This window comes from Roseateles aquae (assembly GCF_032337115.1).
In the GTDB taxonomy this organism is placed as follows: domain Bacteria; phylum Pseudomonadota; class Gammaproteobacteria; order Burkholderiales; family Burkholderiaceae_C; genus Roseateles_C; species Roseateles_C aquae.
Genome location: NZ_JAVXZY010000013.1, coordinates 1 through 47,500 on the forward strand (window position 1 = coordinate 1; position 47,500 = coordinate 47,500).

At 63.5% G+C, this 47,500-nt stretch carries 43 protein-coding genes; 10 read left to right on the top strand and 33 right to left on the bottom strand.

All coding sequences use genetic code 11. The features are described from left to right. From RQP53_RS22645 to RQP53_RS22705, 13 genes are all read right to left on the bottom strand, one after another. On the bottom strand, positions 1-3,981 hold a 3,981-nt coding region (locus tag RQP53_RS22645; RefSeq protein ID WP_315652985.1), incomplete at its 3' end, for an amino acid adenylation domain-containing protein. A gap of 24 nt (positions 3,982-4,005) precedes the next feature. Next, the gene (locus tag RQP53_RS22650; RefSeq protein ID WP_315652987.1) at positions 4,006-4,263 is read right to left on the bottom strand and encodes an acyl carrier protein; all 258 of its coding nucleotides are present in this window, start codon (positions 4,261-4,263) and stop codon (positions 4,006-4,008) included. Positions 4,264-4,275: 12 nt separating this feature from the next. After that, entirely contained in the window at positions 4,276-5,985 is a 1,710-nt protein-coding gene (locus tag RQP53_RS22655; RefSeq protein ID WP_315652988.1) for a fatty acyl-AMP ligase, read from the bottom strand. A 122-nt stretch (positions 5,986-6,107) separates the two neighbouring features. After that, positions 6,108-6,533, bottom strand: a complete 426-nt coding sequence (locus RQP53_RS22660) for a ParB N-terminal domain-containing protein (RefSeq protein WP_315652989.1) — start codon at positions 6,531-6,533, stop codon at positions 6,108-6,110. A 61-nt stretch (positions 6,534-6,594) separates the two neighbouring features. After that, positions 6,595-8,220 carry an MBL fold metallo-hydrolase gene (locus tag RQP53_RS22665; protein ID WP_315652990.1) on the bottom strand — a complete coding sequence of 542 codons (1,626 nt, stop codon included), beginning with the start codon at positions 8,218-8,220 and terminating at the stop codon, positions 6,595-6,597. Positions 8,221-8,255: 35 nt separating this feature from the next. Beyond that, a complete protein-coding gene (gene sbnB, locus RQP53_RS22670; protein WP_315652992.1) occupies positions 8,256-9,260 on the bottom strand; it encodes a 2,3-diaminopropionate biosynthesis protein SbnB in 1,005 nt (334 codons plus the stop codon). A gap of 33 nt (positions 9,261-9,293) precedes the next feature. Continuing rightward, a complete protein-coding gene (gene sbnA, locus RQP53_RS22675) occupies positions 9,294-10,313 on the bottom strand; it encodes a 2,3-diaminopropionate biosynthesis protein SbnA (RefSeq protein ID WP_315652993.1) in 1,020 nt (339 codons plus the stop codon). A 65-nt stretch (positions 10,314-10,378) separates the two neighbouring features. After that, entirely contained in the window at positions 10,379-11,047 is a 669-nt protein-coding gene (gene dpgB, locus RQP53_RS22680) for an enoyl-CoA-hydratase DpgB (RefSeq protein WP_315652994.1), read from the bottom strand. Between the two features lie 93 nt (positions 11,048-11,140). After that, entirely contained in the window at positions 11,141-12,298 is a 1,158-nt protein-coding gene (gene dpgA / locus RQP53_RS22685; protein ID WP_315652995.1) for a 3,5-dihydroxyphenylacetyl-CoA synthase DpgA, read from the bottom strand. Positions 12,299-12,350: 52 nt separating this feature from the next. Continuing rightward, positions 12,351-14,681, bottom strand: a complete 2,331-nt coding sequence (locus RQP53_RS22690; protein ID WP_315652997.1) for a M28 family peptidase — start codon at positions 14,679-14,681, stop codon at positions 12,351-12,353. Between the two features lie 7 nt (positions 14,682-14,688). Further along, complete coding sequence (gene dpgD, locus RQP53_RS22695) at positions 14,689-15,498, bottom strand: enoyl-CoA-hydratase DpgD (protein WP_315652998.1); 810 nt, start codon at positions 15,496-15,498, stop codon at positions 14,689-14,691. Further along, the gene (locus RQP53_RS22700; RefSeq protein WP_315653000.1) at positions 15,495-16,844 is read right to left on the bottom strand and encodes an aminotransferase-like domain-containing protein; all 1,350 of its coding nucleotides are present in this window, start codon (positions 16,842-16,844) and stop codon (positions 15,495-15,497) included. Before RQP53_RS22700 ends, dpgD begins: the two co-directional genes overlap by 4 nt. Then, a complete protein-coding gene (locus RQP53_RS22705) occupies positions 16,844-17,755 on the bottom strand; it encodes an enoyl-CoA hydratase/isomerase family protein (RefSeq protein WP_315653001.1) in 912 nt (303 codons plus the stop codon). The genes RQP53_RS22700 and RQP53_RS22705 overlap by 1 nt, the downstream gene beginning before the upstream one ends. Here RQP53_RS22705 and RQP53_RS22710 point away from each other — a divergent pair. Then, a complete protein-coding gene (locus RQP53_RS22710) occupies positions 17,750-18,124 on the top strand; it encodes a hypothetical protein (RefSeq protein ID WP_315653002.1) in 375 nt (124 codons plus the stop codon). The two genes, RQP53_RS22705 and RQP53_RS22710, sit on opposite strands and share 6 nt — an antisense overlap. Positions 18,125-18,150: 26 nt before the next feature. Here the strand turns inward: RQP53_RS22710 and RQP53_RS22715 are convergent, their stop codons facing one another. From RQP53_RS22715 to RQP53_RS22730, 4 genes are all read right to left on the bottom strand, one after another. Beyond that, positions 18,151-20,574, bottom strand: a complete 2,424-nt coding sequence (locus tag RQP53_RS22715; protein ID WP_315653003.1) for an ABC transporter permease — start codon at positions 20,572-20,574, stop codon at positions 18,151-18,153. After that, positions 20,571-21,299 (bottom strand): ABC transporter ATP-binding protein, encoded by a 729-nt coding sequence (locus RQP53_RS22720; protein ID WP_315653004.1) that lies wholly within the window; start codon positions 21,297-21,299, stop codon positions 20,571-20,573. Before RQP53_RS22720 ends, RQP53_RS22715 begins: the two co-directional genes overlap by 4 nt. 57 nt (positions 21,300-21,356) lie before the next feature. After that, positions 21,357-22,601, bottom strand: a complete 1,245-nt coding sequence (locus tag RQP53_RS22725; RefSeq protein ID WP_315653005.1) for an efflux RND transporter periplasmic adaptor subunit — start codon at positions 22,599-22,601, stop codon at positions 21,357-21,359. A gap of 765 nt (positions 22,602-23,366) precedes the next feature. After that, the gene (locus RQP53_RS22730) at positions 23,367-23,612 is read right to left on the bottom strand and encodes a hypothetical protein (RefSeq protein ID WP_315653006.1); all 246 of its coding nucleotides are present in this window, start codon (positions 23,610-23,612) and stop codon (positions 23,367-23,369) included. A 22-nt stretch (positions 23,613-23,634) separates the two neighbouring features. Between RQP53_RS22730 and RQP53_RS22735 the strand changes: the two genes are divergently transcribed. The 7 genes from RQP53_RS22735 to RQP53_RS22765 all read left to right on the top strand — a co-directional run bounded on the left by RQP53_RS22735 (position 23,635) and on the right by RQP53_RS22765 (position 29,986). Then, on the top strand, positions 23,635-23,760 hold the full coding sequence (locus tag RQP53_RS22735) for a hypothetical protein (protein ID WP_315653007.1): 126 nt from the start codon (positions 23,635-23,637) through the stop codon (positions 23,758-23,760). 613 nt (positions 23,761-24,373) lie between these two features. Then, positions 24,374-26,101, top strand: coding sequence for a type IV-A pilus assembly ATPase PilB (pilB, locus tag RQP53_RS22740; protein WP_315653008.1), 1,728 nt, complete (start codon positions 24,374-24,376; stop codon positions 26,099-26,101). 44 nt (positions 26,102-26,145) lie between these two features. Beyond that, complete coding sequence (locus tag RQP53_RS22745; RefSeq protein WP_315653009.1) at positions 26,146-27,369, top strand: type II secretion system F family protein; 1,224 nt, start codon at positions 26,146-26,148, stop codon at positions 27,367-27,369. Between the two features lie 6 nt (positions 27,370-27,375). Continuing rightward, the gene (locus RQP53_RS22750; protein WP_315653010.1) at positions 27,376-28,305 is read left to right on the top strand and encodes a prepilin peptidase; all 930 of its coding nucleotides are present in this window, start codon (positions 27,376-27,378) and stop codon (positions 28,303-28,305) included. Next, positions 28,305-28,907 (top strand): dephospho-CoA kinase, encoded by a 603-nt coding sequence (coaE, locus tag RQP53_RS22755; protein WP_315653011.1) that lies wholly within the window; start codon positions 28,305-28,307, stop codon positions 28,905-28,907. The genes RQP53_RS22750 and coaE overlap by 1 nt, the downstream gene beginning before the upstream one ends. Before the next feature lie 129 nt (positions 28,908-29,036). Further along, positions 29,037-29,792: a cell division protein ZapD gene (gene zapD / locus RQP53_RS22760; protein WP_315653119.1), complete on the top strand. Its 756-nt coding sequence runs from the start codon at positions 29,037-29,039 to the stop codon at positions 29,790-29,792. Further along, the gene (locus tag RQP53_RS22765) at positions 29,789-29,986 is read left to right on the top strand and encodes a DNA gyrase inhibitor YacG (RefSeq protein ID WP_315653012.1); all 198 of its coding nucleotides are present in this window, start codon (positions 29,789-29,791) and stop codon (positions 29,984-29,986) included. Before zapD ends, RQP53_RS22765 begins: the two co-directional genes overlap by 4 nt. Before the next feature lie 26 nt (positions 29,987-30,012). On the opposite strand, the gene RQP53_RS22770 is transcribed toward RQP53_RS22765, so the two are convergent. The 3 genes from RQP53_RS22770 to tal are packed head-to-tail and all read right to left on the bottom strand — an operon-like array spanning position 30,013 to position 33,196. After that, on the bottom strand, positions 30,013-30,627 hold the full coding sequence (locus RQP53_RS22770; RefSeq protein ID WP_315653013.1) for an HAD family hydrolase: 615 nt from the start codon (positions 30,625-30,627) through the stop codon (positions 30,013-30,015). After that, the gene (pgi, locus tag RQP53_RS22775) at positions 30,624-32,249 is read right to left on the bottom strand and encodes a glucose-6-phosphate isomerase (RefSeq protein ID WP_315653014.1); all 1,626 of its coding nucleotides are present in this window, start codon (positions 32,247-32,249) and stop codon (positions 30,624-30,626) included. The genes RQP53_RS22770 and pgi overlap by 4 nt, the downstream gene beginning before the upstream one ends. Beyond that, complete coding sequence (tal, locus tag RQP53_RS22780; RefSeq protein ID WP_315653015.1) at positions 32,249-33,196, bottom strand: transaldolase; 948 nt, start codon at positions 33,194-33,196, stop codon at positions 32,249-32,251. Before tal ends, pgi begins: the two co-directional genes overlap by 1 nt. A gap of 240 nt (positions 33,197-33,436) precedes the next feature. Here tal and zwf point away from each other — a divergent pair, with 240 nt between their 5' ends. Next, positions 33,437-34,882, top strand: coding sequence for a glucose-6-phosphate dehydrogenase (gene zwf / locus RQP53_RS22785; protein ID WP_315653016.1), 1,446 nt, complete (start codon positions 33,437-33,439; stop codon positions 34,880-34,882). Positions 34,883-34,890: 8 nt separating this feature from the next. Further along, complete coding sequence (locus tag RQP53_RS22790) at positions 34,891-35,751, top strand: MurR/RpiR family transcriptional regulator (protein WP_315653120.1); 861 nt, start codon at positions 34,891-34,893, stop codon at positions 35,749-35,751. 22 nt (positions 35,752-35,773) lie between these two features. On the opposite strand, the gene RQP53_RS22795 is transcribed toward RQP53_RS22790, so the two are convergent. The 13 genes from RQP53_RS22795 to RQP53_RS22855 all read right to left on the bottom strand — a co-directional run bounded on the left by RQP53_RS22795 (position 35,774) and on the right by RQP53_RS22855 (position 47,377). After that, positions 35,774-36,172 carry an STAS domain-containing protein gene (locus RQP53_RS22795; RefSeq protein ID WP_491572053.1) on the bottom strand — a complete coding sequence of 133 codons (399 nt, stop codon included), beginning with the start codon at positions 36,170-36,172 and terminating at the stop codon, positions 35,774-35,776. After that, positions 36,102-36,740 carry an MlaC/ttg2D family ABC transporter substrate-binding protein gene (locus RQP53_RS22800; protein WP_315653018.1) on the bottom strand — a complete coding sequence of 213 codons (639 nt, stop codon included), beginning with the start codon at positions 36,738-36,740 and terminating at the stop codon, positions 36,102-36,104. Before RQP53_RS22800 ends, RQP53_RS22795 begins: the two co-directional genes overlap by 71 nt. Before the next feature lie 99 nt (positions 36,741-36,839). Continuing rightward, positions 36,840-37,595: an MlaA family lipoprotein gene (locus RQP53_RS22805; protein WP_315653019.1), complete on the bottom strand. Its 756-nt coding sequence runs from the start codon at positions 37,593-37,595 to the stop codon at positions 36,840-36,842. Further along, a complete protein-coding gene (gene mlaD / locus RQP53_RS22810; protein ID WP_315653020.1) occupies positions 37,592-38,074 on the bottom strand; it encodes an outer membrane lipid asymmetry maintenance protein MlaD in 483 nt (160 codons plus the stop codon). The genes RQP53_RS22805 and mlaD overlap by 4 nt, the downstream gene beginning before the upstream one ends. Positions 38,075-38,086: 12 nt before the next feature. Beyond that, the gene (mlaE, locus tag RQP53_RS22815) at positions 38,087-38,863 is read right to left on the bottom strand and encodes a lipid asymmetry maintenance ABC transporter permease subunit MlaE (RefSeq protein WP_434064142.1); all 777 of its coding nucleotides are present in this window, start codon (positions 38,861-38,863) and stop codon (positions 38,087-38,089) included. Further along, entirely contained in the window at positions 38,863-39,711 is an 849-nt protein-coding gene (locus RQP53_RS22820) for an ABC transporter ATP-binding protein (RefSeq protein ID WP_315653022.1), read from the bottom strand. The genes mlaE and RQP53_RS22820 overlap by 1 nt, the downstream gene beginning before the upstream one ends. 126 nt (positions 39,712-39,837) lie before the next feature. Further along, a complete protein-coding gene (locus tag RQP53_RS22825; protein WP_315653023.1) occupies positions 39,838-40,257 on the bottom strand; it encodes a hypothetical protein in 420 nt (139 codons plus the stop codon). A gap of 227 nt (positions 40,258-40,484) precedes the next feature. Continuing rightward, positions 40,485-44,036: a pilus assembly protein gene (locus RQP53_RS22830; protein WP_315653024.1), complete on the bottom strand. Its 3,552-nt coding sequence runs from the start codon at positions 44,034-44,036 to the stop codon at positions 40,485-40,487. 40 nt (positions 44,037-44,076) lie between these two features. Next, positions 44,077-44,697, bottom strand: coding sequence for a hypothetical protein (locus tag RQP53_RS22835; protein WP_315653025.1), 621 nt, complete (start codon positions 44,695-44,697; stop codon positions 44,077-44,079). 44 nt (positions 44,698-44,741) lie between these two features. After that, the gene (locus RQP53_RS22840; RefSeq protein WP_315653026.1) at positions 44,742-45,884 is read right to left on the bottom strand and encodes a PilW family protein; all 1,143 of its coding nucleotides are present in this window, start codon (positions 45,882-45,884) and stop codon (positions 44,742-44,744) included. Next, entirely contained in the window at positions 45,881-46,309 is a 429-nt protein-coding gene (locus RQP53_RS22845) for a type IV pilus modification PilV family protein (protein ID WP_315653027.1), read from the bottom strand. The genes RQP53_RS22840 and RQP53_RS22845 overlap by 4 nt, the downstream gene beginning before the upstream one ends. 10 nt (positions 46,310-46,319) lie before the next feature. Further along, positions 46,320-46,925: a GspH/FimT family pseudopilin gene (locus RQP53_RS22850; RefSeq protein ID WP_315653028.1), complete on the bottom strand. Its 606-nt coding sequence runs from the start codon at positions 46,923-46,925 to the stop codon at positions 46,320-46,322. Then, positions 46,919-47,377: a type IV pilin protein gene (locus RQP53_RS22855; RefSeq protein WP_315653029.1), complete on the bottom strand. Its 459-nt coding sequence runs from the start codon at positions 47,375-47,377 to the stop codon at positions 46,919-46,921. The genes RQP53_RS22850 and RQP53_RS22855 overlap by 7 nt, the downstream gene beginning before the upstream one ends. Positions 47,378-47,500: the final 123 nt, after the last annotated feature.

Genomic DNA, 47,500 nt, shown 5'->3' on the forward strand with positions numbered 1-47,500 from the left:
AGCGTCGAACTCGAACGCCAGCGCCGCACCGGCATAGCTCTGCTGCGCCGGCCTCGGCCGGTCTGTCGGCAGCGCCAGCAGTTCCGGTGCGCCAGCGAGGCGCTCGCGCCAGTAGTCGAGCTGGCGCTCGAACGAAGCACTGGCAATGGCGCTGCGCTGCCAGGCGGCATAGTCGGCAAACTGCAGGCTCAGCGGGGGCAAGGGGTCGGCACGGTCAGCGCAGAAGGCCGCGTACAGCGTTGCGACCTCGCGCACCAGGATGGCTATTGACCACCCATCGGAAACGATGTGATGCTGGTCGATCAACAGCAGATGGTGATCGTCCGACAGCTTCAGCAATCTGCCGCGAATCAGCGGCCCGGCGGCGAGGTCAAAGCGGGCCTCGAAGAACTCGCGCTGCAGTGCAGCGAGTGTGTCGCCCCTTGCATCGAGCTCTTCAAGCGCGAAGCCGCCAGCGGCTGAATCAACCACTTGGGATGGTTGCCCCTGCACCGCCACGAAGCGCGTGCGCAGGATTTCATGTCGCGCCACAAGGCGATCCAGCGTCGCCTTCAACGCCGCCCGATTGAGCTGACCGCGCAGCCGCAGTGCCGCCGGCATCCGGTAGGCAGCGCCAGCAGCGGCGTCCAGGTGGTCAAGGAACCACAGACGCTGCTGCGACCACGCCAGCGGCAGCGGCTGGCTGCGGTCGGCACGCAGCATCGGCGTCGCCAAATGCGCTTGGCCCGCTGAGCGCTGACGCTCCATGCCTTCCAGCTGCGCTGCCAGGTCGCGCAGCACCGGCGCCGCAAACAGCAGGCGCAGCGGCAATTCGACGCCCAGCTGATCCCGCACGCGCGCCGCCAACTGCGTCGCCAACAGCGAATGCCCGCCCAGCTCGAAGAAATGGTCGAGGCGTCCGACGCGCTCAAGGCCCAGCAGTGCGCACCAAGCGGCAGCCAACACCGTCTCGAGCTCGCCTTGGGGCTGCTCATAGGCTCTCGATGGCAGGGCGTCGCCAGCGGGCTTCGGCAATGCTTTGCGATCGACCTTGCCGCTGGCATTGAGCGGCCAGGCCTCAAGTCGGACAAAGGCGCTCGGCAGCATGTACTCGGGCAGTTCGCGTGCAAGCCGAGCGCGCAAGGCCAGCACGTCGATCCCGGTGGCAATCAGATAGGCAACAAGCCGAGGTTCGCCGCGCGGGTCGGGCAACGCCAGTACGACCGCCTCGCGAACGCCCTCGCAGGCGGCCAGCTTCGCTTCGATTTCGCCCAGCTCGATCCGGAAGCCGCGGATCTTGACCTGGAAGTCGTTGCGGCCGAGGTACTCAATCGTCCCATCGGCCAGCCTGCGACCGAGATCGCCGGTGCGATACATCCGTGCATCGGCATCGCCAACGAACGGGTCACGCAGGAATCGCTCGGCGCTCAGGTCCGCGCGATTCAAATAGCCACGCGCGACCTGCGCCCCGGCCAGGTACAGCTCGCCGGTCACACCGAGTGGCACGGGCTCAAGATGGGCGTCGAGGATGTAGGCACGTGTGCCGGCAATGGGACGGCCGATCGGTACCTCGGGAGCATCGAAGCTCGCGCCCGGCGCCAGTTCAAAGACGGTGGAGTTGACGGTGTTCTCGGTCGGTCCATACGCATTGATCCATCGGCAGAGGCGAGCGCGCGGATGGGAAAGCCACTGGCGCAGGTGGTGCGCCTTGGCCGCCTCGCCGCCAACCGCGACCAGGCGCAACTCGTCGTTGGGCGCGCAGCGACCGGCCGCAAGCTCGTGGCTCCACTGGTGCCAAAACGCAGTCGCCAAATCGCACACCGTGATCCGCTCGGCGCGCATGAAGGCGGCAAAGTCGGCATCGGGGGCGAGCAGTTGATCAGGGCGCAGAACGAGCGTTGCACCGCTTCCAAGCGCGGGATAGATCTCAGCGACTGAGGAATCGAATCCAAACGAGGCGAACTGCAGCACGCGGTCGCCTTCATCAAGGCGCAGCAGCGCCGACTGCGCCGCGACCAGATTGGCGACATTCGCATGCGTCACCGCCACACCCTTGGGCAGGCCCGTCGAGCCTGAGGTGTAGATCACATAGGCAAGATGCTGAGGTCCAGCAGCGCGAGCCAAGCGGGTCTCGGAGGCGCCCGCCCAGAGATGCGCGTCATGCTCAAGGTGGACGGCCCGAATGCTCAGGGCCTCGGCACGCCCGCCTCCGCCAAGCGCCTGCTCGCCGGCGGCATCAACAAGCACAAGCCGCGCCGCGCAGTCGTGCAAGACATGGCTGAGCCGGTCCACCGGGTATTGCGGATCAAGCGGCACATAGGCCCCGCCAGCCTTCAGGACCGCCAAGACGGCGGTGAGCTGAGCAAGACCGCGACGCGCGCAGATGGCGACCCGCTCGTCTGCCACGACGCCAGCCGTGCGCAGCCAGGCGGCAAGCCGGTTGCTGGCCGCATCGAGTTCGCCGTAGCTGAGGCTGACGCCCGCGTCGCGCAATGCCGTCGCCAACGGCGCACGCCGCACAACGCGTTCAAACGGTTCGTGCACCAAGGTGTCCGGCGTTTCAGCAGCGAGTGCCGTGCCGGGCATGCTGTTTGACTTGGCACCCAGCGTCAGTTCTAGGCGTTGCTGCGCATCGATGAGGGGCAAGCGGGCGACGGTTCGCTCGACCTCCGCCACCATCGCCTCGAGCAAATTCACATAGTGCCCGCCGATGCGCTCGACCGTCGATTGCTCGAACAGGCTGACGTCGAAACGGAAATCGCAGCGCAGGCCGGCGTCAAGCTCGATCACTTCGAGCGACAGATCGAGCGCCGTGCCACCGCTCTGGTAGACCGGGTAGGCCTGCAGCTCATGACCTGCCCAAGAAGCAAGCTGGCCGCCAGGACGTTGCGCACTGCCCTCCCGCCACAAGGCCAGCAGCGCCGTCGCCGCACGCGCCTTCTGAAAGTTGAACAGGGTCTGGAACACCGGATGAACTCCGGGTTCGCGCGGCGGATTCAGCCGTTCGACCAGCAAACCGAACGGCAGTTCTTGGTGACGCAGCCCCTGCATGGCAGCACCGCGCACAGCGCGCAAGGTGTCGGCGACCGCCTCATCCTCGGCAAAGCCATGGCGAATGGCGATAGCGTTGACGAAATCGCCGACAACAGGGTTCCAACGCGGATCGACCCGTCCCGGCATGGGCGTGCCGACGATGATGTCATTCTGGCCGCTCAAACGATGCAACAGCATCATGTAAGCGGCCAGCAGGGTCGTGTAGAGCGTGCCGGCATGCCGGCGGGCCAGCCCACGCAGGCCCTCAAGCAGCGCCGCTGGCAGTTCGATGCTGATCTGACCGAGTTCGCTGCCAACGCCCGGGCCGCGAACATGGTCACAAGGCAGTCGCAGCAGCGGCAGATCGCCGCCCAATGCAGCCAGCCAGTGCTTCCAGGCGCGCTGCGCCTCCGTGCCCGCCAGCCAGGCGCGCTCGGACTCCACATAGTCGCGGTAGGCAGGCGCCGTCAGCTGTGGCGCCGGCAAGTCACCCTGCAACGCCTGTCCCAACTCTTCAAGCACCAGCCAGAACGACCAGCCGTCGCAGAAGAGATGGTCAAAAACAAGCAGCAGAACCGTGTCACCGCTGGCTTCCGGGTAGAGCACCGCACGAAACGGCGGCTCTTGCTCAAGATCGAAAACACGGACGCTGTCAGCGCGAACGGCCTGCAGCAGCGCGGCCGCATCCAGACCGCCACGCAGCTCGACTTTCAGCGGCGCGCCTGCATCGGTCGACTGTTCCGCTCGCCCCCCAGACTGGCGCAGGCGCGCGCCCAGCATCGGATGACGTACCGTCAGCTGCTCAAGCGCCCGCTGCAATGTCGACGCTTCAAGACCGCCACGCACACGCACTGCAAAAGCGTTGTTGTGTGCGCCCCGGCCTTCGCTGTCGAATTGATAGAGGAACCAGCGGCTGCGCTGAGCCTCGGACAGAGGAAACCACGATGGCGATACGGCGTGAAGGTCCATGACTCAATGCGGAATGTGAAGCGCTCAGGGCGTCGCCGGAGCGGCCTGCATCTCGGGGAGTGCAGCAAGAAAGGCGGCGAGACCGGCGATCGACGGATGGTCATAAAGCCACTCGAGATCCACCTCGCGGCCGACCAAGGCTTCGATCTCACGGGCGAGTTGCAGGGCAACAATCGAGTCGACCCCTTGCTCAGACAGGTCGGCGGTCAAAGACAGCGAGGCCGGATCGACCTCCAGCAGGCGCGCAAGCGCCCGGCACAGCGAAAGCTCGAGGGTGGTCATATGGGGGCTCGTTCAGGGCTGGAGGACAGCGGCTTCGGCGCGCTCAAGCGTCCGAGCCAAGTAGCTGGTGCGGCACTGCGCGCGCATCACCTTGCCGCTGGAGGTACGTGGCAGCGCACCGGGTTTGAGAAAGACAATGTCGTCCACCGTCAATGCGTAAGCCTGTCGCACAGCCGCACGCACAGCGCCGGCGACGGCCGGCCATTGCTCCGACCGACGCAGCCACTCGCGTTTGAGCTCGCACACGAGCACCAGGCCGGCAGTGGCCTCACCGGTCTGGCCGTCCGCAACAAAGGCTGCCGCACCGGCCTCGCGCAGGGCGTCATGAGCATCAAGCGCGGCCTCCTCGATATCCTGGGGCGCATGCTTCTTGCCGTTGACGATGATCAGGTCCTTGAGTCTGCCGGTCACGAACAGCTCACCTTCCCAGAAATAGCCGAGATCGCCGGTACGCAGCCAGTGCTCTGACGACCCGTCGGCCAGGCTGGCCCCAAAGCCCTGCGCGCTGAGCTCGGCTTGCCGCCAATAGCCCCCGGCGACACTGCCACTGCGCACCCAGATCTCGCCAACGCCCGGCGCGGGGAGTGGCTGGGATGTCGCTGGATCGACGATGCGGATCTCGGTGTCGCCGCTCGGTACACCACATGAAACGACCGAGCTTCCCTGTGAACGCCGCTGCCGCCATGGCGTTCCAAGGCGTTTGCCGGTGATGAACAGCGTTGACTCGGCCATGCCGTAGCAGGGGTAGAACGCGCCGGCATCGAACCCCAGTGGTGCGAAGCGTTCGCAGAAGCGTTCGACCGTTGCAGCCCGTATTGGCTCTGCACCACAAAACGCAACCTGCCAGCGGCCCAGATCAAATCCGGGTATTGCTGCGAGCGCCGCCGGATCAACCTGCCGGGCGACCAGGTCGTACATGAAGTTCGGGCCGCCGCTGGTCGTGATGCCCAGCCGCGCGATCCGCTCCAGCCAACGCTGCGGAAACTGCACAAACTCGGCTGGCGTCATCCAGTAGCCCGGGCAGCTGCTGTACATCGGCTGCAGCAGGCCACCAACAAGCCCCATGTCGTGGAACATCGGCAGCGCAGTCAAGACCGCCGAGCTGCTGCCAATTCCCATCGCAGCCTGGATCAATGCGCTGTTGTGGCGCAGGTTCTCATGACTGACGACAACGCCCTTTGGCTTGCCAGTGGACCCTGAGGTGTACTGAAGAAAGGCAACCGGCGCGGCCTCGTAGTCGGGCCGCTGCCATTGCGCCGCCGAAGCGGCCAGCGGTGTGGCGCCGGTACTGCCGGCCATTTCGCTGGACAGCCCGCGCAAGTCCAAGCACAGCAGGCCTGCGCCATCGCTCGTTTGGGCGAACTGCAGCAAGGCGTCGGCATCCGTCAGGGCGGCCTGCGCGTCGGCGTCGGCGATCAGGACGCGAAGCCTCTCCGCCAGCGCCTGCCGACGGGGCAACGCCGTCGGCACAGCGATCATGCCTGCCAGCATGCAGGCATAGAAGGCGAGCACGAACTGCTTCTGTGCCTGACAGACGAGCAATAAGCGCGATTGCGGGTCGAAACGCCGCTGCAGCAAAGCCGCGAGCGCAGCAGCCTGCTCAAACAAGGCGCCACAGCTGAGCGCGTCAACGCCCTCACCATCGCCTTGCAAGAAACCATAGGCGAGCGCCTGCGGCGTCTGGCACGCACGTTGCACGAGGAGATCGGGAAGCAGATTCACAAGGAACTCGCTGGTCAGAGTTGGAGCGTCATCCGATGGCGACATTTCGCAATGCCGCCGAGCGGTGCGATCAGGGCGTGGTGAACATGGGCGCGGTATCGGGTCAACCAGAGCCACGCGGCTCAGGCAGCCTGCGCCGCGCGCTGGCCTAGCGCAGCCAGCCCAATATCACAGGGCGGCAGCGGTGGCGTGAAGATGTGCCGAGTCGTCTTGTACGGAAACACCTGGCGGGTGTTCGCAATCGAGAAAATATCAGCCAGATTGAACGGCTCATCGTGCTCCCACTCGTACACGCGGACACGCGGGTCGGTGTACTCAAGCAGGTAGCAGGGGATTTGCCGCAGGCCGAGTCGGCGCGCCGCATGCCAGCGATGGTTGCCGTCCATGATGATGCCTGTGCGCGCCTCGACGGAGATGGGCATCGTCCAGCGCCCGGCCGCAGCAATCCGCACAGCCAGCGCCTCCACGTCGGCCTCGATCACTTCTTCGGACAACAGGAAAAACCCCGTGTCGCGTAGCGAGACTTCATAAGAATGCGGCGCGCTCATCAATGACCTCCCCTGATAGACCTATCGCAAAAGTGCGCAAGAAACGCGAACAAGGACATGACTAGAACGGCCACTCGCCACTCAGGTAGAGCCGCTCGGCCTCCATGCCGTGGCTGCGGCAGCGGTCGATGAAGCGCTGCGATTCGGTCAGCTGAATGCTGTCGGGGCTGTACTGCAAGCCCATGATGTAGCGCATCCATGGCTCCTGCCCCATCGCATATACAAACACGCGAGCAGGTTCGAGTTTCCCGACGATGCCCCAGGCTCGATCACAGTCGGCGCCTGACAGCCGCCGCGCCTCGTTATTGCGGCGATTCAGCGGCTTGCCCAGAAGTGGCTCGTACAGCCAGTTCAGCGGGGCGCCATGGCATTCCATACCGATGAACAAAGCGTCGATGCGGCCGCCGATGGCGCGTCTCATATGCTCGTACATGACGAGATCTCGACCATCCGAGTCAACCAGGAACACAAAATTGCGTCCACCCAGATTCAGTGCGACCGCATGCTTGCTGTAAATGCTGAGATCCGCATGCTCACCGGTGAACGGCAGACTGCAGATGCGGCCGCCAGGGATCTGGACCGTGTCCAGGCAGTCGAGCACGACAACGTTGCCAAAGCCCATTTCGCCTAGCGCGAGCTTCATCGACGGATCTGCGACATGGCCACTGTTGTTGGCAGGCACGATGACCTGGCCGATGCGATGGCGCAGCTGGATCAGCATCTCGGGGCTGAAGTGATCCTGGTGTGAATGCGAGAGCACGACATAGTCGATGCGCTCAGGCAAATCGTTGATCGTGAAGCGTTCATCGTCGGCTTCTTCGATGCTCACAAATGGATCAAACAGCACCGACACCTCGGCCGTTTGAAACAGCACACAGGCATGACCGAAGTAGCGCACCCTCACGCCGTCGCCGCTATGGTCAATCGGACCACGCCGGCGTGGCGGCGTCGTATCGAACATTGCGCGCAATGCCGTGCGTTGCTCACCGGCAAGTTCAAGCTGCTCGGCAATCGCATTGAAGGAGGCCGGCTTGCTGCGCGCGCGCGCCAGCAGATCGAGCCGAGCGTCGGAGAAGCGCAACGGCAGGGTGACGCTGCCTGGCGCCGGCAGCCGTGGCGTGCTCATGAAGAAATGGCGCTCGTCCTCGCGCAGCGACTGCAGAAGGACTTGCTGCGTCGACACGGCCAAACCCTGTGCGTAGAGCAGCGCTTCGAACAGGCGCAGCGCCGGGCGATGATGGAGGTCGTAAACGAGTTCAAGGCAGCCGCGCAGAGCCTGTGGCAACTCGGTGTAGTAGTCGTTGAGCGTGCCCCCTTGGGCTTCCTGCTGCAGCCGAGCATCGAAGGCACGGTATTCGTCGGCGAAGGCCAACAGCTCTGCGCAAGTGGTTTCGGTATCTTCAATCAGCTGGCGCACGGCCGCGATATCGGCCTCGGCAAGGCTGACGAATGGCCCGCCGTACATATTCGGGTCAAGGTTGGCCGAGACGTGGATGGACGGGTTATCAACAAAATTGCGCAGCAGGGGCAACATGCGAAAACGCAGATGCAGGGCCAACGCAGCTGGCGACACCAGATGCGACCAGGCGTACCAGCCGCAAACAAGCGGCTCGATCTTGACGTCTGATTTCAGGTAGACGAACTCGTCGCCAGCAGCGACGGGATGGACATTCGAATCGGGGAACAAGATGCTTCTCTCTGAAGATGCAGTGGCCGAGGCGATCACCAGCGACTGGTTTCGCCGAAGAACTCTGGAATTGCTATCGCCTGGCCCTGCGCCAGAGCGGCTTCGAAGAGCTGCTTGCCCAGCGCAAGGTCGAGCATGCCCATGCCAAAGGGTGAAAAGATCACCGGCTTGCCGCGATCCAGCTCGATCTCACCGAGCATCAGCTGCGCCAGCGTGCCGGTGACAAACGCCCGATGGCCGCTCAGCTGTTCGGCCAGGTGCGGCGACGTGTTCGCCTTCATGCAATGCTCAACGTCGTCGAACAGATTGGCCGCTGCCAGGATCAACTCGGGTGCGAGATCGCGCAGCGACACGTTCAGCACGATCTGGCCCGGCGCGAACGGCCGGTCGGCGCCGACATAGGGCGTGCCGGCATTGGTGGCAAAAACCACCACGTCCGCAGCGAGCGCCGCGTCGAGCGAATCAACCCGCACGCCGCTGTTTGACTGCTTGCGTGCATAGGCAGCAAACGCTTCGCTGGAGGCCGCATCATGGTCGTGAACAATCAGCTGCTCGAAGGTCCAATGGTCGGCCCTGAACATGTCGTAGATGCTGCGGGCGATCACGCCGGCGCCAATAAAGGAAACCGACATCGCCTCGCGGCGGCCCGCGTTGATCCAGCGTGCGGCCAGCACGGCTGACGCCGCGGTGCGCGCGGCACTGATCAGCGCGCCTTCCAGCAATGCATAGGGGTAGCCGGTCGCCGGGTCATTGAGGACGAGCACCGCAGAAGCGCGTGGAATGCCTCGTTCAACATTGCCAGGGTAGCTCGCGATCCATTTGATTCCAGAGACCGCCTGCTCTCCCGCAATGCTTGCCGGCAGCGCGATGATGCGGTTCTGCGGCTCTGATGGAAAGCGCAGGAAGTAGCTATCGGGGTTGACGGTCTTGCCGTGGTGATGGGCAAGATAGGCGTCGGCCACACTCTCGATGCAGCGGGCAGGATGCAGCTCCAGCAATTGCTTCAGCCGGCTCCCCGTAAGGACATGAAACTCAAACATGGTGGGTCTTGTTCCTATCGGTGTGCAGGGGGCTCAAGCCGCCAGGGCGACGGCTGCCGCAAGCGCGTCTTCGCGATCGCTGCCTGCGGCGCTATCGGTCCGACCTGGCTGCAGCTCGGGAATCAGGCCGAAACGTTCGCGTACCCAAGCGTCGTCATAGACCGAGTCCAGATAGCGCTCGCCAAGGTCGGGGGAAATCGCGACCACGCAGGCATCCTCTGGCATTCGATCGCGCCAGCGGTAGACCGCCGCCAGCACGGTGCCGGTGGAACCGCCAGCGAGGATGCCATTGCTGCGCGCCAGATAACGGCACATCGCTATCGCATCCGCCTCTGCAACAAGTTCAAGCGCATGTAGACCCGCCGGATTGAAGATCTCGGGACGGCGACTGGTCCCCAGCCCTGGAATGAACCGCTTGCCCGCTGGCGTGCCGAAAGTGACCGAGCCGATGCTGTCGACAGCGATGACTCGGGTGTGCGGGCTGTCTTCGCTGAAACGCTGCAGACAGCCCATCAAGGTACCCGTCGTGCCCGCACCGACAAACAGGTAGTCCACCTGCTCAAAGCTCTTGAGAATGGAGGCTGCCGTCGTGCGCGCATGCGCGCGTGGATTCTCTGGATTCGCGTATTGATTGAGCCAGATATAGCGTGGATCGGCCGCGACAACCCGACCGATGTGGGCGATCCGGGTCGCGAGAAAACCGCCGTTCTCGTCGCGTTGATCAACCACGGTGACTTCGGCGCCGAGCGCCTTCATCATCTTGATGTTCTGGGGTGATGTGTTCGGATCGACAACGCAGCTGAAGCGGTAGCCCCGTTCCGCGCAGATGATGCTGAGCGCGACGCCGAGGCTGCCCGACGAGGACTCGATCAAGATGGTCTGTGGCCCGATGCAGCCCCGCGCCTCAAGGTCGCCTATGAGGCCAAGCGCCGTTTTCATCTTGATCGAACCGGACGGATTGAGTGCCTCGATCTTCAGGTGCAGCTGCGACAAACCGAGTCCGCGCAGCTTGACGAAATTGCGGTCATTGACGATGTCGGAAATGGCGTTCAAGACCTTCTCCCCAGTTTCATGTAAGCCCTCTCGCGGCTGGGTAAGTCGCGGCATGGGGCGATGCGTCAAGCCGGTTGGATATCCAGCGAGCGCGAGAGTTCGGCCTGACGGGCCACGGCGGCGGCACGCAGCGTGCGATCGCTGGCCGCGAGATGGGCGCCAAGCGCCTCCTCATACGGTGTAGAGGCAACTTCAAGCATCAAGCGGCGGCGCACGGCCACATCGCGCCAGGCCGGTACCGCGGTCTGTTGGCAAAACGCCTCTGCACGGCTGCGTGGCTCGGCGTCAAGCTCGTCTAGCAAGCCCGTGGAAAGTGCTTGCTCGGCGCTCAGGACTTGGCCGAACAAGACCAGGCGCCGTGCGGCGCCAATGCCGAGCTGGCTCGTCAGGCGGTACAGCGTCATCCCTGGCCAAACAGCACTGTGCACCTTGGGCAATTCGAAGCGCGTGTTCGGCGCGGCGATGCGGTAGTCGGCAATCAAAAGCACATCGAATAGCAGGCCCACGCAATCGCCTTCGAACGCAGCGATCAGAGGTGCCGGCAGGCGTTCCAGCCGGCGCAATGTACGCTCCCACTGGCTCACGAGCTGCACCTCGGCGCCTTCGCCCCAGGCGCATTGGCTTGGCGTGCCCGGCGCAACGCCGTGCAACTGAATCTGCAACACCGTGCCCGGGTTGTCTTCGGCCTCATCGCAGGCACGGCCGATTTCAGCCATCAGCCTGGCGCTGCTCATCTCATGGTCGAGGGCAAGCCGGAACGCCCCCGACCGGCTGTTGCGCTCTATTGCCTTGTTCATTGTCGAAACTCCCAAAGTTTGAAAACCCGGTCACCAGCGGACCAGTGCCGATTCGATCGTCGAGCCCGGACCCATCGTCATGAAGACCCCGTGGTCACCGCGCTTGACCTTGCCCTCAGCGAGCAGGCGCTGATAGGAGAACAGGAACGAGCCGCTCGACAAATTGCCGTAGTCGGCCAGCACGGACATCGTGTGCCGTACGTCGTCCTTGGTCAGACCGAGATTGACGCGCACGGAGTCGATGACCTTCTTGCCGCCCGAATGGACCACCCAGTGCGCGATGTCGTTCTGGCGCAAGCCCGTGTCCTTGAGCAGATTGCCAATCACGTGCTCGGCATGGGCACCGACGACATAAGGCACGTCACGGTCAAGATAGAAGCTGAACTTGCCCTGTTCCTCGTCCCAGTCATAGCGCATTGCATGGATGGCATCGGGAATGAGACAGCTGAAGAACTTGACGATCTGAGGAGCGCCGCCGCCGGCATCGCCCTGGCCGGCAGTTCCGAGCTCCCCGCCCATCAGCGCAAGCGCCGCCGCACCGTCGCCAAACAGGCTGTTGACGACCGCCGTCTCGATCGATCCATCGAACACATAGGCGGCCGAGCAGACCTCCACGCACAACATCATCGCGAGCTTGCCCGGGTTGACGCGCGCCCAGTTACTGACCGGATTGAGTGCATTGAGCCCGGCATTGCAGCCCATGCCGACAATGTCGAGCCGCCCGCAGCTGCGCGGCAGTTCGAGCGCCTTGCTGATATGGGCGCTCAATCCAGGTGTCAGGAAGCCTGTCGTCGACACACAGCAGAGGTAGGCGATCTCGTCCTTTGACACGCCAAGCTGTTCGCAGCAAGAGAGCACCGCGCGTGTGCCCATGGCCACCGCCTGCGCCTTGTGCTTGCCGAGCAGCTCGCCCTGGCTCTCGGTCACCGGCGGGCCAGCGTCGCTGGCCTCGGGCAGCGTCAGGAAGCGCTTCTCAATTCCGCCATTGAGGAACACCGATCGGATGCGCCGGTCGGTGATCTTGAATCGATCAAGCAGTTCGCGCTGGGTATAGCAGCGCTCCGTCGTCGCCGTCGCGACGCCCAGGATCCGCGCCTGGGTCGCCGCGTTGTGCTCGGCCATGGCCTGCGCCTGCAGGCCCGGCTCGTGCCGGCGCTGCGTGAAGATGGTTTCCACCGGAGAATTCATAGGACCTCACTCGAATCAGGATGGGCGCCCGTTGATGTCATGTGCGACGCCCCTAGCCGGCAAACTTGGCCAAGCGGATCAGCTGGGTTGTGTCGCTGTTCCTGAACGGCTGGATCATCAAGTCCGCTGGCCGCGCACCCAGGGCATGAGCCGGCAAGCCATAGCTGATGTCGCGGACGCGCACCGCGAATGGCTGGCCTGGCGAGACCGACAGCGACAGCTCGACCGGCTCGTCGGCCGTGCCGAAAACGTCGATCCGCCAGCGCCGCGGGCTTGCTGAACGGTAGTCATGCCCTGCGACCTTGGCCGCACGCACCTCGATGTCCTCGACCGCGACCCGAAGGCGCGGCGCTTGGCGCTGCGACGAGACCTGAATCGTCAGTTGCCGGGCGCCATCGACAATCTTGTCTTCGAGCACCTTGACCAGCGGCCCGGGCTGCGTCAGCGGTGCCGCGGCGTTGACCCACAGCGGGATCGCAGCACCGCCAAACAACTCCGGCAATGCCTGTGGCTTGGGTGCGCTGCCAAAAAAGCGAGCCGTGAACGGGTCGAGCTCGTCGTCCTCGGAGATCCAGTAGGCCTTGTTCGCATCTGCATCCTGCACAAAGAACAGGTTGTCGGGCTTTGGCCGCTCAGCATCGAAGCCAGCGCTGACCGAGCCAAGCGCGAGCAGACCGACGCCAAGCACCGCCGGCACCAGCGGCAACAGGAATCGCCGGGTCAGCAGCTCCAGCAGACTCAAGGCCGGCAACAGCGCCAAGCATTGCACCGCCACCATCGCGTACAGAGCCTGCGGCGTCAGTGCCTCGAAAAGCAGCTGAACAACGGGAACGAAGAGCAGAACTGCAGGCACCGACGCCACGCCGAGCAGCAGCGCACGCACTGGTCCAGGATGGACGTCGGTGCGCAGCTGCCCCCGGATCGAACCGATCAGACCGAGCACGAGAAACGGCAGCACTGGCCACAGCAGCAGGTAGCTCGCGCCGGGCAAGGCCGCAGCAATGATCAGCCCAAGGGCGGCGTAGGCCAGCAGCGCACCGGCGCGAAGCTCCTCGGCAGCGAACCAGCGCCGCAGCAGCTTCAGCGCGCCCACAAACAAGGCCAGGCCCAACGCTGCAAAAGCGCCAAGGTAGACGTCCCCGTTATAGGTGCTGCCCTGCTGCATCAGCTGGTAGCCCGGATGGGCAAACCACACGATCGTCCAGACCAGCTGACACAGCAGCGCGACCACAACGACACTCACCAGCAGAGCCGGCACGGCAGTCAGGGTCTTGCCGAACCGCAGCTGCCCGCGACGCAGGCTGTGCACGACCAGAATCGCCAGCAGAGCAAGGACCACAAGCTGCAAGGGCAGTGCCAGCGCGGCTGGGTAGCTGACGGCGCCAAGCAGTGGCATATCGAAGAAGACGGCATCACCGCTTTCGAGTGATTGCAGATCCTCATTGCCAAGCCGCTGCACGAGCTCGACCATGGAGGCGCCCAAGTGCTGCATGCTGGCGGTATCGATACGCTCAACCGTATCCAGCTGGCTGTGATAGCTCGTATGTCCCTCACCGCCAGCGAAGTTGAGCCCAGCCAGTCCCGCACGCTTGAAGTTGCTCATGTCGGTGTCGTTGGGCAGGTGTCGGTAGACCTCGGCCAGCAGCGAGTTCCCGACAGGGTGACTCAGCGAACGCTGCCATGCCTCGATCAGACGACCATTGCCCGAGCGCCCGCCGCTGGTCTCAAACAGCCAGATCGGACCACGGTTGCCGCGAAACTCAAAATTGAGAACGGCCCCGATGTCATGCAGCTTGCCAAGGCGCTCGACGAAAAGCTGCGAGCCAAACAAGCCCGCCTCTTCCCCGTCGGTCAGCAGCACAAGGAGATCGTTGCGCAGTGGTGCACCGGCCTTGAGCAGCCGCAGCGTTTCGAGTATGGCCGCGATGGCCGCGCCATCGTCCGCCGCCCCTGGACTCGAAGGCGCCGAGTCGTAGTGCGCTGCCAGCAACAAGGCCTTGCCACCCTCAGTCCTGGCGCTGCCAGGGATGCGCACAACAATATTGCTGATCGTCGCGAGGCCACCCAGTTCGGCGTTGAACACCTGCCCACTCTGCAGTTCGGGCGAGTGTCCAAGCGCGCGCAACCGACCAAGCAGGTACTCCCGCACGGCAGCGTTTTCCGGCGAGCCTGTAGGGTGCGGAGCCTTGGCGATCTGCCGCAGGTCGTCGAGCGCGCGAGCGGTCGAGAACTGCGTCAGCGGCGGCTCGCTCGACGGCAGTGCCGGCGGGCGCAGGTGCTTCAGGCTCGCCAGCACCAACAGGAGGATGAACAGCAGGGCGCCGCTGGCAATCAGCAGATGGGCGCTGCGAGCCGGCGCAACAGTGGTGCGTGAGTGTTCCATGATGGTGCTACTGAGCTTTCCAGATCGGTTGACGTTTTTCCGCGAACGCACGCGGCCCTTCGGCGCAGTCTTCACTCAGGCGCCGTGCGCTTTCCCAGCTGTAGGAGCGCTCGAATGCCTCCGCCAGCGGCAGCGTGGCTGACTGCGCCACGACCTGCTTGATGGCCCGCTGAGACAAGGGCGCGCATTGCAGCAATTCATCCAGCCATCGGCCGACACAGGCGTCCAGCTCGGCAGCCGGAACGACCTCGTTGACAAGCCCCAGCTCGTAGGCACGCGCTGCACTCAAGCGCCGACCGCTGAGCAAATAGCCCATGGCGGCCTTGACAGGAATCTGCCGCGCCAGCCGAAACACACCTCCAGCGCCTGGAATCAGCCCAAGCCGGGCCTCAGGCAAACCGAACTCGGCATCCTCGGCGGCAATGACGATGTCACAGGCCAGTGCGAGCTCGAATCCGCCGCCGAGCGCATAGCCGCGCACCTTGGCGACCAGGGGCTTGGAAAGCTCGAAGCGCTCCGTCAACCGTGGCCAGCCCGCACGGCCGCGGCTACCGAAAGACGACGCAGCCTGTCCCTGCCGGTTCAATTGATCGAGTTCCTTCAGATCCTGTCCGACCGAGAAGGCTCGATCTCCGGCGCCACTGAGCACACCGAGCCAGATCGCCGGATCACTCTCGAAATCGTCCCAGATGCCGGCAAGCTCCTCGTGCATGCGAAGGTTCATCGCATTCAGCGAGGACGGGCGGTTCAACTCGATGTGTGCAATATGGCCAAGCTTGGTGTAGCGCACGCAGCTAAGATCGCCAAGTTCGCTCATGCGGCCTCCACAGAAGCAGACGTGCGTGGCTCCAGCGGCTGCACAGGCCCGGCAAGCACGGCACGAAGGAATCGCGCCAGCCGTTCGACGCCTTCGTCGATCACCGCGGGGCGCAGATAGCTGCAGGAAAGCCGCAGCTCGCAACTGCCCTGACCGTCGAGATAGAACGAGCGCATCGGCGTCCACAAGACGCCGTACTCACGCGCCGACAGCTCAAGCAGGCGCTCGTCAGCGATCACCGGCAGTTGCATGCGCACGAAGAAGCCACCACTCGGACGGTTCCAGCTGATGCCCAGCTCTGCCTGCACAGGCCTCGGGAGATGCCGCTCAAGCGCCACCAACAGGTGGCCGAGCTGGCGCCGGTAAAGCTCGGCCTTTGGGCGCGCGATGGCCGCCAGCGACCCCCCATGCTGAAGCAGCATGCCGCCGACGATGGCTTGGCAAATCGGCGAGGTGTTGACCGTGACCATGCTCTTGACGAGCGTCAGCTCATCGGCGAGCAGTCCCTTGCGGCCCTGGGCGTCGATCACCTCCTGATCGGCAATCGCAAAGCCGATGCGTACGCCTGGCACGCAGATCTTGGCGCAGGTGCCGATATAGAGAACGCGGCCCGCCTGATCGAGCGCTTTCAGGGTGGGCAGTCGCGTCTCCCACTCCGCTGTGAAGCCGTAGGCGTTGTCCTCAATGACGATGAAGTCGTGCCGCTCTGCCAGTGCCAGCAATTGCTCACGCTGCACGCGCTGCATCAGGCTCCCCGACGGGTTCGCGTGATCAGGCGCGACGTAGAGGGCACGGATTCGCTGTCCGCGATCACGGGCTTGGCGGCAAGCCGCCTCAAGAGCCGCGAGATTCACGCCATCGCTCGTATCGGCAATGGCAATCGTCGCAACGCCGAGGACCTTGGCGGCTCCGACTATCCCGACAAAGGACGGGTTGACCACCGCTACACAGTCTTCAGGCGCAGGACATAGCACGCGCAACGCAAGCAGCATCGCCTCTTGCGCGCCGACCGTGACCACAATTGCGCGCGGATCCACCGAGATGCATTCGTCGACCAGCATGGCCCGGGCGATCAGACCGTTGATGTGCCCGCGTGCCGGCCCGTACTGATAGAGATGGCGGCGCACCTGAGCCTCGCTCAGCCCCTTGTCCTCGCGCAGATAGCTGCAATAGCGCTCTATCAAGGCTGGCAGCTCAATGCCGTCAAGCAGATCCTCGGACGGAGCGCCCGGTGCAAACGAGATCGCACGCGGATAGCGGTCGATCACCTCGTTGAGAAAGTTGATCGCCGACAGCGCTGGATCGGCCAGCGCCGGCAGCAGTTGTTCGCGCTGCAGTTGCATCATCACACCCGCGCAACCTTGGCCAGCACATCAGCGCTATAGATGCGCTGCGCCTGCTCAAGCGCAAACTGCGCAAAATAGCTGCGTAGTGCTTCGGCCGGCTCCTGCAGGAGCCGCAACATACGTCGATTTGCAATCACGGCAGCAGCGGAGAAGCGCTCGACCGCCTGTTCGATCGCTGCATCCATCTCGGCCGGATGTACAACCTCGTCGAACAACAGCCGGCCATCAGTCTCGGTCGAACTCACCCGGCGACCATCCAGAATGATCTGGCCTGCCATGCGGGCGCCGACAAGACGCGGCAGGCGCAGATTGGCCAGCCCGGGAACGATGCCTTCCTTGGCTGCCGGCAGGCTGAAGTAGGCCCCTTGTTCGGCGATCACACGATCACAGACAAGCAGGATTTGCGCGCCACCGCCAATCGCGAAACTGTCCACTGCAGCAATCCAGGGCTTCTCCACCGCCCCGGCCTCCGCGCCTGCAGCGGACAGCCCATGCGCCATCTTGTTGATATAGCCAAGCTCCCGGCGCAGCAGGAAGTCGAGATAGGAAATCTGACCCGCGCTCAGATGGCGCAGATTGATGCCCGCGCTGAACACACGTCTGCCGCGATAGCGCTCATGATCCATGACACCGCCGCGCAACACGCCGACCTTGATGCGCTCGTCGAGCAGGACAAGGTCCACAGCGGTTTCAAACGCGTCGATCAGCGCATCGTCCTCGGCGTTGAGGCAGCTGAGGTTGTGGAAGGTCAGGTAGCCGCCATCGCCACGGCGCTCAAGCTCAACCGGACCGATGCGAAGACGGTCATGCTGCTGCAGCTCCGGCAGCAGGGCCACGGCCTTGGCGGTCGGAAGCCGCATCCGCTCGATCAGGTCGGCCCCGACGTCGGGTAGCGCAAACCAGGCATGCAAGAGCTCACCCTGGTCGATTTCAAGCGCTTCCTTGTCACGCTGCAAGAACTGGCGTTCGCGCTCGAGCTGCGCCTGCGTCGGCACAAGGCCGACAAAGCGCACCGCCGCTGCCGCGGACAGCTCCGCAAGCGAGACGTGAGCCGTGTGCTCCTCAGTGACTGCCGCATAGACGGCACGGGCATGCCGACGCAGGAAGGCGCGGCGCAGGGCGCGACCTTCTGCATGCAGCGCCGTCGCTTCAGCCTGCTGGCCCTCGTCGCGCTCAGGCTTGGCCGGCAATACGGCGAAACGCTGGGCTGCACGCCCGGCATAGCTGGCGAGAACGGCAGCATCGGCGTCCAATGCGCCGGTAAGCTGAGGAATCAGTAAATCAGTCATGGTCTAGCCTCTTTGCTTCAGGCGGCGCGCAACACGTCCGCCGGGGCCATGCGCATCGCCACCAGGGTGTGGCGCAGGGCTGCGATCAGCGTCACCACAAGCGCGCCGAGCAAGGCGATCAAGGTCGCCCAGGCACCGATCGCAGCCTGCTCAGCAAACTGCTGAAGGAACATCTGGCCGAACAGGTAGGCGGCAGGCAAGGCGGGCAAGGCTGCAATCGCGAGCAGCCAAACGAACTGGCGCGCCAGCAGCCGCGCAATATCGGCGCGGCTCGCGCCGTGGAGCTTGCGCACAACAATCTCACGCGCCCGCTTCTGCACCGTGAACGCCGACAGGATGTAGACGCTGAAGACAGACAGCGGCACGATCACGGCCGCCACGATCAGGCAAATCTGCAGGATCACCATGGGGCCGCCGGCATTGAGTTCGAGCCGTGTGCGCTGTTTGCGCACACTGAAGAACTGGTCTGGGAAAAGCTCGCTGGCCAGTGCTTCGACGGCACCGCGGGCCGCCTCGATGTCCTGGCCTGCACGCACCATCAGCAGCGTCGGCTCGACACCGATGGTGTAAACGACGGCCTGGTCGGCGGCCTGACGAAAGCCACTGCCTTCACGCCGGCTCACGCCGACGATCTGCAAGGGTCCCTGACCGGCGCCCAGATCAACGAACTTGCCAACAGCCGCCTGCGCATCGGCATGCCCGAGCCGCAGCGCCGCCTGCGGGTCGACGATGGCGACCTTCGCCGTCTCGGCTGCGTCAATGCCGGCATCGAACGCGCGCCCGGCTTGCACAGCAAGCCCCAAGGTCGCGAAGTACTCGGGGCTCACCCGTTGCTGGTCAAGAACGACCGGAGCCGCCCCGGGCAAACTCAGCTCACGCCTCGTGGGAGCCAGCTCGCTGCCCGCCACAGCGGCAATCTCGGGGCGAGCCTGCAGAGCATTCTTGAAGCTCTGCAGCTGAGTCGCGCTGAGCTCCTTGGGCACCGTGACCGCCAGCAAAGAATCGACTGCATAGCCATAGTCGATGCGTTTCAGGTAGTTGATCTGCCAAGAGATCGTCACCACCATGGCGCTCACGAAAATGGCGATGCCAAACTGCAGCACTGTCAGCACGCGGCGCAGCCACAGGCCACCACCACTCTCGCTGCCACCGCGCCCAGCCAATGCTTGTGCCGCCTGCATCTTCTGGACTACCCAAAGCGGATACAGGCCGGAGCACAAGCCAACGATGATGCCGCCGGCAAGCACGACCAGCGCGAAGACGATCCAATCGCCCGTGCCCATGAGCTGGGCAATCGGATGGCTGGTCATGTCCGACCAGGACGGCAGCATCAAGCCCGCAATGCCAGCACCCAGCAGTGCAGCCAGCAGCGACACCAGGATCGACTCAGTGAGCATTTGCGCGATCAGCCGTCGCGTTCCGATACCCAGCACCTTGCGAACGGCCATCTCGCGTTGCCGCTGCACGGTGCGGATGGTCGCCAGGTTGACGTAATTGCCCACCGTCAGCACGAGAATCAGCAGCGCCACAAACAGCAAGGCGAAGTTGGCGAGCCTGTCGCCCTTGGGGCCACTGTTGCTGCGCGCTTGCGGGTCAAGATAGGAATCGAGCAAAGGCCCCAGCTTCACTTCGATCAACTTGTTGGTGCCCAGCTCGGCGCGGTCCTTCTCACCCAGGTGACCGCGCATCGCCGAGGTCTCAATGTCCGCCACGATCCGCTGTTCCAACTGGGCAAGCAGCCCGGCAGAAGGCGCCCGCACATAGACTTTGCAGGTGGGCCACTCGGTCGGCTGTTCGGAGTAGTAGTTCCAAGGCGCCCGGGCGCGCACCCGCTCTTGCTCGGGCCAAAGCGCCGTGCCAATCCCCACCAGCGCTTCGTAGCGAACCGAGCTGGCTTCAGGCGGGCGCGCCACAATGGCCAGTACCTCGAATGACTGCCCACGTACCTGGACACGCTGCCCCAGCGCATCCGCTGTACCGAACAACTTCTGAGCCGACTCGCGCGTCAGCGAAATCGCGTCAGGCCGGCTGAGAGCCGCGCGCAGATCTCCCTGCTCGGCCTTGATGCCGAACACCTGATCAAAGTCCGGATCTACCAGCGTCAACTCCAGCTCGCTGCTGCGCGCACCGACGCGCACCGATACCGAGTAGGGCAGCACGGCCGTCGCCTGGACGGGCGCACCGCTTGACGCAATCGCCTCCTTCATCGACAGCGGCACGTTCTCGCTCCAGAACGACAACCCCCAGTTCGCCCGTGCCTTCAGCACATAGACCTGTTCCGCCTTGGGCACATGCCGGTCGAAGCTGGCTTCGAAATGCAGAAAGCCCAGCACAAGAAAGGTGACCGCAAAGCCGATGGCCAGGCCAAGCACCATGACGGCAGAAAAGGCGGGCTGCTTGCGCATGACGCGCCAGCCCATCCGGAAGTCGCCGTACTTCATCGCGCCTCCGCGGCTTGTTCCACGGCGAGCGCCCGCTGCTGATTCGCGGCCGCCGAGGCATCAGCGCCAACCAGGCGGCCGTCGCGCAGCTGCAGCACCCGACTGGCCTGCTGTGCATGCTCGGGCGAGTGAGTGACCATCACGATGGCCGTGCCCTGCGCGTTGATCTCGCGCAGCATTTGCATAACTTCACTGCCATGCGCAGAGTCCAGATTGCCTGTTGGCTCGTCAGCGAGCAAGACCGCGGGCTCGCCAACGAGCGCGCGCGCGATGGCGACGCGCTGCTGTTGACCGCCGGAGAGCTGCGACGGGAAGTGCTTGGCACGATGCGCGACGCCGAGTCGCTCCAGCATCGCCGTCACCCGGCGCGCACGCTCGGACGGCGGCACATCGCCATACTCGAGTGCGAGCTCGACGTTCTCGAACACCGTCAGTTCCTCGATCAGGTTAAAGCTCTGAAAGATGAAGCCGATGCGGCCGTTGCGCAGCTTGCCCAGCTCGTTCTCGCCAAGGTCGTGCGCTGGCTGCCCTTCGAACCAGCATTGACCCGAGCTCGGCTTGTCAATCAGCCCGAGCAGGTTCAGCAGGGTCGACTTGCCACAGCCCGACGGCCCAGTGATGGCCACATACTCGCCAGCCTCGATGTTCAGATTGATGTCGCAAAGTGCCGTGGTGCGAACTTCGCCAGCCAAGTGGACTCGGTTGACATTGACAAATTTGTACATGCTGGGCCCTAGGTAGAAATTGATTTGCTGGTGAAAGCGCGACGCCGTCGACCACCCTCAGCGCTTGAGCTGGAGATGCGTGACGTTGCCAAAGGCGGCATAGCTCGATACGACAACCTTGTCGCCTGCCTGCAGACCCGCCAGCACCTCGACTTGACGGTTGTTGCGCCGACCAAGCTGGATGGGCTTCTTGCTCGCATCGACGCCATTGGCGTCGAGCACGAAAGCCCAGGCGCCGCCGCTGTCAGCGACAAAGGGCGAGTTGGGCAGCACGAGCGCAGCCTTGGGCTCGCCGAGCGTGACCTGCACATCCAGGCTTTGACCTGGATTCAGCGTCGCCGGCTGATCGCTTGAGAACACGAGTTCAATCGAGAAGCGTCCATCCTTGATCTGTGGAAAGACCTGGCTGACCTGAATGCCGTAATCCTTGCCGTCGTGGCGCAGATGGCCCATTCGGCCAACAGCCACGCGGTTGAGGTAGTACTCGTCTACCTGCGCCGTCAGCTTGAAGCGGCTCGGATCGTCGATACGACCAATGTGCTGATCTGTCTTGACTGACTGGCCCACCTGCAGCTTGAAGTCCGTCAGGCGCCCGGCGATCGGCGCCCGCACGACGAGCGCGTCAACATTGCGGCCCACGAGCGCCAGACCCGATTCAATCTTCGCTATCGCACGCTCCATCTCGACGATGACGTTTCGCTTCACCGCCATCTCGCTGCTGCCATGCGTGCGTTCATTCGCGAGAGCACGCATATCGCGGGATGCCGCATCCTGCGACTCCTGCAAGGCCGACTCGGAGATGAAGCCTTGCAGCGCCAACTGCTTGTCGCGCTCTATCTTGCGGCGCGTCAACGCAAGGTTGTGCTCAAGGTCAATCAGGCGCCGCTCATGTTCGGTCGTGCCCTGTTCAAAAGCCAGGCGCAGCGTTGCAAGATTGGAAATCTGCTGCGCATGCTCACTCTGCCGCTGCAGCAGTTCGAGATGCCGCTGGGAATTCGAGATGCGGAACAGCACATCTCCCTGTTTGACAAGCACACCGTCGCGCGCTTCGACTGCCTCGACACGCCCCGAATCAATCGAGTCAATAATGACCGAGTTGAGCGCCTCAGCCTTTGCCCTTACCGCAATCTCATCGAGGAAGGTGCCGGCCTCCACGGCTGCGATCCGCAGGTCGCTTGCAGGCACTTGCAGGCCGCGGGGCGCCCAAGCCCACAGCGCCATCGACACGATCAGGAGCAGCGCCCCGGTCAAAGCAGCAGCCAGCCATCTGGGGCGGCGGCGCTGGGGGACGATCTCGTCCATCGCCGCTCCGTTCATCGAACCTTCTGCTGACATAGTTGCTGCTCAATCGATTCCATCCAGTGGTTTTTGCCCAATAGGTCAACAGCCTGCGCGAATCTGCGGCACGGCAGCAGGAGGGACCTGACAAACCTCTTCTGAAGGTCTGATTCGCGGGGCTGGCTATGTAGAGCCCGGCGGATTCTAGGGACGGAAAGTCGCGCTTAACGCCTTGAATCGGCGACCCTGTAAGAGCTTACAGATGCCGTACCGATTGACACAAATCTGCCGCTGACTTTTGGCATCCATGCGTTGGAATCGCTGCGTCCAATTGAAAGCGCGGCCGAGAATTCATGCCGCCGCAGTGCTCGCTGAATTGCGAGCCATGAACGAAAAGCGCATCTGCAGATCGCCACGTGACCGGTTCGATTCGGGAAGGTCAGCGCAAGTCGACGTGAGCGTGGGCAAGCGCCAGCCATGGCCTGCCAAGGCGCGATACGCAGCGCGCCTACATGAGCAGGCCCCTTCCCTCGAGCACGGCAAAAGAAAGCTGATACTGCCCTTCCATCGCACCGAGCGACTGCCTTTTTGGCCGCTTCAATAGGAGTTCATGCATATAGTTATGTTTTTTGCATTTCACTTTGAATGCGCGCCTTGTTTTCATGCCGCGCAAGCTATCTGACGACCACATGAGTTCAACCGCTCAGGCCAAATTGCCACAACCTGTCGCATTAGGGATTGTCTGCGCCGGTCGGCTTATGGCGCAACGACGTCCGCATACTTTTACAGTTATCCTGCCTCGAAACCACGCACTCGAAGTCCCTGCGGCTTCTGGGCAACTGAATCGGCACATGCGATCGACTCGAAGGCCAGGCGTTGCGCCTCGTCGATCGAGCCGAACTGATCGATACCCTGAGCCGGTTGCATGCCGCTGCTGGACGCGGCCCGACGGCTCGCCTCGTCGGTGATCGGCGCAGAATGCGCTCCCACCTGATTGAGCCCCGAGCCGTCGGAGGGCGCGATGTCAATGTGCATGTGCATGTGCATGTGCATGTGCATGTGCATGTGCATGGGCATGGGCATGGGCATGGGCATGGGCATGGGCATGGGCATGGGCATGGGCATGGGCATGGGCATGGGCATGGGCATGGGCATGGGCATGGGCATGGGCCAGCGTGAATGACTGGCCGGCAGCCGGGGCTCACTCGGCACGCGCTGGCCGACCGATGCGCCGCTTCACCGCCACGCCCTTCATGCCGGTGGAGCGAAAGCTGCACGAACAGCCCGAGGAAGACCTGCCGAATGGCGGCAGGGCAATAGCTAGCGCGATCATCCACGACGCCGGGGCGGGCACTTCAGCTGTCTGGCAATTCCTCGGAAGCCCGAACCGATCGCCGATGCGCGGGACTTGATGCATGGCGCACACCAAAGGCCCGCTTTGTTTCGTCCCGTCGAGTCCAGATCGCTTTTCCGGCACCGACCGAGATTCAGTGTTGATTCGGTGGACCTTGGGCCTCATTCCGGTGGCCGATCCCGACGGCCTGCTTTCGGGCCGGCGCTGCAGCCGCTCGCGCCCACGCTGTTCAGCAGGATTTCACGGCACGGCAGCTTGGTCGCCGCACCCCGGGCAAGCCCTGCCCGGCCAATGGCCGGCGCAAGCGCCAAGCGGGTTTACAGTGCGAAACGCATCGGTAATGATGGTGAGCCGCATTGCTTGTGCCTGAGCGCACAATGACGCCCTGGCGCCGGCGTCCTGCAGCAGCCGTCCATACAACACCTCAGCGCTCAGGTTCAGCATGCAAGTGGAGTCCACCTTGGTAGAAGCCCCCCAATCAGCCCTGTCAGGCGTCGCACGCATTCTCGTGCATGCTGGCAAGCTGCAGGCCAAGGCTGCCGAAGACCTGGTGAAGCAGGCGAAGGACAGAAAGATCAGCTTCGTCAGCGCGGTCATTGCAGCAGGCGCTGTGGGGCCGGCAGATTTGGCCCATACCCTGTCGACGGCGCTGGCGGTTCCAGTGCTGGATCTGAATGCGATGGACCCGCAGCGGCTGCCTCAGAACATCATTGACAGCAAACTGGCGCAACAGTACCAGGTGATTGCGCTGGGTCGGCGCGGGAATCGGCTCTTTATTGGCGGCGTGGACCCGACCGAGCAAGAAGTCGCCGAGCGCATCAAGTTTGCCACCCAGTTGTCGCCCGAGTGGGTCATCGTCGAGTACGACAAGCTGGCCAAGCATCTGCAAGGTGCGGCGACCAGTGCCAGTGAAGCGCTGGAGACGATTGCCGGCGGTGACTTCGACTTTGACATCGCTGAAGAGGATGTCACTCCGCAGCAAGACACGCCCGAGATGGCCGACGTGGAAGATGCGCCGGTGGTGCGTTTTCTGCAGAAGATGCTGGTCGATGCCATCAATATGCGCGCCTCGGACCTGCACTTCGAGCCCTACGAGTACAACTACCGGGTCAGGTTTCGTGTTGACGGCGAGTTGCGCGAGATCACACAACCCCCGGTCGCCATCAAGGACAAGCTGGCTTCGCGGATCAAGGTGATCTCGCGCATGGATATCGCCGAGCGTCGCGTGCCGCAGGATGGCCGCATGAAGCTGAAGTTCGGCAGCAAGTCAATCGACTTTCGCGTCAGCACCTTGCCCACGCTGTTCGGCGAAAAGATCGTCATCCGTATCCTTGACTCCTCATCGGCAAAGCTGGGCATTGAGGCGCTGGGCTATGAGAAAGCGGAGAAGGACCGCCTGCTGGCCTGCATCCATCGCCCCTACGGCATGATTCTGGTCACCGGCCCGACCGGCTCGGGCAAGACAGTGTCGCTCTACACCTGCTTGAACATCCTGAACCAGCCCGGCGTCAACATCTCGACCGTCGAAGATCCGGCCGAAATCAACCTGCCCGGCATCAATCAGGTCAATGTCAATGACAAGGCCGGCCTCACGTTTGCGGCGGCGCTGAAATCCTTTCTGCGCCAGGATCCCGATGTCATCATGGTCGGCGAAATCCGTGACCTGGAGACGGCTGACATCGCCATCAAGGCGGCGCAAACCGGCCATATGGTGATGTCCACCCTGCACACCAATGACGCGCCGACAACGCTGACCCGGCTGCTGAACATGGGTGTCGCCCCATTCAACATCGCCTCCAGCGTGCTCTTGATCACGGCGCAGCGTCTGGCACGCCGCCTGTGCGAAAACTGCAAGGTGCTGGCCGACTATCCTCGCGAAGCGCTGCTCAAGGCCGGCTTCACCGAGGACGAGCTCGATGGCAGCTGGCGCCCCTATCGCGCCGTGGGCTGCTCCAGCTGTAACAACGGGTATCGCGGACGCGTCGGCCTTTACCAAGTGATGCCCATCACCGAAGCAATCCAGCGCATCATCTTGTCCGAGGGGACGGCCATGGACATCGCAGAGCAGGCGCGACGTGAAGGTGTGCGAGATCTGCGTCAGTCCGGCCTGGTCAAGGTCAGGGGCGGGGTCACAACGCTGGAAGAAGTGTTGGCTGCGACGAACGAATGAGTTGGGCACGCCCCTGGGCGTGAGATACAAAGTGACGAGGTGATATGGCGACAAGCGCAAGTGCTGCCAAGAATGCGAAAGACTTCGTGTTCGAGTGGGAGGGCAAGGATCGCAACGGCAAGACCGTTCGCGGTGAGATCCGAGCGGGTGGCGAAGCCATGGTCAGTGCCACGCTGCGGCGTCAGGGCATTCTGGTCAACAAGGTCAAGAAGAGGCGTTCCACCGGCGGCAAGTCGATCAAGCAGAAGGACATTGCCGTCTTTACACGCCAACTGGCCACGATGATGCGTGCCGGCGTGCCGCTGCTGCAGTCTTTTGACATTGTCGGCCGCGGCTCGACAAATCCGCGGCTGACCCGCCTGCTCAACGACATCCGCCAGGATGTTGAAACGGGTACCAGCCTTTCAGCCGCGTTTCGCAAGCACCCCATGTATTTCGACGCGCTGTACTGCAACCTGGTCGAGGCCGGCGAAGCCGGCGGCATCCTGGAGCAACTGCTGGATCGGCTGGCGATGTACCAGGAGAAGACGGTCGCGATCAAGGGCAAGATCAAATCGGCCCTGACCTACCCGATTGCGGTGATGGTGGTGGCCTTCATCGTCGTCGCGGTGATCATGATCTTCGTCGTGCCGGCGTTCAAGGATGTTTTCAAGTCCTTTGGTGCCGATCTGCCGGCCCCAACGTTGATGGTGATTGCCTTGTCGGAGTTCTTTGTTGCCTATTGGTGGTTGATCTTCATCAGCATCGGCGGCGGCCTTTACTTCTTCTTCCAGACCTGGAAACGCTCGGAGAAAATGCAGCATCGGATGGACCGACTGCTGTTGAAGATCCCAGTGTTCGGCGACCTGCTCTACAAGTCGGCGATCGCGCGCTGGACGCGCACCTTGTCGACCATGTTTGCGGCCGGCGTGCCCTTGGTTGAGGCACTGGACTCCGTCGGTGGCGCCTCGGGCAATGCGGTGTTTCAGGAAGCCACCGAGAAGATCCAGCGCGATGTTTCGACCGGCGCGGCTTTGACCACTTCCATGCAGGCCACCGGCGTCTTTCCGACCATGGTGCTGCAGATGGCCGCCATCGGCGAGGAATCTGGCTCGCTGGATCACATGCTGTCAAAGGCCGCCGAGTTCTTCGAAGAAGAGGTCGACGAGGCCGTGAAGGCGCTGTCCAGTCTGATGGAGCCCTTCATCATCGTCATTCTGGGCGGCTTGATCGGCGGCATTGTCGTGTCGATGTACCTGCCCATCTTCAAGCTCGGCCAGGTGGTCTGATCCCAGATGCAATTCGACATTCAATGGCTGCTCACGCCGTGGGCGCTGGGCATCATCGGGCTGTGCATCGGCAGTTTCCTCAACGTCGTCGTCCATCGACTGCCCTTGATGCTGGAACGCCAGTGGCTGGCAGACGCGGCGGCCCAACTGGCCGACACGGACGGCTTGCAACGCGGAGCAAGCCTGGACGCGAACGCTGCCAAGGCCGTCGTCGCGCAGGCTGAGCGGGTCGATACGGCGCTGGGCAAGCTGGCTCCGCTGGGCATTGCGATGCCACGCTCACGCTGCCCGCATTGCGGCCACCAACTGGGCTGGAGTGAAAACCTGCCGCTGATCGGCTGGCTGCGACTGAAGGGGCGCTGCGCCGAATGCAAGCGCCCGATCTCGGCCCGCTATCCGCTGCTAGAGGCGCTCACCGGGCTGATGTTCGCCGCGCTGGGCTGGCATTTCCAGGGGCAGATGGTGGCCCTGCTGTGGTGTGGCTTTGCTGCCGCGCTGCTCGCCTTGGCGGCGATTGATTGGGACACCACGCTGTTGCCCGACTCGATCAACCAGCCCCTGCTCTGGGCAGGCCTGCTGGCCGCCCTGCTCGGCTGGACGATTCCGCTGCAGACGGCCGTGACCGGCGCCATTGCCGGCTACCTGTCTCTCTGGTCGGTGTACTGGCTGTTCAAACTGGCCACTGGCAAGGAGGGCATGGGCTATGGCGACTTCAAGCTGCTGGCCGCGCTGGGTGCCTGGCTGGGCTGGCAGATGCTTTTGCCCATCGTGCTGGGTGCATCGTGCATTGGCGCCATCGTCGGCATTGCGATGAAGCTCAATGCCAAGCTGCGCGAAGGCCGCTATGTGCCCTTCGGCCCCTTCCTGGCCGGCGGTGGCTTCGTCGTGCTGTTTGCCGGGGCGCCACGGGTGATGGGCTGGCTGGGCTGGGCTTGATGCGCACAGAGCAGCTGCGGATCGGCCTCAGTGGCGGGATCGGTAGCGGCAAGAGCACCGTCGCCGCCTGCTGGCAGGCCCTGGGCGCCACCTTGATCGATACCGATGCATTGGCGCGCAGCCTGACCGCCAGCGGCGGCGCCGCGCTGCCGGCCATCGTCGCTGCCTTCGGTGCCGAGGCGCTGGGCGCTGACGGTGCCATGGATCGCGCACAAATGCGCGCACTGGCCTTTGCCGATGCCGGCGTCAAAAAGCGCCTTGAAGGCATCCTGCACCCGATGATCAGCGACGAGACCGACAGGCTGGCCTCAGCCAGCGAGGCCAGCGCCATCGTCTTTGACGTACCGCTGCTGGTCGAGTCTGGCCGCTGGCGCGCGCGGCTCGACCGCGTGCTGATCGTTGATTGCGACACCGCCACCCAGCGGCAGCGCGTGATGCAGCGTTCGGGCTGGACGCCCGAGGCGGTCGATGCCGTGATTGCCCAACAGGCCACGCGGGCCCAACGCCGGGCCGCCGCCGATGCGGTGATCGTCAACGAAGGCCTGAGTCTGGACGCGCTGCGCGGCCAAGTCCTGACCCTGGCCCGGCATTGGGGGCTTTGAGCCCCCTGGGCTACGAGTACGAAACTTTGGCCGCGTTGTTGCGGCCATGCATCGTGCGTGTGGAACAATCGAGCACTGCGGCGCTAGTGCGCCTTTGCGAACCACGCTGACCGACGAGGGATGGCCGCCTTGGTCCTTTACGAGTACCCGTTCAACGAGAGCATCCGCACGATGCTGCGACTGGAGCATCTGTTCGACCGTCTGGGTCAGCTGATGCCACGCGAGTCCGCGCTGGACCATCATTTCGCCCTGGTCACGATCTTCGAGATCATGGACGTCGCCTCGCGCGCCGACCTGAAGTCCGACCTGCTGAAGGAACTGGAACGCCACAAGGCTCAGCTGAACAGCTACCGCGGCAACCCGGCCATCTCCGAAGCGGCGCTGGACGAAGTCGTCGCCCGCATCGACGGCGCCTTCAACCGTCTCAATCAGCTCTCCGGCAAGGCCGGCCACGCGCTGACCGCCAACGAATGGCTGATGAGCATACGCAGCCGCATCTCCATTCCGGGCGGGACCTGCGAGTTCGATCTGCCGGCCTACTACACCTGGCAGCAATTCCTGCCGGCGCGGCGCCGCAACGACCTGATGCAATGGACTCAGTCACTGATGCCCTTGGCCGAGGCCTTGCAGGTGCTGCTGGGCCTGCTGCGCGACTCCGGCGCGCCGCACAAGGTCGCCGCCCAGGGCGGGCAATTCCAGCAAAGCCTGGCCCAGGGCCGCAGCTACCAGCTGCTGCGCATGCGCATCGACCCCAGCCTCGGCCTGATTCCTGAAATCAGCGGCCACCGCTTGATGATCTCGATCCGGCTGATGCGCCAGGATGAGGAAGGCCGTCTGAAGCTGTCGGGCCAGGATGCCAGCTTCGAGCTGACCCTCTGCGCATGAAGACGATGAGTGAAACCGCCACCAAGATCGTGCCCTGCCCGCATTGCCGCGGCGACAGCGTGTTCGCACCCAGCAACCGCTGGCGGCCCTTCTGCAGCGCACGTTGCCGTGAAATGGATCTGGGCGCCTGGGCCAGCGAGTCGTTTCGCGTCGAGGCCGCAGCGCCCACCGAAGACAGCGATCTGCCGCACTGAGTCGGCCAGACGCGCCGGCTCGGCGCTCAGATCAAACCCAGGGCCTGCAGCTCGGGCCGAACGCTGTCGGCATCGCTGAACAGCAGCGCCTGCCAGCCCAAGGCCCTGGCCGCTTCGATATTGGCCGGATGGTCGTCCAGGAACAGCAACTGCTCGGCCGGCAGGCCGAAGCGCTGCTGCGCCAACTCGAACACCTCCCGCCCCGGCTTGGACAGCTTCACACGTCCCGAGAACACGCCCGCGTCGAACCAGTCATGCAGCGGGTAGCTGCGCTCCAGGTGGTCGGCATAGGGCTCGGGCATATTGGACAGATAGAACAGCCGATGACCATGCGCCTTCAAATCCTCGATCAGGGCCACTGTTGCCGGGCGGGCCTGCAATTCATCGGGCACGGCCTCAACCACCTGGCGTACTTCTTCAGCCGGCCAGCCAGTGCGGGCTGAGATGCGCGCGATCACCGTCGGCGCATCGATCAGGCCCTGATCAAAGGCCCCCCAGTCGCCGCTGTAGTTCTGGAAGAAATCCTGCGCCAGCGCGGCCCCGGCTTGCTCGTCGGCAGCGCGCTGCGGCCACAGCCGCGCCAGAAAGCTGGCCGGATGCCAGTGGAACAGCACGCCACCAAAATCGAAAACGATGTTCATCCGCGCAACCTTTGCAGCAGGCCGGCCGTTGAACCGTCCAGGCCCGAGGCATCGCCACTGGCCAGCCTCGGCAGCAGGCTGGCGCAGAGCGCCTTGCCCAGCTCGACGCCCCATTGATCAAAGCTGTTGATGCCCCAGATCGCGCCGCTGACGAACACGCGGTGCTCGTACAGGGCGATCAGTGCGCCCAAGGCTTCAGGCGTCAGCTGCTCCAACACCAGCGTGCTGCTGGGCCGGTTGCCGGGAAAGCTGCGATGGCGGGCCACGGTCAGTGCGCCCAGCGCCTTCGACGCGGTGGGCGCCTTCTCGTGCAGGGCCTGCTCCACCGTCTTGCCTTGCATCAGCGCCTGCGATTGCGCCAGGCAGTTGGCCAGCAGCTTCTGGTGTTGATCAAGCAGACGCTCGGCCAGTTCACCCTGCACATGCTCGCCATGCTGCGGCCGCTTGACGGCAATGAACTCGACCGGAATCACATCGGTGCCCTGGTGCAGCATCTGGAAATAGGCGTGCTGGCCATTGGTGCCCGCCTCGCCCCAGACCACCGGGCTGGTGTCAAAAGGCAAGGCCTGACCCTCGCGATCAACGCCCTTGCCATTGCTCTCCATCTCCAGCTGCTGCAGATAGGCCGGCAGGCGACGCAGGCCCTGGTGATAGGGCGCCACGCTGCGGCTGCCAAAGCCGTGGAAATTGCGATACCAGACGTCGATCAAGCCCAGCAGCACCGGCAAATTCTGCTCGGCCGGCGCATGGCGGAAATGCTCATCCATGGCATGCGCGCCAGCGAGCAAGGCGCGGAAATTGTCGGCGCCGATGGCGATGGCAATCGGCAAGCCGATCACCGACCACAGCGAGTAACGGCCGCCAACCCAGTCCCAGAAGCCAAAGCTGGTGTCGATGCCAAAGGCCGCCGCCGCCGCTGTATTGCTGCTGGTGGCGACGAAATGGCGCGCCACATCGCGGCCGCCGCTGGCCAGGAACCAGCTCTTGGCGGCTTCTGCATTGGCCAGTGTTTCCTGCGTGGTGAAGGTCTTGGACGCGATCACGAACAGCGTCGATGCCGGCCTCAGATCGCGCAGCAAGGGCGCCAGATCGTGGCCGTCGACATTCGACACAAAGTGCAGTCGCAGGCCTGCCTTCAAATAGGACTGCAGCGCCTGCACCACCATGGCCGGACCGAGATCGGAGCCGCCAATGCCGATGTGCACCACGTCGCTGATGCCGCTGCTGGCCTGATCACGCACCTGCTCGGCAAAGGCCAGCATGCGCGTCAGCGAGGCCTGCACCTCGTCGGAAAACGGTGCCGCCCCGGCTGGCGCGCGCAGCGCCGTGTGCAGCACGGCACGGCCTTCGGTGTGGTTGATGGCATCGCCGTTGAACAGCGATTCGCGTTGTGCCTGCAGTCCGCAATCAGCGGCCAGCTGCAACAGCAAATGCAGAGCGTGATCATCAATGCGGTTCTTCGACAGATCGGCAAAGACTTGCGGCGCCTGCAGCGACCAGCGGCTGAAACGTTCGGGCTCGCGGGCAAAGGCCTCGCGCACATCAAAGGCCCGGCCCACCGCTTGGTAATGCGCTTGCAGCGCCGCCCAGGCGCGACTCTGGTCACAACGCGAATACTGCATCAAAGGCTTTCTATGATCTGGTCCAGCTTGCCGGCATCGATAGCAAACAGGCGGATGCCCTCGGCGAGCTTCTCGGTCGCCATGGCATCCTGGTTGAGGGCGAAGCGGAAGCCCGCCTCGTCGAAACTGACACGCTGCAACTCGGCCTGACGCGCCACATCGGCGTCCAGTGCGCGCTGCAGCGGCGCCTCGGTCGCCTGCAACTGGGCCAGCAGATCGGGGCTGATGGTCAGCAGGTCGCAGCCGGCCAGGGCCTGGATCTGGCCGATATTGCGGAAGCTCGCGCCCATCACCTCGGTGGCGATGCCGAACTTCTTGTAGAAGGTGTAGATCTGCGCCACCGACTTGACGCCGGGATCGTTGACGCCGGCACTGGCCGCCTCGTCCCAGGCGGCGCCGGCCGACTTCTTGTACCAGTCGTAGATGCGACCCACGAAGGGCGAGATCAGCTGCACGCCGGCATCGCCGCAGGCCACCGCCTGGCAGAACGAGAACAGCAGCGTCAGATTGCAGTGAATGCCCTGCTGCTCCAGGGCGCGGGCGGCCTGAATGCCTTCCCAGGTCGAGGCGATCTTGATCAGCACGCGATCACGGCCAATGCCGGCGGCCTCGTACAGGCCGATGATGCGCTGAGCGCGGGCGATGGTGGCGGCGGTATCGAAACTCAGTCGCGCATCGACCTCGGTCGACACACGGCCCGGCACCACCTTCAGGATCTCAAGCCCGAAGCGAACCAGCACCTCGTCGACGATCTCATCCAGCGGCCAGCCCTTGTGCTGAGCCACCGTGTCCTTGAGCAGCGGCGCATAGTCGCTGGATTGAACCGCCTTCAGGATCAGCGAGGGATTGGTCGTCGCATCGCGCGGCGCAAACTGCGCCAGCTGCAGGAAGTTGCCGGTATCGGCGACGACGGTGGTGAAGGCTTTGAGTTGTTCGAGTTGATGCATGGCTTGGGCCCTGTTGCGTGGTCAATCCCGTATTAGAACCGCAGGCCGCCCGGAATTCGCTGCTGCCCGGTTACAGCCACCGCGCCCGTCGAAACTCCGATTGGCCATGGTGCAGCGCTTCCGATGAGCGCCACCAATTGACCCGAACAAGAAACTCGTGCATCATAAAACCAGAAACTTTGTTACATCAAGCATTCATCTGTGAAAAGCAGCTGGATGCAGCAACCTAGGCAGCGGCCCATGTCTTTCGATCTCGTCTTTTTTGGTGGCACCGGCGATCTCACCTGGAGAAAGCTGATGCCCGCGCTGTTCCAGGCCTTTCGCCACGGCAAGCTGCCCGAAGGCGGACGCATCCTGGCCGTCGCGCGCGACGAGATGCCCGACGAGCGTTACCGCGAATGGCTGAAGGAGCGTTTCCGCGAGGTCGACGGTTCCAAGCGGCCCAGCGACGAAGAATTCGAGCGCTTTGCCGCCCTGGTGCACTACCGCCGCATGGATCTTTCGCAGCCCGAGCACTACCAGCGCCTGAAGGATTGGCTGGGCGAGCGCAACGCCGACACCGTGGTGCTCTACCTGGCCACCAGCCCGCACCTGTTCACGCAGATCTGCGAACAGCTGGGCGCTGCCGGCATCAACGATGCGCGCGTCCGTGTGGTGCTGGAGAAACCGCTGGGCCATGACCTGGCCAGCGCCCAGCAGATCAACCGCGTGGTGCGCTCGGTGTTTGCCGAGAACCAGGCCTTCCGCATCGACCACTACCTTGGCAAGCCATCGGTGCAGAACCTGATGGCGCTGCGCTTCGGCAATGCGCTGTTCGAGCCGCTGTGGCACCGCGAGAGCATTGCCAATATCCAGATCACGCTGGCCGAATCGCTGGGCGTGGGCACCCGCGGCCCCTTCTACGACAGTACCGGTGCGTTGCGCGACATGATCCAGAACCATGCGCTGCAGCTGCTGACGATGATCGCGATGGAACCGCCGTCGACCAACGATGCTGATGCCATCCGCGATGAAAAGTTGAAGGTCTTGCGTTCGTTGAAGCCCTTCACCGCTGAGACGGTGGCGCGCGATGTGATCCGCGGCCAGTACCGCGCCGGTGCCGTCGATGGCAAGGCCGTGGTCGGCTATCTGGACGAGGCCAAGATTCCGGCCGATAGCGCCTGCGAAACCTTTGTCGCGCTGCGTACCGAGGTACAGAACTGGCGCTGGGCCGGCGTGCCCTTCTATCTGCGCACCGGCAAGCGCCTGGCGGCGCGCGATGCGCAGATCGTCGTCAATTTCCGCCCGGTGCCGCACCCGATCTTCCCCGGCGCGAATCGGCCCAACCGACTGATCATCAAGCTGCAGCCCGAGGACGGGCTGGAGCTGCAGCTGCTGGCGGCCAAGGGCGGCTCGCACGGCGAGGCACTGGCGCCGGTATCGCTGGACCTGGACTTCGACAAGGCCTTTGCGAGCAACCGCGTCGGCGCCTACGAGCGTCTGCTGCTGGACGCCATCGCCGGCCGCCTGAACCTGTTCGTGCGCAGCGATGAGCAGGAACAGGCCTGGCGCTGGGTCGAGCCGATTCTGGACGCCTGGGCCCAGGACACGGCCGGCCCGCGCACCTATTCCGCCGGCAGCTGGGGCCCGCCGGCCGCCAGCGCGCTGGTCGCACGCGACGGCTTCAGCTGGGCCGAGGAGCAATGAGCATGAGCATTCTGGAACGCGTCAAGGCAGCGTTGCCGGCGCTGCCGCCGGCCGAGCAAAGAGTGGCCAAGCTGCTGCTGATCGACGCCCGCGCGTTTGCCAGCCTGCCGGTCAGCGAACTGGCTGACCGCGCCCATGTCAGCAAGCCCACCGTGGTGCGCTTCTGCCGCAGCGTCGGCTATGACGGCCTGGCCGACTTCAAGCTGAAACTGGCCGGCAGCGTCAACGAGGGCGTGCCCTTTGTGCACCGCGCGGTGGATGAGGATGACAAGCCAGGCGATCTGATCGTCAAGGTCGTCGATAACGCCGTGGCTGCGCTGCTGCACTACCGCAATGACGCAGCCAGCCATGCGTTCGAGCGCGCGATTGCCGCGCTCACCGAGGCCGGCGCCAACGGCAAACGGATCGAGTTCTACGGCGTCGGCAACTCCGGCATCGTCGCCCAGGACGCGCAGCACAAGTTCTTCCGCCTGGGGGTCAACACCATTGCCTGCAGCGATGGCCATGTGCAGCTGATGAGCGCCACCATGCTGGGGCCGGGCGACTGCGCCGTCGTCATCAGCAATTCCGGTCGCAGCCGCGATCTGCTCGACGCGGCCGAGATCGCGCGTAAGAAGGGTGCCACGACCATCATCATCACCGCCAGCGGCTCACCGCTGGCGCAGCTGGGCCAGGCGCCTGGGCAGGTCTTGCTGGCGGTCGATCATCCTGAGGATTACGACCGCTACAGCCCCATGGTGTCACGGCTCTTGCACCTGACGGCGGTGGACATCCTGACCACCGGTGTGGCACTCCGCCTGGGCCAGAAACTGCGCCCGATGCTGCAGGAGATCAAGCGCAACCTGCGCAGCAAACGCTACGCCAGCTGAGGCGCTGGCCGCGCCAGCCGCTTCAGGCCTGGCCGGCTCCGGCGGCCGGCCACAGCAGCTCGTCAACGCCGTAGACGCGCGCCAGTTCCTGCAGCTTCAGTGGCACCTCCCGCACGGCAAGGCTCAAGCCCTGCGCAGCACACAAGCGCGAGGCGCTGAGCAACAGTGTCAGCGCCGAGGAATCGAACTCGCTCAGCTCGCCCGCATTGAGCTGCACCAAGGTACCGGCGGCATTGCCGACCTGCGCCGCCTCGACCTTCAAGGCCGATTCCAGCTGCGCCCACAGCTGCGGCGCCTCATGCAGACGGATGCGTGCAGGCAGCTTCAACATGCTGATCACCCCGTGCCGCTCAGGACTTGCCGCCCTGGGCCGCTTTCTTGTTGCGCTCGGCCAGTGCCTTGACCAGACCGTCGATGCCATTGGCGCCGATCTCCTGGGCAAAGCTGTTCTTGTACTGGTCGGCCAGCCAGATGCCCAGCACGCTGACGTCGTAGATCTTCCAGCCCTCGGCCGTCTTTTCCAGCTTGTAGTCGAGTTGGATCGGGTCGCCCTTGCCGCGGATCTCGGTCTTCACGGTGACCTCGGTGTCCTCGGCGCTGGCGCGCAGCGGCTTCAGTGCAATGGTCTGGTCCTTCACCTGCGTCAGCGCGCCAGCATAGGTGCGCACCAGCAGCGTCTTGAATTCGTCCTGCAGGCGTTGCTGCTGCTCCGGCGTGGCCTGGCGCCAGAAGCGGCCAACCGCCGAGGCCGTCATGCGCTTGAAGTTCACATGCGGCATCACCTTGTTGTCGACCAGGGCGATCACCTTGGCCACGTCGCCGGACTGGATCTCCTTGTCGGCCTTGACCGTCTCGATGGTCTCCACCGACAGCTGGCGGATCAGGCCATCGGCCGTGGCCGGGTTGGCGGCACGCGCTGCCATCGGCAACGACAGGGCCAGCACGCCGCCAAAGAAAACGGCCAGCAGGCTGCGTTTGGTCTCGATCATCATTGAAGGTTCCTCTATTCTTTCAAACAGGCTTGCACTGGAGCGGCAAGTCCCGAGCTCAACGTTGCCGGGGCTACCGCGGTGCACATGCATCGCGGGTCAGGGCTTGCCATCGCCGGGTACCGGCGAAGTGACGACTTCGTATTCCTCGTCGTCGGCAAAGCTGCCGCGGCGCTGCAGATAGGCGTCGCGGATGAAGGTGTATTTGTCCAGCGCAATGCCCTCGAGCATCTCGCCGGCACGCAGGAAGTTGGCGCGGGCGTTGATGGTCTGCAGGCTGTAGATCGCCACCTTGCTCTGCCCCTCACGGAACAGCAGCGCCGGCGTGGCGGCCCGATCCCAAGGCAGGGCCAGCGAATCGCGCACCGACGAGGGGCCGAACAGCGGCCAGACGATGTAGGCACCGGTGCCAAAACCCCAGCGGCCAAAGGTCTTGCCCAGGTCCTCGGTGTTGCGCTCCAGACCGGCCTCGGAGGCGATGTCGATCAGCCCGGCAAAGCCGAGCGTCGAATTGACCGCAAAGCGCATGGTCTGCTGCACGGCCAGCTTGAAGCGCCCCTGCAGTACCAGATTGATCGCCGACCAGGCATCGCCCACATTGCTGAAGAAATTGTCGGCTGCCAGCCGCGCCGGCGCCGGGACGATCTCGCTGTAGGCAGTGGCGACCGGCTTGAGCAAATGCTTGTCGATCGACTCATTGAAGGAGAAGACCTTGCGGTTCCAATTCTCCCAAGGGTCGAGCTTCTGGCCCGCGGCCCCCGGGCCACGCAGCGAGGCACAGGCGGTCACGCTCAAGACCAGCGCGAAGATCGCGCTCAGGCGTAGCACACCTCGGCACGCGGCAACCCAGCTCATTTCTTCTCTCCGCCGGTCGAGCCCGACTCGCCCGCCTTGTTGTAGAGAAACTGGCCGATCAGATTTTCCAGCACCACGGCGGACTGGGTCTGCTTGATGGTATCGCCGGCAACGAGGTTCTTCTCATCGGCGCCGGGCTCCAGGCCGATGTACTGCTCGCCGAGCAGACCGGCGGTCAGGATCTTGGCCGAGCTGTCCTTGGGAAACTGCACGCCCTGATTGAGCTTCATCACGACACGGGCCTGGAAACTCTTGTCGTCGAATTTGATGGACTCGACGCGGCCGATCACCACACCGGCGCTCTTCACCGCCGCACGCGCCTTCAAACCACCGATATTGTCGAATTTGGCGCTGACCGTGTAGGTCTCGTCAAAGTTCAGGCTCAGCAGATTGCCAGCCTTGAGCGCCAGGAACAGCAAGGCCGCGCCACCCAAGAGCACGAACAACCCCACCCAGGCATCATGTTTCGAGGCTTGCATCGCCTTTTCCCCTCAAATCGAAAACATCATCGCGGTCAGCACAAAGTCCAGTGCCAGAACCGCCAGCGACGAGACCACCACGGTGCGGGTGGTCGCATAAGAAACGCCCTCGGGCGTCGGCTTGCAGGCATAGCCTTGCAGCAGCGCGACAAAGCTGACCGTCAGGCCAAACACGAGGCTCTTGATGACGCCATTGCCGACGTCGGCAAACACGTCCACGCCGCCCTGCATCTGCGACCAGAAGGCACCGCCATCGATGCCGATCAGCACCACGGCCACCAGCCAGCCGCCGAGCACGCCCACCGCAGAAAAGACCGCAGCCAACAAGGGCATGGCAATCAGTCCGCCCCAGAAGCGTGGCGCCAGCACCCGAGTGATCGGGTCGACCGCCATCATCTCCATCGCCGTCAGCTGCTCGCCGGCCTTCATCAGACCGATTTCTGCCGTCAGCGAAGTGCCGGCGCGGCCAGCGAATAGCAGCGCCGAGACCACCGGCCCGAGTTCGCGCACTAGGCTCAGCGCCACCAACAGACCAACCGCCTCGGCCGAGCCATAGCGTTGCAACGTGTAATAGCCCTGAAGCGCGAGCACAAAGCCGACGAAGAGGCCTGACACGCCAATGATGGACAGTGAGCGGTTGCCCAACAGGTAGATCTGCTCCCGCACCAGCGAGAAGCGCAGCAGCGCCCGCGGCGAACTCAGCAGCAGACGCAGAAACAGCCGCGAGGCCGCGCCGATATCGGCCAGTTGAGCCCGCAGGCTGCGCCCGATGTGAATGGGCAGGCGCATCATGGCGCAATTCCTTCTTGTTCGGGCAGGCCGAAATCCGCCTGCACCGACTTGGCTGGCTGGTGGAAACGCACGGGCCCATCGGCCTCGGCGCGCACGAACTGGCGCACCAGCGGATCTTCGCTGTCGCGCAGCTGCTGCGGCGTCCCCTGAGCGACCACCCGGCCGTTGGCCACCATAGCCACCTGGTCGGCAATCTGAAAGGTCTCGTGCAGATCGTGCGAGACGATGATGCTGGTCAGGCCCAGCGCATCGTTCAAATCACGGATCAGCCGCGCGGCGACGCCCAGAGAAATCGGATCCAGCCCGGCAAAGGGCTCGTCATACAGCACCAGGTCGGGGTCCAGTGCAATCGCGCGGGCCAGCGCCACGCGGCGCGCCATACCGCCGGACACCTCGCTGGGCATCAGATCGCGAGAACCGCGCAGGCCCACCGCATTGAGCTTCATCAGCACCAGGTCGCGCAGCATGGCCTCGGGCAGCTTGGTGTGCTCGCGCAGCGGGAAGGCGACGTTCTCAAACACCGACAGATCGGTAAACAGCGCGCCGAACTGGAACAGCATGCCCATGCGCCGACGCACGGCATAGAGCTGCTCACGGTCCATCTGGGCCAGATCCTGACCGTCGAAAAAGACCTGGCCACTCAGCGGCTTGATCTGCCCGCTGATCAGGCGCAGCACCGTGGTTTTGCCGCCGCCGGAGGTGCCGATCAAGGCCAGCAGGCTGCCGCGATCGACGCGCAGATTGACATGCTCCAGGATGATGCGGTCGCCATAGCCGCAGCTGACATCGCGCAGTTCGATCAGCGGCGCGTCATCGACCGGAAGAATCGAGGAATAGGGGGCCATGTGCCTGGAGCGAACGGGCCAGGGGCCCGAAGTCGAAAGGGCACATCATAGGGGAAACACCAAGCGGGTGTTGAAGGGCATGGCCAAGGCCCCTGTTGAGCGGCCACTCTAGGCTCCAGCGGGCCGCTACCGCTGCCCCGCCCCGTTGACGCCTCGCGCGGCCACCCGGGTTGCTGGATCCTGTTCGTAGCTCAACTCGACAAGCACCCTCGACTTCACCGCCTGCCCGCCCCACTCACCCGGCGCGAAACGCGTGGCCAGAAAGGCTTGACGGGCCACCTCTAGCAGTGCGGCCGGAAGCTCGCCATCGTCAAGCTTGGCATCGCGTACCAGGCCCGACTCATCGATGTAGAGTGCCAACACGGCTTGGTACTGGTCCTTGTCAACGGTCACATCCGGCCACTCGAGCATGACCGGTGCCAACGCCTGCGGAGCACGGCTCAGCAGGGGGCGGGGCAAGTAGTCGAGCCATGGGTCGGCCACGCTCGCCAGGCTGGCCAGTTCAAGCGCCGGCAATGCCGTGAGAACAGGCTGCCCGGCAGCCACGGCTTCCACACGGCGTTCAGATGCCTCCCCAGCGCTCGGCGGCGCCAGCCTGCCCATCCTCACACGCGGCGCTTTCGTTGCTGCGTCGCTGGCCGGCTGTCGCAGTTGCACGGCCGTCGTCGGCCGCTTGCCCGGCGGCGCCGGCGCAGCCTTCCCCGCAAGCAGCCCAAGATGCAGGCCGCTGGCCAGCAGCAGGCAGACCCACCAGGCCCTGCCACCGACATAGCCTAGCGGTCGACCAATTCCCGCCATGAGGCACGCTTGGTGCTGCTGCTAGGCACCGGTGGCTTGGGTACCGGTTGCGCCTGAGGCGGCTGGCCGAAGAAGTTGACGATCACGCCATTGCCTGTGTGCAGTGCTTCGATTGTGATCCCGGTGATCAGGGAGTTTGCATAGTGCACCCCGACGTTGGACCCGGTGTTCGATCCATTGGCAATATCGAGGTAGTACAGCCATGAAGACCCGCCCCCTGGTGTGCACGAAGCGACACTTTGCGGAATATTGGATGCCGCGACCAAGGTGTTGAACTGCAGCGACATATCCACGTTGATGCGTTCGCGGCTGTCTGGCAGGTCGACAAACCAGCCGTTCTTCAAGGTCCAGTCAACTGGATTCGCACTTGCCGTGCGGACCGATCCCGTCGTCACCAGGGTCTGCTCAACCAGTGTTGAACCGGCACGCACATCACCAAGTCCGGTAGCGCTCAAATTGTCCTTGATTGCATAAATGCTCTGCTGATCAGCATTTGTCATGTCGGACAGGCCCAACATCTTGCCGGTGCCCACAAAGACAACCGGCGCCTTGTAGCCGCGGTAGTCCACCTCGGCCAGCTGCGGCGCCGTGGTGATGGGCTGAACCTTGGTCCCGACCTTGAGTTGTGCGAGTTGCACGACGGTAGGGCTGGTTGCCTCCGTGTCAAAGCGCCAGAGGTTGCCCAGGGTGTCGCCGGCGTAGAAACGCTCGGCGCGGTTATTTGTGTCCGCAATGACCCAGGCGTTCAGGGGACCGAGTCCTGCCGGTGTTGCAGCACTGCCTGCCGAAGTGGACAGGTCGAGCAGCAAGGAGCCGGTGACCGCATTCAAGAGGAACAGATGCCCAAGGCCATCGCCCACATTGTTATAGCCCGAGCTCAGCGCCACCACCCAGGTGCCGTTGCTGCGCTTGGTGATCACAGGCTGGGCAAAGCTGAGCCCCAAATTGGTGTTTGTAAATTCCCAGAGTGCCGCTGGATGTTCCGGGTCGGTGATGTCAAGCGCGTAATAGCCCTTTCCTCCAGCACCGAGACCGCCGACAAGAATCGTGCGCCAGTTCGTGCCGTCATAGACATCGGCCGCTACCGGCGTGGCGTCAACATAGAACTGGTGGGCGGACGAATAGCCGCGGTCAGCGAGCTTGTAGAGGTTGCCAAGCACCATGCTCGGAATGAAGGCCCAAACTTCGTCGCCCGTCTGAGCATCAAAAGCGTGCAGCATGCCGTCGTTGGCGCCGACATAGACCATCGCCTTGCGTGAACGCTGGTTGGTCTTGTAGCTCGCATAACCGCTATCGCTATACGACAGCGGCGGCGCGCTGACAAAAACCGGCGACGAGCCCACCATATCACCGAGCATTTCCGTGCGAGCTCGATAGACAGTCTTCTCCGTCCCACGCAAATAGCTCACCAGTTCTGATCCGGAGTTCGCGGTCGCCTGGTCAGTCGATCCCAGCGAAGCGCAATGTGACATTGCGCTGCAGCGGTTGTCCACATAGCCCGTCATGCTGTCGGCCGTGAGATTGGCATAGGTGAAGTCACGCAATCCCGTGCCAGCCTTGTAGTAATAGATCTTGCGCGCATTGTTCAGCTTGAGCCGTGCCGCCGCACTCCAGGTGGCGATATCGTTGCCAGCACCATCCAGCACCAATGGCGCTCCTGTGCTCAGATTCAGCAGGTAGGCGCGCAGGTCACCCGTCCATATCGATGATGTGTAGCGAGCGATATACACACTGTTGTTGCCGGCCACCGGTTGCAAGGTGCTCAACGCCGCGGCGGAGCCTGAGCCGGTCAACTGCGCAATCTGCGTCAGTGCCGCGTTCAATCCTGACGAAACGGCACTGGGATCAGCCGCATTGAAGAACTTGCCACGCCCGTTGACAGCGGCGTGCCACAGATCATCAACATTGGCCGCGTTGGCGCCGTCGGACGGATTGGGCCACTGCTTGTTGCCTTGCGTCAGACTGAGGAAGTCACCAGACGGTGTCGTCTCATAGTTCGGGTCGTACTTGATGGTGCCGCTTTGGCCCAGACTCATCGTGTACGTCGTCATGTGCTGCCAGGTGGCCGTGTCTTTCCCCAAGGGCGCCACGTTATTGGCGCAGACGTCCGTGCCATCAGACAGCGTGCAATTGTTCAGCGCTGTGGTCCGCAAATCGGTGTTGTAGAAATACATGGCCACGTCGGCCAAGGAGTCCGACGACCCGCCGGTGCCGTTGGCAGCACTCGCGTCCTTCATGCCCAAGGCTGCGCTGCCATCTTGCTGACCCACCGTGGTCGTGCCGTCCAGCATGAATGGCCCATAGGTCGTCGTTTCCGAATTGGTGTTCCACGCGCCATCAGTGGCCAAAATGGTGAAATTCTTCTGGCACGAGTACTGCAACGGATCGAGATCCTGACCGGGCGCCTTGTTGGCGAAATACCGCCCCGCATTGGAAAGCGCGCCTCGCAACGGCGTCCAGCCCGAGTTCTTCGGACCGTGCAGCATCGTATAAAAGTTGGTTTTCTGTGTGCTGCCAAAGTCGCGAATGTGGAGAAAGTTGTTGTTTCCGCTGGACTCAGCCATCGAGTAGTTGAGGATGGTGTCGTAGCCGACGCGGAACTTGCTGTCGATATCCTTGAAGGCCAGGCTGACGACGGTCTGCATCATCTTCATCCGTGTCGAGTAATACGCTGACCAGTTGGCAAACTTCTGCAGATTGCTGTCGTTCAGCGTCAAGAACTGGCGGGTAAACACGCCGGAACCAGGTGTCGACCCAATAAGACTGTTGCACTCACCATAAAAGGTCGTGCCCGTCTGAACGCTACCCGCACTATCAAACGTGTAGCCGAGCTTGGACTGGCTGCCCGAATAGCTGAAATACCAAACTGGCGGATAGTTGACGCCAACCGCGGGCTTATCCAAGTTCAAGCTCGTCGTTGAGGCAGCAACGACGGCTACGGTCAGCGTGCCCCCGTTTTGATCGCTGGTATCCCAGCTGGTCACGGTTCCCAACATCCATCGCGTTGGATGGTCAGCGTCGTAGACAGCCACCTCTGATCCGACTGGATACCATTTACCACTCGGCTTCTTCCCACTGACGGTCATCGTGATCGAGCCGCTGGTGACTGGCGTATTGGTCGTTGGGGAGACGAAGCTGACGTAGCGATCGGAATTGCTTGCCGTGTAGAGGTAAGCATTCATCAGATTCGTCCAAGACGCATCAGCAAACGCCGTCCCACTGCCATCCACAGGCTTGGGATAGGCCTGACTCGGATCGAAAGCCAGACCATTGCATTGCGCGGCCTTCCGCCCGTACTTGCTGGAGCTGAAACCCGCCTCTTCAGGCAGATAGTCCGAAGCCATGCTCCCGGAGTCGTCGAGAATGAAAAGCACATTGGGCTTGACCGGTGTGGCCGTTGCGGACAACAGCGGTGCAGTCGCGATATCAGTGACAGCCGCTTGCACAGCAATGGCAAGCGACAGTCCGCCCAAAGCCAGCAGAAGCTGCGTGGAGCGACATATCGAAGCAATGAGCTTGGTTTTCATAGGACCTCCAGTGACTTGACTGCAGCACACAGCCGCCAAATCAGAAATGAACCAGCGTCTCGGTAAATGCGACAGTGCCACGTGGACCGAGACTGCGGGTGACGATGCGGTAGTAAGCGCTGTAGGTGGCGCCGCCGAATCGCATGTAGTTCGTGGTGTTCAGGCTACCTCGCCCGGCGCCTTGCGCATTCGCACTGAGCACAGGAACCGCGCAGTTATTGCCGGCCGCAGTGGTACCGACCGCCGTGCAAAGCCGGGTGATGACGTAGCGAACCGACGTGTCGCCAACTGTCACCGCCGGACTCGGCGCAATGCAGACTGGCGCCCCAGCAGCGCCGGCTGTGCCCGCGCAGTTGTCACCCGCCCAGTCCACTTGTGCCATCACATTGGCTGAACCCAAGGTTCGACCGGTCACGTCTAAGTCGTCGCGGCTGGCCGCGTAGTACCCCTGGGCGACCACGTCGGCATCAAGGACGGTGCCCGCGAGATTGGCCCGCAGCCAGCTCACCGCAGCCTCAGCGCCTTTCGCACTGGCCGACACCCCGCCCTGCTTGTAGCTCAGATTGCCCAGCGCCAGCACGCCGGCGTCAACGGAGCGAATCAAGGCCACGGCGCCCATGGTCAGGGCCACCAGCGCCAGCAGCGCAAAGATCAGCGCCATGCCGGACTGCGCCGAACTGGCATTGCGTCGGGTGTTGAGCATGATCAGGACTTCCAACGTTGATTGCGCAACGGAACGATGGTGTCAAAGAGCTTGTAGCGATAGTGTTTCCAGTCGCTCTGACTCGATATGTCCATGGCGACACACTTGCTCGCGCCGCATGTGGCCGCGTCCGCTACCGTTCCGGTCGTCCCTACATCCCATTGCGGTACGGCTGGCGTGACCTCATCCTTTTCAAACTGGCTGCTGCGCGCCAAGACGGCGATGCGAACGGCCAGCACGTTCTGCCATTCGGCGTTGTTGCTGGGGGTCGTGTAGTCGTAGGTATCAACGACACCGTTGCCTGCCGCCGAGCGTCCATACATCGCCTTGAACATGACGATATTGCCCTGCAACTCGACGCTGTTGCGGCTCAGATTGCTGGTGTCAAGCGCCGCGGCCAACAGGCGCCGGTTCGCATCCACCGAATAGATGATGTCAACCATGCGCCCGAGATTGACGAGGAAGGCCCCGTCAACTGTTGCCTGCGCCGGATGCTTGGCGGCGTTCCAGCCCGCCTGATCGTCAGCTCGCGGAACCACCTGCGCACCAGGCACGCCGGTGACCTGGAACATGCCGCAGGGCTGATTTGCACCGATCACGGCCACCATCAAGTCACCCTGACGGATGCTGATTGACGAAAACACGTTGTAGCTGGTCTTGGGTTGCACGCCTCCGACCGCGTTGGGGTCGTAGTGCGGACCGATGATGCGCGACGGGATGGTGTAACCCACGGTCGACAGGGTGGCCGGACGGGGGTCGATGAACTTGGAGCTCGATATCACCCGAAGTTGGTCACTGGCACCGGCGGCGCCTTGAGTGATCAGCACCGGCGCCAGCACGGCCGGCATTTGCGCGGCTGCCACGCCGCCAAAGGACGCTTGCAACGAGCAGCCCAGCGCCGGCGCTTCGCTGGCGAATCCATAGCCGGCCATCAGCAGCTCGCGCTGGATTGAGTACAGGGCAAGGCTACCGCTGACTTGCGCGTCACTTCCCTGTGTCGTGCCCCGCCGCTGCCCCTCGGCTGAGCTCAGTACGGTTGCGATTACCAGCGTGCAGAGCAAACCGATCAGCAAGCCGACCGAGACTTCTACCAGCGAGAAGCCAGTCTGAAGGGGTCTGCGATGAGTGTGATTCACTGACTTCATGGCTGCACCCAAGCTGAGGTGTCATATTGGTGGGCGCCCTCGTTGGGCACACTCCAGCCAATATGGATAGCGACCTCACCGGTCGTGGCATCGACTATGGTGACCCTGGAACTACCGCCAGGTAACTCGCGAACGACCTTGTCCTGCCAGTCCTTGCAGCGTGCATAGCTGGCGCATGCATTCCCACCGTAGCTCGCCAGATTCGCTGCGGCATCGGACCACATGATGCCGACCAATTCACTGGCCAGATTGGCCGCGTCGGCTCGCACCTTGGCGCTGGACTGCGCTCGAGTCATCGAAGCCTGAAGGCCAACCAGGCCGAGCACACCAAAGGCAAATATCAGGATACCAACCAGGGCCTCCAGCAAGGCGATGCCTTGCTGGCTTTTCCGGCTCCGTCGGCTGACGATCGGCAGTTGCTTCAATTTGCGCCCCTTAGCAACGGCGTGCATCGCCAACAGCGGCGCTGGGCATGCACAGCCGGATCGAACCACCGGCACCGATCATCACGCGCAATGCGGTGCTGCCGCTCGTGCTGTCACTGATGTCTATCGTTGCCAGGCCGCCCGCCTGCGCCTGGCCAAGGCTGTTGAACACGACGTTGTCGACGGCATTGCCATCGGCATCGGTGCCCGCCACGGTCACTGCTCCGCCACTGTTGCTGGGCGACCAAGAATCCACGATCTTGGGCTCGTTGACCGATGAAGGGGCAACATCGCAGGCCCCCTCCGGGCTATTGACGCTGACCACCCACGATGGACCGGAAACTGACTGCGTGCATTTACCGGTGAGCACCTTGCTGGTCGAGTCCTCGACCAGCCAGAAACCCATCGACGTGTTGCGACGCAGTGCTTCAAGTCGGGCACGCTCGACTGCGGCACGCATCGACTCCGCCGTGTTGCGCACCGACAGATTGCGCATCCACTGGCTGACGCTGGGCATCGCGGCGGCAAGCGCAAAACCAAAGATGGCCAGCACAACCACGAGTTCGATCAGCGTCAGACCTCGCTGCCGATGCACTGATACCGGGATGCCTAGCATTCGTCACCCCTCAACAGCCAGCAGGTCTTGCTCGAAGTCGCACCCTTGAACTCTGTCGTGGCCTTGCTGTTGTTGTGATCCAGCGTGTAAATGTGCCCACTGGCCTGCCCCTTGGCGCCTGTTGCTGTCAACAAATAGCCCTGACCGGAACTGCTGAGGGTACAGCTGTAGGTGAAATAGCTGGTAGCACTGAAGCTGCCCCAGGCCGGGGCATTGGTGCCATCCGCACAGGTTGTCGTGCCGTACTTGCGGTTGTCCTGGTAGTACTGCTCAAGCTTGATCCGGAAATCCGCCAACGCAGCCACGCCTTCAGGCAATTGCCCACGTCGGACATAGTCTCGGTAGCTTGGCAACGCAACGGCGGTAAGGATGCCAACGATGGCCACAGCAATCATCAACTCGACAAGGGTGAATCCGGCTTGCTGGCGATACGGCTGGCCCTGAGCTCGCATGATGATTCCTGACACTGCTTGGATGGACGGTACTGAGGGCTTGTCGACCTCTGTTGCTGGCAATTGTCGGCAGCGCCGCGCTGCCAGGTCGTGAATACTGCACATCTGAACACCCCCCTTGGA

Excerpts from the sequence above, each read along its gene's own strand:
- RQP53_RS22805 (WP_315653019.1), bottom strand. The coding sequence starts at position 37,595 with ATGAGCTGGGTTGCCGCGTGCCGAGGTGTGCTACGCCTGAGCGCGATC.
- RQP53_RS22710 (WP_315653002.1), top strand. The coding sequence starts at position 17,750 with ATGCAAGAGCTCACCCTGGTCGATTTCAAGCGCTTCCTTGTCACGCTG.
- RQP53_RS22795 (WP_491572053.1), bottom strand. The coding sequence starts at position 36,172 with ATGGCATCGACGGTCTGGTCAAGGCACTGGCCGAGCGCAACAAGAAAG.
- mlaE (WP_434064142.1), bottom strand. The coding sequence starts at position 38,863 with ATGCGCCTGCCCATTCACATCGGGCGCAGCCTGCGGGCTCAACTGGCC.
- sbnB (WP_315652992.1), bottom strand. The coding sequence starts at position 9,260 with ATGTTTGAGTTTCATGTCCTTACGGGGAGCCGGCTGAAGCAATTGCTG.
- dpgD (WP_315652998.1), bottom strand. The coding sequence starts at position 15,498 with ATGAGCGAACTTGGCGATCTTAGCTGCGTGCGCTACACCAAGCTTGGC.
- RQP53_RS22700 (WP_315653000.1), bottom strand. The coding sequence starts at position 16,844 with ATGATGCAACTGCAGCGCGAACAACTGCTGCCGGCGCTGGCCGATCCA.
- mlaD (WP_315653020.1), bottom strand. The coding sequence starts at position 38,074 with ATGCAAGCCTCGAAACATGATGCCTGGGTGGGGTTGTTCGTGCTCTTG.
- RQP53_RS22820 (WP_315653022.1), bottom strand. The coding sequence starts at position 39,711 with ATGGCCCCCTATTCCTCGATTCTTCCGGTCGATGACGCGCCGCTGATC.
- RQP53_RS22730 (WP_315653006.1), bottom strand. The coding sequence starts at position 23,612 with ATGCACATTGACATCGCGCCCTCCGACGGCTCGGGGCTCAATCAGGTG.
- dpgA (WP_315652995.1), bottom strand. The coding sequence starts at position 12,298 with ATGAATTCTCCGGTGGAAACCATCTTCACGCAGCGCCGGCACGAGCCG.
- RQP53_RS22800 (WP_315653018.1), bottom strand. The coding sequence starts at position 36,740 with ATGATCGAGACCAAACGCAGCCTGCTGGCCGTTTTCTTTGGCGGCGTG.
- RQP53_RS22715 (WP_315653003.1), bottom strand. The coding sequence starts at position 20,574 with ATGAAGTACGGCGACTTCCGGATGGGCTGGCGCGTCATGCGCAAGCAG.
- RQP53_RS22690 (WP_315652997.1), bottom strand. The coding sequence starts at position 14,681 with ATGGAACACTCACGCACCACTGTTGCGCCGGCTCGCAGCGCCCATCTG.
- RQP53_RS22850 (WP_315653028.1), bottom strand. The coding sequence starts at position 46,925 with ATGCTAGGCATCCCGGTATCAGTGCATCGGCAGCGAGGTCTGACGCTG.
- RQP53_RS22660 (WP_315652989.1), bottom strand. The coding sequence starts at position 6,533 with ATGAGCGCGCCGCATTCTTATGAAGTCTCGCTACGCGACACGGGGTTT.
- tal (WP_315653015.1), bottom strand. The coding sequence starts at position 33,196 with ATGCATCAACTCGAACAACTCAAAGCCTTCACCACCGTCGTCGCCGAT.
- RQP53_RS22650 (WP_315652987.1), bottom strand. The coding sequence starts at position 4,263 with ATGACCACCCTCGAGCTTTCGCTGTGCCGGGCGCTTGCGCGCCTGCTG.
- RQP53_RS22750 (WP_315653010.1), top strand. The coding sequence starts at position 27,376 with ATGCAATTCGACATTCAATGGCTGCTCACGCCGTGGGCGCTGGGCATC.
- RQP53_RS22720 (WP_315653004.1), bottom strand. The coding sequence starts at position 21,299 with ATGTACAAATTTGTCAATGTCAACCGAGTCCACTTGGCTGGCGAAGTT.
- RQP53_RS22745 (WP_315653009.1), top strand. The coding sequence starts at position 26,146 with ATGGCGACAAGCGCAAGTGCTGCCAAGAATGCGAAAGACTTCGTGTTC.
- RQP53_RS22855 (WP_315653029.1), bottom strand. The coding sequence starts at position 47,377 with ATGCGAGCTCAGGGCCAGCCGTATCGCCAGCAAGCCGGATTCACCCTT.
- RQP53_RS22835 (WP_315653025.1), bottom strand. The coding sequence starts at position 44,697 with ATGGCGCTGATCTTTGCGCTGCTGGCGCTGGTGGCCCTGACCATGGGC.
- dpgB (WP_315652994.1), bottom strand. The coding sequence starts at position 11,047 with ATGAGCAGCGCCAGGCTGATGGCTGAAATCGGCCGTGCCTGCGATGAG.
- RQP53_RS22735 (WP_315653007.1), top strand. The coding sequence starts at position 23,635 with ATGTGCATGTGCATGGGCATGGGCATGGGCATGGGCATGGGCATGGGC.
- RQP53_RS22725 (WP_315653005.1), bottom strand. The coding sequence starts at position 22,601 with ATGGACGAGATCGTCCCCCAGCGCCGCCGCCCCAGATGGCTGGCTGCT.
- pgi (WP_315653014.1), bottom strand. The coding sequence starts at position 32,249 with ATGCAGTATTCGCGTTGTGACCAGAGTCGCGCCTGGGCGGCGCTGCAA.
- coaE (WP_315653011.1), top strand. The coding sequence starts at position 28,305 with ATGCGCACAGAGCAGCTGCGGATCGGCCTCAGTGGCGGGATCGGTAGC.
- RQP53_RS22770 (WP_315653013.1), bottom strand. The coding sequence starts at position 30,627 with ATGAACATCGTTTTCGATTTTGGTGGCGTGCTGTTCCACTGGCATCCG.
- zwf (WP_315653016.1), top strand. The coding sequence starts at position 33,437 with ATGTCTTTCGATCTCGTCTTTTTTGGTGGCACCGGCGATCTCACCTGG.
- RQP53_RS22765 (WP_315653012.1), top strand. The coding sequence starts at position 29,789 with ATGAAGACGATGAGTGAAACCGCCACCAAGATCGTGCCCTGCCCGCAT.
- pilB (WP_315653008.1), top strand. The coding sequence starts at position 24,374 with ATGCAAGTGGAGTCCACCTTGGTAGAAGCCCCCCAATCAGCCCTGTCA.
- RQP53_RS22830 (WP_315653024.1), bottom strand. The coding sequence starts at position 44,036 with ATGAAAACCAAGCTCATTGCTTCGATATGTCGCTCCACGCAGCTTCTG.
- RQP53_RS22840 (WP_315653026.1), bottom strand. The coding sequence starts at position 45,884 with ATGAAGTCAGTGAATCACACTCATCGCAGACCCCTTCAGACTGGCTTC.